Genomic DNA, 41,831 nt, shown 5'->3' with positions numbered 1-41,831 from the left:
ATGATAGGAGAAAACCGCTCCTATCATGCTTTTTAAAGATTGCGACGGCTACGCTCATTGCTTAGGGACTGTAAAAGTGGAAAAGCACCACTTTTCAGTTCCCATGCGATTAAGAAGCAACTGAAAAAGTTTAAAACCACTTTTTCAGTTCCTTTTATTTGTATGGCAATGGCTGCGCTCGTCGCTCGCATGATAGGAGAAAACCACTCCTATCAAGCTTTTTAAAGATTGCGACGGCTACGCTCATTGCTTAGGGACTGTAAAAGTGGAAAAGCACCACTTTTCAGTTCCCATGCGAGTAGGCGCTGGAGCTAGACAATGCCCGAAGGTGCAAAAACTTATGCTTTCTTATTTTTTACAGAGAAAAGGCTGTTGGATAATCCAACAGCCTTCTTCCTCATTCATGCAGCCTGAGTCTGCTATTAGTAAGCTCCAGTTCCAGCTGCTAATGCTGCTCCGATAATTACCAATAGGATAAACAGTACAAGGACTAATGCAAATCCTCCTGCAAATCCTCCACCATGAGCTGGTGCTGGTGCTGCTACTGGTGCAGCTGGTGCACAGCAACCATAGTATCCTGGTTCACCGTATCCATAACCACCCATTGCTGCTGGGTCTGCGTATCCTCCGTGATAGTGACTCATTTAAGAATTCCTCCTCGTTAAAATTTGATTTATTCGATTCGATAATACTGTTTAAACCTTAGTAATATCCGTAACCGTGTCCTGGTCTAACAACGGCTGCTCCGATAATTACTAACAAGATAAACACTACAAGAATAAACGCGAATCCACCTACGCCTGCGCCTGCGGTCGTATGACTCATGAAACATTCACTCCTTCGAGAAAAGTCTTTGCGAAATATCCTTCGCACCAATAACATATGTGGAAGATGACATTTTGTATAGACGATAATCCAATATTGTTTAAATTAGGCTCTTGCTTATGAGTAGTCATCTTCCAAGTTTATAATGAAAAGGCTGTAGGAAAGTCCTCACAGCCTTCTGTTTTTTGCTAATTAGTATGCTGCTCCAGTTCCTGCAGCTAAAGCTGCCCCAATGATTACTAATAGGATAAACAATACAAGGATTAACGCAAATCCTCCTGCAAATCCTCCTCCGTGTGCTGGTGCTGCTACAGGTGCTGTAGGAGCACAACCGTAAGCTGCATATGGGTCTTGATAGTGACTCATTTTGAATTCCTCCTTTTTAAATTTAAGAAACCTTCATTTTTCAACATTTTTCCTCTCACTTATTGAGTGAGAGTCAAACCGGAGAACTTTTTAGTAATAATATCCCCCTGGTCTTACTACTGCTGCACCAATAATTACTAACAAAATGAACACCACGATAATAAACGCAAAACCTGAAGCGTATCCTCCAGCAGGTGCACCCATCTGAGCTTCCCTCCTCTTAGCTAATTTTCCTGCGATTTTTTCTTCGCATTAATACTGTATGTAGGAGCCAACATTTTGTATAGACTTCTGCTGATATATTTAAAATCGTGTAGTTCGCCCAGTACATCTGTAAAGAGTTAGGCTTACGTCATTTAGAAAGAACTAAAAAGGGATTTTTTATAAAAAACTAGCACATATGTACAATCAACAAATTACTTAGTTAATAAACTATTAAAAGATTCCCAAGAAGGGAGGGATATGAATGAGTTACTATGATTTATGTTGTCAACACCAAGGTCAATTCGTACAAATAACAGAAAAATGTGGTAAAACGCATACTGGAAGAATAATGGATGTTGATCAGGAAAATGTCTGGCTTGAACGCCCTGCAATGGCCAGAGGCGGCTTTGGTTATGGATATCCTGGTTACTATGGTCACGGTGCAGCACCTGGATATGGTCATTACGGTGCCCCAGGTTACGGTGCTCCCGCAGGATATGGTGCACCTGGATATGGCCCTCGCCCTGGATGGGGTGGAAACCCTAATTTCTTCCCGGTTGCTCTTGCAGGTATTGGAGGATTTGCATTAGGATCTGCCTTTTTCTGGTAGAATAAAGCATTTACAAACAATAAAATCAATAATTTTAAACTCACCTGTTGGAATTTATTTTTCAATAGGTGAGTTTTTTAAAATACATTCGAGATATACATATTTGAGTATACGAACAAAAATATAAAAATGGTTGCCCCCTTCTCAGGAGACAACCTCACATAAATGGTCAACTAAATTAAGATTTCTTAAATACTGAAATTAATGGAGATAGCTGTTTCACCAATGGACTAACCTGACCATAAATTCCACTCACTTGATTGACACTATTTCCTAGTTTTTCGAAATCTAGTGAACCATCTTCTTTTTGAAAATGTTTCATTACATTCATTTTCTGCTTTGGCATCTTTTGTTTTTTAGAAAATGGTCCATTAGGCTGCGGCATCGGTTGTTGATGAAACTGATGTTGTGGGTGCTGCTGATGATGCTGAAATGTTTGAGTTGGATGGTGCTGTGGGTGTTGTTGGTACTGTGGGTGTTGTGGATGCTGATATTGTTGCTGATACGGATTTGAATATGGGTGCTGTTGATATGATTGGTGGTGTTGATGGTGGTGTTGATGGTGCTGTTGATGGTGTTGCTTATGATTTCCAAACATTACTTGACTAAAAGGATCTGCCGATCGATTAGGTTCAAATCTTTGTTGTCTCATCTTTTTCCCTCCCTTAAGACAGAAACAAATCATTCATTATATTATATGATTATGTAAGGAAAATGTTTTTGGAAAGGGCTAAAATCAGGTTTTGGTTTTAAAAGAAAAGCGCAATCGCCTAAGATTACGAGCGTAGGGCAGTGGAGGAATGACAACAGAAGTCCGCTTTTTGACTTCAGTTGTCACTTCCGAAGTGCCCCGCAGCGAGTAGGCGATGGAGTTAAATAATCCCCGAATTTGCCAAAACTTATACATTTTACCTATTAAAAAATAAATTGCTAAGTGGATATACTACCACTTAGCAATTTATCTCCATATGAAATACTAAAGCACAAAACATTATTGGTTTGTTATTCCACTGAAATGAATTTACGGTGTTCTTTATTCTTTGTAATAACAATCTTCAACGTGTTGTCTGCAAAAGAAGCTTTTACATCTTTTTCTGTGAATGGGAAGAATACAGGCACAAATCGCTCAATACGTGTTGTCTGCGGAGTTACTTCAACGTCCTCTTTACTTTCTCCTTCAGCAACCTCAATGGGTCTTTCTGCAATGACTAACAAACCATTTCGCACAAATTCGATTTGAAGATGTTCTTTTTCAAACCCTTGAACAACGCCCTCAATGATTAAAGCTTTTTCTGTATCCTGAACATTTAATGTTAGAGTATGAGATGGTTTGCGTCCAGGATTCCCAAATAACGGAAAACCAAATAAATCTGTTCCTCTGTTTAACATTTTACTCTCTCCTTACGCTTCATATTTGTAACCCTCATGTAAAATAATATAGGTCCTAGTCTCGTTTGACATAAACAGTTTATGTAACATCTAGTTGTTTTGACTAGACATTCGTTTAGTTTCTGGGATGTTCTTTGTTTTTGTCGTTATTTTTGTCTATTCAAGCTATTTCTTTATAAGGAAGTTTAACTAAAGTTATATATCTTTTTGTTGACACATCTAAAGACCCTAGCAGCGAATTGTTCCAGTGCTAGAAATAGAAAAATAATTCTGAGCTTAGAAACGAAAAGACTGCCCTATTCAAAAAGTCAATTCCTTAACTTTTTTTGGACAGTCTTTTGTTATATTCATTTATTTATTTGTTTCCCAGCTAAACAAAGCCTTTCCCCTCTGGTAACCGAACAAGATAATAAACTGGTCTTTTTAAAATCACTTTAGCTCTCCTCCTTCTACTAAATTTGAAATCCATTAACCTTTTACGTGACATTAAATTAATCGAGTATACTGTGCTTGTTTTACCTGCATATCATTCCTGACGTCATTACTATACTTTCTTAGTTGTCCATTCATGATTTCTTTTTCAGTAAATTTTCGCTTCGTTATATTTACAGTAATAAAGAATATATGAAACATCATAACCACTCACCTCCTTTAAAAAAGCAGTCAGATGCTAAATTAATCTCGTATATTCCGCTTGCTTTGATTGAACATCCTGACGAAGTTTATTGGCATAACTACGTCGGGCTTCCCTCTGGATATCTTCATTTGTAAACCTTCGTTTATTTATTTTTACAGTAATAAACAATAAATGGAACATCATCATTATCACCTCCTTTTTTTCATTCTAAATGTAGTAAGTTGTTTACCTATTAATGCGCACCAAAAAACGCAGGTCAGAATTGACCTGCGTTATAATCACTTTATGTTAAGTAATTACCAGTTTTTAGACATAATAAAAGCGCAGGTCAATAAGCACTAACCTGCGCATGTATCCAATATATAATAGGAGTTACCGGTGGGACACCAACATGGAGGCCAGTTTTGTATTTAATTGAATTACAGTTTGATAAACGTTTTGCATTTTTTTAGCCTCCTTTCCATTATTTACTACATCTTTCCCACCAATAATAATACTCCTAGTCTGACAAAATGTAAACACCTTTTTTAGTTAAAAGTGTTTATTTTTTTCACTGTTTAGTGCAGTTATTAAGAAAAGCGCAAGCGCCTATGCTCACGAGCGTAGGGCAGTGGAGGAATGACAACTTGAAGTCCGCTCTTTGACTTCGGTTGTCATTTCCGAAGTGTCCCGCAGCGAGTAGGCGCTGGAGCTAGACATCTTGCCCGAAGGTGCAAAAACTTATAAATTCTTACCTTTTAAGAAAAGCGCAAGCGCCTATGCTCACGAGCGTAGGGCAGTGCCTCTTCCTCTACTAGCTAACGCTCCGTTGTTTATCCGTCCATCGGGCAAAACGCCACATCCTGTGGCATGCCCGATATTAGGACGTCCTGTCCGTCGAGGCAACTCGAAGCATACTCGCGAAGTAAACGCTCGTTGGACAGCGAATTCGAAGAAGTAGCTTGAAGTCCGCTCTTTGACTTCGGTTGTCACTTCCGAAGGTACCAAAACTTATAAATATAATAAAAAAAGAGACCGAGACGGTCTCTTTTTTATATTTCAGCATTCTTCTGGTGTACCAGTATTTGTTGCAGTTCTAAAAGAAGACCCACATCCACATGATGCAATGGCGTTAGGATTATCAATTGTGAAACCTCCACCCATCATGTTCTGTTTATAGTCAATGACAAGTCCTTTTAATATTCCTTCACTTTCTTTATCCACTACCACATTTATTCCATTTTGTTCGAACGTAATATCATCTTCAGCTATTTCTGTTTCGAATCCCATCCCGTAAGATAGTCCACTGCAACCGCCACCTTTGACTCCAACACGTAAAGCTAAATCTTTCTTTTCTTCCTCTTCCATCATTTTTTTTATTTGAGCAACAGCTGCTTCTGTAACTTTAATCATATAAATCACCCCTTTATCCTTCAGAAGTTAACTATAGTATATCTTTTCCCAAAACATCCTTCAAGAAATCAAATCGGAAACTAAGGCTTAGGTAATTTTTAAGTAAGCGTAAAAATCTACGAAAGGTTTCCATATATTCTATTTGTCACTATTGTAAAATTGATGGTAAGATAGAGAAAGAGTTTCGGCATACGAAAAAGGTTTTATGTCTTCATAATATGCATTCGTGTGCAGTTATGTTTATAATTTTAAACAATATCATATGGTAGACTTTTGCCATGTTTTATCAAACAAGCTATACTAGTAGCTTTTATTACTGTTGATCGGGGGAAAAATAATGAACACTATTTTATTAGATAACAGTCTAAAAGAGATTCAAGAGAAAGTTGTCCAAGGAGAACGCCTTTCCATTGAAGATGGACTAAAGCTTTATGAAACAACTGATCTGCTAGCTATCGCACAATTAGCTAATCAGGTGAATACGAAAATAAACGGTGATAATGTTTATTTCATTCAAAACATGTATATTAATCCCACAAATGTCTGTGAAGCAAGCTGTTCTTTCTGCGGGTTTAAACGTAAACCTGGTGAAGAAGGCGCTTATACAATGAACGAGGAAGAATTATTAAAATATGTGGAAGATCGTTGGAATGATAATATTCGTGAGTTTCATATCGTTGGTGGACATAATACGGAAGTTCCATTTGACTATTATTTAGATACGATTCGTATTTTAAAGAAACATTATCCCCAATGTACAGTTAAAGCTTATACAGGAGCAGAAATTGAATTTTTCTCCCGTATTTCTGGTTTATCCATGAAAGAAGTATTGGAAGAACTTATTAAAGCAGGTCTTGACACACTTCCTGGAGGTGGGGCAGAGATTCTTACGGAACGGTATCGTGCAAAAATGAGCCCAGAGAAGGCTTCAACAGATCAGTGGTTGGAAGCACATGAAATTGCTCATGGACTTGGATTAAAAACACATGCAACGATGTTATACGGTTCCATAGAGTCCAAGGAAGAACGGTTAATTCATATGGACCGCCTTCGTCAATTACAAGATCGCACAAATGGATATATGGTATTCATTCCTTTAGCAATGCAGCCTAAAAGTATTAATGCAGGATTAAAACGCCGTACTTCCGCATACGATGATCTTCGTACCATTGCAATCAGTCGCTTAATGCTTGATAATTTCGACCATATTAAAGCTTACTGGATAAATATTGGACCTCAATTAACACAAATGGCATTAGCTTTTGGAAGTTCAGACATTCACGGTACCTTAATTGAGGAAAGAATTTCCCACTCTGTTGGGGCATTAACCTCTCAAGGACTTACGCGAGAAGAACTAATACATTTAATCAAAGGTGCAAATAAAGTTCCTGTCGAAAGGGACACTTTTTACAATGTTGTGAAAAAATACTAAATCGATTGACCGTCTCCCAGTTGAGACGGTTTTTTCATTAGTTTATAAAAAAGTTACTGTATAGTTAACCTCTCGTTCCACATTAAAAAGGTTGTTCAAAGATTTATCCCACATGGAACTACTTCAAACAACCCTACTTTTATTAGTCTATGTTAATGTTCCGTGTTGATGCGAACTGCAATTTATCTTCACGGATAAAACAGCGGAGCTCATATTATTGAAAATTAACATTTGCAAATCTACTATTATTTCCTCTGATTTTTTCGGTAATAGGTTCCTTCACAAATTGTTTCGGCAGGACCTTTCATCCAAACATGGTCTCTCTCATCCCAAGTGATATACAAATCTCCACCAGCTAAATGAACTTGTACTTCCTCTCCCTTATTGGACAACCCATTTAGCACAGACGCCACAACTGCAGCACATGCACCAGTACCACATGCTTGCGTTACTCCTGATCCACGTTCCCAAACACGAAAATGAAGTTCATCCCCTGAAACCTGCTGGACAAATTCCACATTTACACTCTCTGGAAAACGTTCATGCTTTTCAACTTTTGGCCCGAGTGTCATCAGCGGTGCATCTTCAATATCATCCACAAAAAATATAGCATGGGGGTTTCCCATGGATACAACTGTCATTTCATGATTTTCGGAGTCCACTTCTATTTTTTCCCCAACGATTGGTCCCTCTTGTGAAACACCTGTCACAGGTATTTGCTCAGCTTGAAATCTAGGTTTCCCCATATCTACTGTCACTAGCAGAACTGAACCTGCATCATCTGGATGGACTGTCGCCTGAACAATTCCCCCAAGTGTTTCAATGGTCATTACTTTTTTGCTTATCAGATTATAATCATAGGCGTATTTCGCTACACATCGAAGTCCGTTTCCACAGTTTTTTGCCTCAGAACCATCTTTATTAAAAATTCTCATTTGTAGATCCGCCACATCCGAAGGGCCCATCAGAATTAAACCATCCGAGCCAATGCCGGTATAGATATCCGATACTTCAACTGCTAATAAAGAAAGTTCTTTCTCCTCTAGTTTCACATCAAAACAATTGATAAATATATATTGATTACCTAACCCATGCATTTTCGTGAACTTTACCATCAACAGTTCTTCCTTTCAAAATTAACTAGTTATCTCAGCTTTTCATTCGTCCAAAAATAATCATCGTCTGCTTCTAAAATTAACATTGTTTTTAAACAGCAAGGGAGATTTAGCCGCTGTTTCACACTATCTTTTGCCCTCTTTAATGAGATTATTGACATATGGGTTAGTACATTACTAGTACTGCAATAGGGACACTCCTGTAAATAGATTTCCCCCATTTGGATTTCATACGGCCAAGTATGATTAAATGGTATTGGTTTCATTATGTCACCTTCTATCCTATTTCATCATAGTACTACGGGAGAATAATATTATTTAAAAATATTGTAACACATCTTTCATCATCTATAGGATAAAAAAGATAGTTACAATCCTGATTAATAATAAAGCCATCGGCAACTTTAGTCACCGATAGCGAATTTAAAACATTGGATTATCTTCTATGAATTGATAAATATTGGTTAGCAATTCTTCATTTGTATTCCCCGTTACAATCTCACCATTTACGAGGGCAAACTTTTTTCTTGCACATTGGCCGCAAAAGCTTAAACATCCATATTCGATAACATCTAAATTAGGATCCTTCTCTAATATTTCCTTTACTGCTTGCGTCCCACTGGCTAAATTGCTAACACAAAATTCGATGATTGGATTCATTTATAAACCACCTCAACGTGTTAGTCAACATTATCTTCATCATCCTACAGTTTCCCACTTTATTTGTCAACAATGTAACACGAAACTCTTCAAAGAGAAGATGGTAATAATGGGATTTGTCTTGAAGATTAGCCTGATAAGTATATTGTTATTTCGACAAAAAACTGTTACTATTTTAAATGTTGAGTAAATTATTATATCCATGTTGTAAATATTATATACAAAAAATTACATAAAATAGTAGAGTTTGAAAGAGGAGGCTTATTTGTGCGGAATTTAATCATACTCGGTGGAGGATACGGTGGTCTTCGTGTCATTCAGAAACTCCTTACTTCAAAAACGTTGAAAGATATTTCGATTACATTAATTGAAAAAGAGCCTTATCATAGCTTAAAAACGGAATTCTATGCTTTAGCTGCTGGAACAGTAGCTGACTCTCATTTACGTGTAGCGTTCCCTAACGATGTTCGTTTAGAGTTGAAATTTGAAACTGTTTCCCATATTAATTTAGAAAATCAAGTAGTAGATTTAGAGAACGGAGATCAACTCCATTATGACGATTTAATAATTGGTTTAGGCTGTGAAGATAAATATCATGGTGTACCAGGGGCAGATAAATATACACTTAGTATCCAAAGTATGCGCAGAGCAAGAAAGACATATCAAGTTTTACAGGGTGTAAAGGCAAACGGATCTGTTGCGATTGTTGGTGGTGGATTGAGCGGGGTGGAATTGGCAAGTGAATTGAGGGAAAGCCGTCCAGATCTCACTGTAAAATTATTTGATCGAGGAGAAAATATTCTGTCCATGTTCCCTGCCAAACTTTACACTTATGTGCAATCATGGTTAAAAGATCATCAAGTGGAGATTATTAATCGAGCAAATATAACAAAGGTTGAATCGGAAATTCTTTATAATCATGATAAACCCGTTTCCGCTGATGCGATTATTTGGACAGCTGGAATACAAGCGAATAAATTAGTTCGAAATCTTGACGTGGAAAAAGATTCTATCGGTCGCGTCCTCGTAACAAAATATCATCATATTCCAGGGTTTGATAACGTATTTGTTGTAGGAGATTGTGCAGCACTAAATCATGCACCAAGTGCCCAGTTAGCAGAAGCACAGGCAGAGCAAATTTCGATGCTATTACAAAGGAAATGGGATGGAAAAAAGTATCCTGAAGAAATGCCTCGAATAAAGTTAAAAGGTGTTTTAGGTTCCTTAGGAAAGAAACATGGATTTGGCTTAATGGGTGAAAAAGCACTTACCGGACGTGTTCCCAGGGTTTTAAAATCAGGTGTTCTATGGATGTACAAATATCATTCTGGCTATTAATAAAATACCATAGAACAAATCCTTTTTAAGGTACGACTAGATCGATGTAACACGACTAGATATAAATCCTTTGACATGAACCTTTATAGAAAAATGAGACTGTATAAAAAGAGGGCACTGAAAAAGTTTAAAACAACTTTTCAGTGTCTTCCATAAAAACAGTCTCATTTTTATTTATTCACTTTCTTCAATTTTCTTATATATGTCTTGCAATCGTGGATTTCCTTCAGCAATAACTTCACCACCAATTACTACAAGGGGATAAAAAAACTCATCATCCAATATTTTTCTTGCAAAATCCTTTTGCTCCTCCGTTTGAGGAGATTCAATATCACAATACTCAAATGATATTTTCTGATCTGGATACTTTCGATGAACTGCCGCTTCCAGCCATTCCATGGTTTCTAATGCACTTGGTAAATGTATACAACTGGCACATTTTTCTTCTGCACCATATACTGTCACAATCGTCATAAAATCTTTCTCTCCTTTGACACATCTCATTCACACTATATATAATAACATAAGTATGTAGATATTATTTCCTTTTCATTATTGTCACATTTTTAACTATAAAGATAGAAAAAATAAGACGTGTTCATGGATTTTTTCCTGATTGGATATTATAATGAAAGTAAGAGTAAAGAAAGGAGTTGTTAAGTATGGCAGAAACAACTATTGAATCCCAAGTACAAGAGGTTCTTGATAAATTACGTCCATTCCTGCTTCGAGATGGGGGAGACGTTGAACTAGTTGATGTGGAAGATGGAGTTGTAAAAGTAAGGTTAATGGGGGCTTGTGGATCTTGCCCAAGTTCTACAATTACTTTAAAAGCAGGTATCGAGCGAGCTCTGTTAGAGGAAGTACCAGGAGTTACTGAGCTAGAGCAAGTATTTTAATTAAACACAAACAAAGCGTATTTGTCTCTCACATTTGAGGCAAATACGTTTTTTTTATTTAAAAACACACAGCATTTTTTATTCGATGCTGTGTGCAGAGTGAATAATCCAATCTGGCAGGCTATTTATATGGTTTAACTTAGGATATCGCTTTATCAGAAAGACAAATAATTGTTCATAATCGGCTGTGTTTGAAAATATACTCTCACACTTTTTTTCCAACCTATCCCTTTCTCCTTCCTGTGAACGATAATATGCTTCCACTGTGTTAAAATAATGAAGCGGAAAAAGGAGACGTGCAATTAATAATTTTTGATCTAGCTGTGAAAGGGATTGAATTGATTCATACTCATTAAGAAAAGATGTAATTATTTCTTCACGGACGGAAGGGTTCTCTGAACTGACCCAAATGGTACGGATATATTCAGCTAAGTCTCTTGTATAGTGGTCATGTGTAAAGTCAGTTGGAATTTTAACAGTAGATTCCTGTCCTTCATTTAAAGTTATCCACGTATTTTCTTGAAATTTCACATGGCAGATGGACTTGTTTACCCTCTGATAGGAAAGATCATCAATCAGTATATTCGCCACTAACTGTATGGCATTTTCACTAATACCTATAAAATAAGGAAAAGTTTCGCAAAATTGTTTATCAAAAGAGGACTTCTTTGTGTCCTTTGTTTTTGTAACGTACCAGCTTTCCAGTTGATCTACTCTTCGTTCCCAACGTTCTTTCCACAATAGTTGAGAATTCATCTGCTTTTTATCCTGAGGTGTATAACTAAAGCCCGCTTGATGAAAACTCGCCAGACGTTGACCTAATCCACGTTTTTCAGTTTTTCGAGATAAGGTTTCACTCGGTAACTGAAAAACAGCATAGTTAATCCCGTTATCGTGGATCGTGTTTTTTTTACCATCAGGTTCTAAATAAGTTGCTACATCCTCATCTCCAAAATATTGTATCCACTGCCCCATTAAGGTTTTCTCCTGTAGTGTATTTTCCATTCCATTAATGGGTCGCAAAAGATAACGATTTCCCTCAGCAGCAATAATAAGGTCTTCACCAATGTACATTATTTCTTCTGGATAGATCCGAAAATGTTGAAAAACTTCCCTTTCTAACATATAATCACCACCTTTTCCTCCTATAGTCTATGACCCAGATATGGAAGCTGTTAATAATTCATCAAGAATAATTTTACATACAATTCACCACACTAAGAAGACATGTCCTATCACAGTAATGTTTCAATCATGAGTAAATTTACACAGATTTTAGGCAGCTGCATATACTTTTTAAAACCATAAAAACAGGTGATGTGTGATGAAAAAAAACAGTGACTTTTACACAGAAAAAGCAAGGGAATGGCTTCTAGAACGGGGAGTTAGTATAGAGGATATTGCCGATCTCGTTTATTTTTTACAAAAAAATTACTACAGCAATTTAACGAAAGAGTTATGTATCGAACATATTGAAAAAGTCTTAAAGAAAAGAGAAGTACAAAATGCGATAATGACAGGGATTCAATTGGACCTTCTCTGTGAACAAGGAAAATTGGAAGAACCTCTACAAGGTATTGTGGAACGGGATGAAGGACTGTATGGTGTTGATGAAATAATTGCCCTCTCCATTGTAAATGTTTATGGGTCAATCGGATTTACTAATTATGGTTATATAGACAAATTAAAGCCTGGTGTGTTACAAAAGCTTAACGATAAAAATCAAGGCTGTCATACATTCTTGGATGATATTGTAGGGGCGATAGCCGCTGCAGCGTCTAGTCGTCTAGCACATAGTGCAGAAAATACAGAATAGTGGACAGACTGAAATGGCTTAAATAAACGTCTCAGTTACGGGAATATCTGAGACGTTTATTTGTCAATTATTCAAGGCTGAAGGCACGGGTCTTACCTCTCCTCTAAAATTTCCATTCATCTAAAGAATCAATTGACCATGTTGGCTGTATTTCCAACTGTAGAAGATGTTTTTTTGCAGTTACACCAGTATGGACAATTATTGTATCCATTCCTGCATTAATTCCAGCTAAAATGTCTGTTTGATAATTATCTCCCACCATTACCGTGTCAACCAGAGACGTTCCTAACACGTCTAAGGCTTGTTCTACAATAATTGATTCTGGTTTTCCTATATAGATTGGATTTACTCCAGTGGAAACTTGAACGACGGAAGTCAGTGAACCGTTCCCTGGGAGAAGACCCCGCTCCGTTGGAATTGCAACATCTCCGTTAGTTGATAAAAATAATGCACCAGACCGAACTGCCAGACAAGCTTTTGAAAGTTTTTCATAGTTAATACTTCTATCTATTCCCATGACTACTACATCCACTTCTCCGTCTCCATCAACTAGTTTTAATTCATACTGACGAAGAGCGTCTTCTAATCCCTCTTCCCCTATCATAAACACTCGTCCTTTTGGAAACTTTTCTTTAATATAATTTGATGTTGCCATACTTGTGGTGAAAACATGTTCTGGTGTAGAAGGTATGTCCATAGAAATCAATTTTTCCGCTACATGGCTAGGTGTTCTAGAAGAATTATTTGTTACAAATAAATAAGGTATATTCTTATCCCTAATTTTTTTTACAAAGTGAGATGCGGCTTCAATTCTCTCCTCGCCACGGTACATCGTTCCATCGAGGTCAATTAAAAATCCTTTATAGTCCTTCAATTCCTCTTTCCTCCAATGACTTATTTTTTGAGTTTACTTTTAAAGATTGTTTATAAAAACAGAATCGTCACCCATGATGAGTGACGATGTCAATTATTTCTTTTCTCTGATTCTATAATAACAATGTCCATCTTGTCCAGTGGCGATACAGGTGACGCAATGTACATCTGCATGTAATAATTCCTTCATCAGGTTCATTTCACTCTCACATACTAATGGAAATTCGATAGCAACATCAGCAATTGGGCAATTGTATTGCTTTATGACATATGTTCCATCCTCTTCTGTTGATACTTCTGCCATAAAACCGTTTTCGTTTTGTAGCCTAGCAAACTCCTCTACCTTCTCGCCAAAATCTTTCAAAAACATTCTTTTTTCATATCGATTTTTTATTCTTTCACTACGCCTTGAAAAAAGTTCTTTAACTTTGTCTGTTCCCTCTAATCGTTCTAAATCTTTTAATAATTCAATCGAGAAAGTAGCGTAATCCCTTGGAAATAATTCTTGGCCCGAATGCGATAATTGGTAAACATTCGTTGGGCGACCCATTGCCTGACGAAATAATGTTGTTTCAACAATATCGTCTCTTTCTAATGTATTGAGATGCCTTCTTACAGCCATCTCTGTAATATCAAGTTCATGAGCAATTGCTGAAACCGTTAACTGTTTTTTTCTTTTTAATAGACTGAGAATCTGATCTCGTGTTGAGGTGGTTTTCGTCACCATTTTCCTCACCTTCCTTCTCCTACATTTTACCTAATGAAAAGACATCCGAAAATATAATTACATAAATGTTTACAAATTTGACTTAATCAGTTCATCATATGTTCACTTTTTCACAAATAATAACAAGAAAAGCGCAAGCGCCTATGAACACGAGCGTAGGGCAGTGGAGGAATGACAACTAGAAGTCCGATCCTTTGACTTCGGTTGTCACTTCCGAAGTGCCCCTCAGCGAGTAGGCGCTGGAGCTAGAAAAACTTACCCGGAGATTACAAAAATATCAAATCACCATGGAACACAGGAGTAAATTTACTCCTTATTTGGCAAAAATGCAGAAACTGGTCCTAATTCATTTTTTAAGTACATCCTAACTTTGCCTGGAAAACGCAGTAATGTTTCACTTTCTTTAAAAAAAGAGTTCGCCAATACGTGATGGTTTACTTCCACATAATCCTGCAATAAGTTTTTTCTCCAAGGAAGAATTCTTTTCAGTGCATCCCCATCATCCTTCGAGATAACTTTTTCGTCCTCAAGAATGTCAACCACATCTTCGTAACTTCCTGGATCGCGCATTATAAATCCGTCAATCATTTGGTTCCCAACATCTACAATCACTTCAATTAACATATGTGAAATTCTTTCTAAAGCTAAGCATTCCAGTTCCGTTTCCCATGATTTTTGTTTCGAGAAAACCTCCAACTGTTTTTCTATGTATAATAAACGTTTCTCAATTAATTCTCTGTCCACGAAGTACACTTTCATCATCCTTTCATATCTCACCTTATTTTATCATATTTCCAAAATTCAAGTTTTGAAAATAAAATGTACATTTTTAATTCAATAGTTGGTAATGTAGGAAAAGTTTTGGCATAATTCATATAAAGGGAAAAGTAGGAACAAAGAAAAAGGAGAGATTTTATGTCAGAACGTTTTTTTTTATATGATGAAAATGAAGAAACGAAAACACGCTATGTCAGTTTTATGGGTGAACACCAAAGATACGATATCGTCCTCATATCAACTAACCGATACTATGGGAAAAGATTAGTTCTAGATATTCAGTCTAATCGTTTTGCTATTATTGGACAGGATGATTTGGAAGAACCTGGATATATTGAAGAAGCTTTTCAACTAACAGAAGAGGAAGGAAATGAACTAAGGGATTTCCTTTATGAAGTAATATAACATTCAAGATGTCATTCTCCCCAAATTAAGTGAAGAGAAAAACAGCATTTCATGTGACATATTAAGCAATTATTTATTTGCTAAGAATGTTTCCACCTCCTTTTACCATACTAACTTATAAGGAGGTGTTTTCTTTGTTTATGTACCATGACGATGAATACTACACCGATTTTTCAACAGTGGAAAAGAATAAATCAGAAATTATTCCAGAGCAAACCCCTGAAGGGCCATATGGTTCCCCAATTAAAGGTACCCTACAAAAAACAACTGCCTGGAAAGATGGCCAGCGTTCCGCCAGTGCGTTTACGTATGAGAACCGTAACCTCCATCAAGACTTGGAACGGAAAGACCCAGGGTCTCATCCTACACATGATGATAAACGGATTGACCGAGAAGAACCATTCAAACCATAATTTACACCAATAGAATAACCAAAGCCATCACTTTACGATGGCTTTTGGTTTTTATTTATTTACTTACTGCTTGTGGTTGTTTTACTTTTTTTACAATAAAGTAAGCACAGCCAAAGTTACAATATTCATATAAGTATTCAGGAAGGGAACCAATTTTCGAATCAAAACTTGCCTTTTTATTTTCTTCGTCAAAAAAACCTTTTAATCGTAATTGATCATAACCCCAATCCCCAACGATAAAATCATATTTATTTAAAACATCACTATAACGATTTTTAAATTCTTCTTCATTCCATCCGTTTCTTACATCCTCCACTACTTCGTAAGATGCACCTTGTATACTTACCATCAATTTCCCACCTCGCTTTTCTAATTTCTATCTTGCCTTATTTTTCTACAAATTTCAATAATCAATACAAAAGAGAGCCATTAATTACCACCCTTAAACAAAGGTTCTATCGGTCATCCTACTGATAGGAGGTGTTTTTTAACATGAAAAAAACTGTATTATCTTTGATCACCTTGTTAAGCCTTTCCTTAATTACGAGTGGGTGCGGTAATACGGAAGGATCACATGGAGCTGAAGGGCAACAGATGGATCTCCTCAGGGGTTATCAACAGCCGAATCAGCATTTTGTATTAAATAGACGTGCCACTGATGATACCGATCAATATACGCGGTTTGGATTCGGTCGATATACAGATACAACTGCACTGGGTGGTGCAGCCACCTTAGCAGTATACGACCGTTCCTTAATGGCAGAAACTATTGGTCAATTAACAGCTTCATTAAAAGACGTTCGGGAATCTGCGGCACTTGTTACGGACCAACATGTTCTCGTGGCATATGATTCTGGTGAAAATGAAATGGAGGACATGGATCGTAAATACTTAGCAACGCAAGTGAGGAATACAGCTTATTCCATTGTCCCTGCTTACTTCGATGTCTATGTAAGTGATGACCCGGTAATGATGTTAGAGATTGAAAAGTACCGTGGTATGTCATCAAAGGATCAAGATTATGTCGGTTCACTAAATGCAACCATTGATTTAATGCTGGAATCACCACAAGGAGAACAAATTGATTTTGAAAACTCCCGAATGGAAGATTGGAATAACGACCAGTTCCACGAAGATATTAACGATAATCGTGCAGGGGCAATTCGCTCAGGTAGATAAATGTGAAGGGTGCTACCATTCAGTATGGTAACACCCTTATTTTAATTCAATTATCGTTGTTCCGCTGCATTTACCTGTTCGTCAGCATGGTAAGAGGAACGAACTAATGGACCTGATTCACAATGTTTAAAACCTTTACTTAAGGCAATATCCCGTAATTCCCTAAACTCTTCCGGAGTCCAGTATTTTTTTATCTTTAAATGACTTTTCGTTGGTTGTAAATATTGCCCAATAGTCATAATATCCACATTCACACTTCTTAAATCGTCCATCGTCTCTACTATTTCTTCTTTCGTTTCCCCTAACCCTATCATAAGACTGGATTTGGTTGGTATCTTAGGCTGCATTTCCTTTGCTCTACGCAAAAATTCTAAGGAGCGTTCATACGTCGCCCTAGCCCGGACTCTTGGAGTAAGTCGCTTCACTGTTTCAATGTTATGATTTAAGATAGCCGGCTGGGCATCCAACAATATTTTTAAATTCTCCTCTTTACCACCCATATCAGAAGGTAGTACTTCTACGGTAGTAAAAGGACTACGACGTCTAATCGCACGAACGGTCTCTGCAAAAATTTCCGCCCCACCATCTTTTAAATCATCTCTTGCCACTGCAGTAATTACTGCATGTTTTAACCCCATCAACGCTACTGATTCCGCTACTCTTTCCGGCTCTTCGCGGTCAAGTTCTGTTGGCAATCCCGTTTTAACAGCACAAAAACGGCAAGCACGGGTACAGATGTCACCTAATATCATAAAAGTTGCTGTTTTCCGTTCTGCCCAACATTCATGTATATTTGGGCACCGTGCTTCTTCACAAACAGTATGTAGTTTCTTCTCCCGCATCATCTTCTTTAGCCCAGTGTATGATTCATTGGTATTTAACTTTATTTTTAACCAATCTGGTTTACGGATGTATTCTTCCTGTTTTGCCATGTCGTTCACGCTCCGTTTAATTTACATTTTAAAACTCTGACAAGTTTATTTATAAAATATTTTCTTCAAGGATACTACTAAGAGTATTCCAACTTACCAGATAATCATTAGTTACTTTACCATGAAAACAAAGAAATCTCAAAGGTTGTGTTTGTTTCCATAATTTGTTGGAATGGACAATACCCATTTTCCGAACAATAACATTTATGAATGTTGATGAAAGGAGAAGACCTATCATGAAACTTTACATTAAATGGATAATTTGTCTCATTCCTCTTCTATTCATCCTTCCACCTAATTTTTCAGCTGAAACATTAAAGGATCTTTCTTCAGAGGAAATATATCAAGAACGGATGTCATTATATAAAAAAGCAGAAGCTACTTCTCAAATTCCTTGGTACTATTATGCTGCAATTGATAGTTATGAACGGGGATTAAGAATAGCAAGAAAAGATCTTCCAGAAGAAGAAGGATTTATTGCAATACATTTTAAACCTGAAAGATGGGCGGGAGAAATTAATCCAGATCCTGACGATACTAATTCCATATCTATCTCCCTATTTGAAGGAGTTGGTTTAGATGGAAATGGGGATGGAAAGGCAAATAGGAAAGATGATGAAGATGTATTGTATACGATGTCACAGCACCTTTCTAAGTTCGGAAACACAAGAGAAGATATTGAAATTGCCATTTGGGACCACTATCAACGGGATAAAGCTGTGGAACTGATAATGGGACATGCAAAAATTTACGAACACTTTAATACATTGGATTTACGAGATCGATCCTTTCCTGTTCCTTTAAGATATAACTACAGTTACCGCAGTACTTGGGGAGACGGTAGAGGTTGGGGAGGAAGAAGAATTCATGAGGGAACAGATATCTTTGCAGACTATGGTACACCTGTGAAATCAACCACGTATGGTATCGTTGAATTAAAAGGGTGGAATAAATATGGAGGATGGCGTGTAGGAATTCGTGATACTAATAATGTTTACCATTATTATGCACATCTAAGTAGCTTTGAGAAAGAAATTGAAAAGGGAAAAATAGTGGAACCTGGAACCATCATTGGTTATGTGGGAAGTTCTGGATACGGTAAACCTGGGACTCAAGGGAAGTTCCCTCCACATTTACACTATGGAATGTATCGAGACAACGGAGTAATTGAATGGTCATTTGACCCTTATCCAAGCTTACGCAATTGGGAAAAAAGGGACAGGAAAAAATAAAGTTATTCATTCAAGCAATAAGTATTCTATGTCACAAGTGTAGGGCAGTTACGCTTCCTCTACAAGCATCACCCCGAAGTATGTCCGTCCATCGGCAAAACGCCACGTCCTGTGGTATGCCCGAAAGTTTATAAATCCTTATCTCTTGAAAAAAACAGCATCCCAGTAAGATAGGGATGCTGTTTCCTTTTATCCAAAAATGTTTTGCAGAAGAATCCACAGGATACCCAGTGGAGCAATTACCCGAATAAACCATAACCATACCACTCCAATAAGTGAGTCGGTTAAGCCTGTTTCTTTAAGTGCATCTACCTTGTTCCATCCCCACCCTACAAATAAGGCAACGATTAATCCCGATAAAGGAAGAGTATATTTATCTGTAATTGTATCCACTAAATCTAGGAAAGATAGCCCGAATATTTCACCTGAAAGTGGCCCACCTTGACTAAGTGCAGATGGAACTCCAAATAATGTTACCACCACACCTGCAATTAATGCTGCTTTTTTACGGGACCAATTAAATTGACGCATAACATATGAAACACTTACTTCTAATAAAGATATTGCAGAAGACAAAGCTGCAATTGCAACTAAGAAAAAGAATAGGATGGCAAAGAACGTCCCCGCTCCGCCCATCATATTAAATACTTCTGGAAGTGTTATAAAGATTAATGCAGGACCTGCTGCTGGGTCAACCCCAAATGTAAATACGACAGGGAAAATCATAATACCTGCAATAATCGCAAAGAGTGTGTCTAGTGTTACTACTGTTCCTGCGGCACTAGGGAGTTTCGTATTTTTTGGTAAGTAACTACTATATGCGATCATCGCCCCCATACCAAGTGACAACGTAAAGAATGCTTGCCCGACTGCAGCTGCATATACACTTGCATCTCCGAAAGCAGACCAATCAGGAGTAAATAAGAATGACAAACCTTCCCCTGCCCCATCTAATGTTAAGGCATAACCTGCTAGGATAAGGATGATTAACGCAAGTAATGGCATAAAAATTTTATTTGATAATTCAATACCTTTTTTAATACCGAAATACACAATAGCTACTACAGCTGCCATGAAGATAACTTGCCAAATTACTGGGCCTGCAGCTCCACCAATAAAGTTTACGAAGAAATCGGCATATTCACCACCGGCAACTGCCTGAGCACTTCCTGTTAAGTAACTAAATAGGAAAAATACGACCCAACCGGCAATAACACCGTAGAAAGATAAAATTAAAAATGAGGTCAAAACACCTATAATACCACCCAAAACCCAAGGTTTCCCTGGAGCAATATTATTGAATGATCCTATAACATCTGATTGTCCCCTTCGACCAACCGAAAATTCAGCTAATAAAACTGGTAATCCAACAAGGAAAATACAAAGTACATAAATGATTAAAAACGCCGCTCCACCACTTTCACCTGTCACATAGGAGAACCGCCAAATATTACCTAATCCAACTGCAGATCCAACAGCTGCAAGGATAAAGCCCATTTTTGATGCCCATTGTTCACGTGTTTCCATTGGATGCAACTCCCTTCCTTAATAAAATTATAATTTAGTATATTCTGACTTTTATAAAGGCCATAAAAAGCTCGTGTCCCTCCTTTTATTAATCTGTATGTAAGATAATATACTACTATGCTTGTTTATTATATAAACCAAATGTCGAATTGTCAAATTGTTTTCTGAATATTGTATATAAATCTGATAACTTTACTTTTTCACTTTAAAGGGTATAAGTGAATAAAGGGTTTTTTAATACTTTTGAAGAATCCAACTACAATTTTTTTACAATAAATACTTTTTTAGAAAACTTCGTGACACTAAGAAAAGCGCAATCACCTATGGTCACGAGCGTAGGGCAGTGGAGGAATGACAACTAGAAGTCCGCTCTTTGACTTCGGTTGTCACTTCCGAAGTGCCCCGTAGCGATTAGGAAGGAACAGAAATAGTTTAAAACCACTTTTTCAGTTCCTTTTATTTGTATGGCAATGGCTGCACTCGTCGCTCGCCTGATAGGAGAAAACCACTCCTATCAGGCTTTTTAAAGATTGCGACGGCTACGCTCATTGCTTAGGGACTGTAAAAGTGGAAAAGCACCACTTTTACAGTTCCCATGCGAGTAGGTGCTGGAGCTAGACAACTTGCTTGAAGGTGCAAAAAACATATGCTTTACCTTATAAGAAAGTGCCCCTACTCAAAAGCATCTGGGCACTTCTAAATTGTTCTCGGTTATGGACGGATTTCGATCATCTCATCCAACCCCCTATCCACTTGATATTCTTCCCTCTCTTTTGATTCTTCTGGTGACCTTTCCTTTATATCTGGTATGATAGCCGGATTCATCCCATCTCCTCCAGAACTATAAAACTCAGGAACTTCCCCAGGGAACCAGGCCATTGCCACGGGGATGCTCGTTTTGACCACCTCTGTTTCCGTTGAGAAAGGAATGACAATTCGAACGTCCACTTCAATATCAATAAAAATACTGATCCATGTATTATTAATACCAGTTGTTATCACTTCACGACTATAATTTGCTTTAACGTCACCTATTGCAGATAGACGAACGGGAATTCTTGGTCCTAAATGTGCCAATAGGGCATTATTTGTCGCCTGTCCCAACGGAATCATATGAATAATACCATCCTCTGTAAAGGTTGCTCCTTCCCTATCCACCTCCACATCAGTTGGAAGTGTCAGATCACGAATTCGTCCATGCTCAATATCATTAAGGTAATCTTGTACCCTTTTCACTGTCTCACGGTGGACACGTAGATAGACAGGGGCATTTATTTCAACATAGGATACCCTTCCAGTATCATCCATATGATAATCTAATATATCTTCCAATCCTGATTCTTCGAGTATCTTTTTTGAAATGGCATCATTTATTGCCAGTGTTCCGATCCGCTGTGTTTCCGTTCTCGCTATATCAACTAAAGTAGGTCTGATACCTTGTTCCACTATCACTAATCCAATTACCGTGAAAAAACAGAATATAGTAAAAGATATTAAGATGACATATCGAAAGGGTAATGGACCTTTCCGCTTTTTCGTTTGCGGTTTAAATGGTTTTCGCTTTTTTGAAAGAATTGGTGATTTATTTCTCATGATTGTACACCTCCTCTGCTTTAATACATATGCAGACAAGAGGTGCTTGTAGCACATTAATATTTATTCCAAGCTGCAAAATATAAAAACTGCCTTCACAATCAATATAATTGATGTAAGAGACAGTTTCATATTAGTTTTCATGTGTATATATATGTAAGTAATGAATAGTGTTTTCCTTTTCAAATTCTCGTTTTTATTTTGTCCTTCTTTCATATACAACAAATGTGTGGCGATATGGGTTTTTTTCATCAACTTCCCCCTTTTCAGAGGAAACCACTTTCCATTCTTCCTCATTGATTTCAGGAAAATAGGTATCTCCCTCAAAATGCGCATGAATTTTTGTAATATAAAGGCGGTCCGCTATCCCAATCAATTGATTATAAAGAGTTGCTCCTCCTATTACAAAGAACTGTTCTTTCTTGCCGTCCGTACGACTATTATTTAACTCCAACAACTCTTTTACTTCATCTAGGGAATTTACAACTTCTATATCTTCGGCTGAAAAACTTTTATCCCTTGTTAAAATAATATTGCGTCGATTTGGTAAAGCTTTTCCGATAGACTCGAATGTCCTCTTTCCCATTAAAACGGGATGTCCTGAAGTCGTCCGTTTAAAATATTTCAAATCATTTGGAAGATGCCACGGCATATCACCGTCTTTCCCAATGACCATACCTTCCCCTACAGCAGCGATCATGAATATCATACAGAAACCTCTCCCTTAATAGGTGGATGGGGATTATAGTCAACCAGTTCAAAGTCATCAATAGTGAAATCTTCAATTGACTTTACCTCAGGATTCAACTTCATCTTTGGTAATGGTCTAGGGTCTCTTGTAAGCTGTAAACGGACTTGCTCCAAGTGGTTTTTATAAATGTGGACATCTCCAAAAGTGTGGACAAAATCACCAAGTTCTAAACCACATTCCTGGGCAATCATCATTGTGAGTAATGAATAAGAAGCTATGTTAAAAGGAACTCCCAGGAATACATCAGCACTTCTTTGATACAATTGGCAGGACAATTTTCCATCTGCTACATAGAATTGAAATAAACAGTGGCAAGGGGCCAGAGCCATTTTATCCAATTCCCCCACATTCCATGCATTCACAAGGAGTCGACGTGAATCTGGATTAATTTTAATTTGTTCCACTACTTCTCTTAACTGGTCAATAGATTTCCCATCGGGAGTTGGCCAAGAACGCCATTGCTTACCATATACAGGTCCCAGATCACCATTTTCATCTGCCCACTCATTCCAAATACGGACATTATTCTCTTTCAAATATTGAATATTCGTATCCCCTTTGATGAACCACAGTAACTCATGTGTGATTGCTTTTAAGGCTAATTTTTTAGTCGTTACAACCGGGAATCCTTCACTCAAATCAAATCGCATTTGATAGCCAAAAGTACTGATGGTACCTGTACCAGTCCGGTCTTCTTTTTCCTTACCATGATCTAAAATATATTGACATAAATCTAAATATTGTCTCATTCAAATAACACCTTTCCTAAATATCTTAAGTTCAATAGGGAGCGTTTCCTATCCAGAGATAGGTAGAAGACACAATCATCAAGATGCCTCCACATTTTGTGAGAGGGAGATTTCACAGGCAACAATGGTCACATCTAATTTTTCCATTAGATTTATTTCATACGGCTGAACCTTTTCTCCATCTTCTTTTAAAACCCTCACAACTGGTCTTGCAGTCATTTCTCCGTTATGTTTTGATACAATTCCTACTTTTCCATCACTGAGTGTTACTTCTAATCCAATGGGATATAGAGCAACAGTTTTAGCAAATGTCTCCACCATTCCTTTATCAAATAAGGTGTTTGCCCCTGCATACAGTATTTCCAAAGCTTCGTGCGGAAGACGCGCTTTACGATATACACGGTTTCCAGTCACTGCATCAAAAACATCAGCAATACCGATCAACTTTGCATATAAATGTATATCCTTACCTTTTAAACCCCTAGGGTATCCCGAGCCATCCATTCTTTCATGATGCTGGTATGCACAATGTGCTGTAAGTAAAGAGATTGTACTAGATCTTCGCAACAAATCAAAACCAATAGTAGAATGCTCTTGTATTAGTTTAAATTCTTCTTCTGTAAGTTTACCCTGCTTATTTAAAACTTCAACAGGGACAGCTATTTTACCAACATCATGGAGAATTGCTCCCATTCCAAGCTCATGTAACTGCTTTTCATTCAGCCCGTATTTCTTCCCGAAGGCCAGGGAATACACTGTTACATTTAAAGAATGATGAAAAATATAAGAATCATAACAAAAGACATCTGACAACATGGAGACTGCTTGTTTATGACCTTGTATATCCGTCAATATATTTTTCACAACCTTTGAAAATGAGGGGCTAAGCTTGTCCACATCAATGGATTTCCCCATATTATTCAGTTTGGAAATAGTCTCGAAGTTTTCTCTGATTGTTTTAATAGATTCCTGTCGCGTTGAATCCTTTACCACATCATCAACATAAATATCCGATGTATCACTATCGTCTATGTATACAAACGAAATACCTTTTTGTTTAAGCCTTTTGATCATTCCTTCAGAAAGGGATACACCATGATTTAAAAGGACTTGACCCTGTTCATTATAAATCGCCTTCGCTAAAACATCTTTAACCTGTAATGATTGGACTGACCTTAGTTTCATGAATGACCACACCCTTAATATAGTGACGTAACCGTTCCCCCCTGAAAGAGAGGGGAACAACTACTAATAATCCTTTTATGTTAACTTTAGTAAAGCGTCTTTTCCCGTCATACCTTTATGAATTCCAAGGTTCTCTGCTTCAATTGTAACTGATTCCAGTGGTGCATCAATTAATTCTTGAATGGTCTTTACTCCCACTGCTCGCCCCGCAATTACTTTACGGTCTTTTAATTTATCATTTAATAATGCCACGTCTAAAGCCCCACACATGATGTAACCTCTGTTGTTTGTAACAACTAATAAGTTAGTTTCCGGGAGTTTAACAGAGACCGCTGTAAATGGTACTCCATCAAGGTAAACAGGATATAATTCTACCATTTGGCCCACCTCTTTTTCTGTACTATCTTCCTATTTATTACATAATAGCCTATGAAAAAAGGGGGTATCTGTGTACGTCCAACGTATAGATTTTAAAGTTTACCACTAAGTTGTAATTTCCATGCTAATATATCCCTTAAAAACTCTGGCATATAGTATTTTTTTTCCTTATTACTGCTAATTGCAGGATATAAATGTCCAAATGTAAACATATCCAGTGTTGCCAACTTGTATAAACGTTTCTTAGATAAGGATTCTCCATGTATTAATATATCTTTATCCTGAACAAAGGATATTGGACTTTCTACTGATTCGTTTATTGTCAAACCATCAAAGATCATCGCACCTAATATTTTGCCACGAAATCCAAATCCCTTCAATGCAAATTCTACCATTTTTTTCGTTTGTGCTTGTCGAATAGTCTCCAACAGCTTTTCCCCAGAAATGATCACGGTGACTGGATTAATTGGATGTGGACAGATCCGGTGTATGTCTTGGTAAGTGACGTTCCCACTAGTTAAATTCCCTAAAAGTACACCTGCATTAACCATGCCAATTTCTCCTTGGCACCATTCCCTCACACCTTCAGCAAGCAATTTTATAAGTGGTGTTTCCTTATACCAATCAACTGTCATTGAATATTCTAGAAATGTGACTGACCTTTCAAGTTTGGTCTCCGCTTTCCCCGTAAGAAAATGTAATTCCTTTTCTGTTCCAAGATCACGGTTCTTCAAATCTATCTCTTCAGATCTGACATCGATAGTATTTATGGAAATGTCTCTATCAAAAGACTTAAATGTTATTTTAACATTTCCCGCAAATTTCCCTGATCGACCAGCTTGATTTATCCAACATTCGTTAACCTTTTTACCTTCTGGCAACACATGATGGGTATGTGCACCAAGTATAAGGTCTAATTCAGGAAACAGTTCTGCAAGTTTTTCATCTTCAGTTAACCCTAGATGAGACAGACAAATTAGAAAGTCCACATCTGGACGAAGTTTATAAATATAGCTACGAATACTTTCAACTGGATCATCAATTCTCCAGCCAAGTATATGGTAGAATGTGTAAAAAGGTGCGGTGATTCCGATTACACCGACTTTTATCCCTTGTTTTGTCCGGAATATTTGATATGGCTTTACCCAATGGGGCCTGTCTCCATCTTTATGAAAGAGGTTAGCAAGTACGACTTGAAAATTTGCATCATCGTATAATTGGTTTAAATCTTCTTTTGTAAATGTCATCCCTTCATTGTTACCGATCGTTACTGCATCGTAATTTAATTTATTTAATAAGACAACATTCCCTTTGCCACGGAGACCTTCCGTCATCGGATGGACACGGTCCGCATGATCCCCAATATCAAACAAAAGGACGTCCTCTCCTGACTTTTCCGCTTCAAACCGTGCCTTTTTTATCCATGCGACAACGGCTGACCAATTCTCTAGCTGACTATGTAGATCATTTGTATGTAGAATCCGAAGTTGTTTAGTTGACAACAGCCTCACCTCATTCCATCACCACTTAAACCTATATCTATAATCCTTGATAAATAAGACGTATTCCTATAATTATCAAAAAAATCCTCAGTAAATTCACGAGAGAAACACTGGTCATTTTTCTATTTATAGCTGCACCGATCTGTCCGCCAATCCACGCTCCTGGTATCAGAGCTAATGCATACATCCAGTCTACATTCCCTAAAGTTATATGGGAAATGGAACTTAGTATTGCGGACAAGAAAATCATCATCATTGATGTTGCCACTGCTAAATGGGGAGGGAATCGGAAAAGGATAATCATAGCAGGTACCATTAAAGATCCTCCGCCAATTCCAAATAATCCGGAACACATTCCCACGAAAAAAGCGATGGGGATCGCTACAACTGCTTGATAGCCATACTCCACTTTAATCCCTTCGTCATTAACAAAACTCCTTTGAATACCTGATGGCTTTCTTTTTAAGGGCCTAACATGTTTTCTGACCATTAATATAAAGGATACGATGATAATAAAGATCCCAAATAACACTAAAAATGAATCAGTTTGCATATCTTTATTTAACCAAACTCCAAAGAGTGCCCCAGGACCACTTCCCGCAAAAAAAAGAAATGCACTTTTATAATCTACAGTTTTCTGTTTTAAATAAGCAAGAGTGGATGATAAACCTGTAAAAATCATGATTAGTAATGAGGTACCAACTGCTATTTGTGGAGTAATCCCACTTAGTATTGGACTATAATCATTTAGGATCATTAAGGCCGGAACAATGATGATGCCACCACCAAGACCCATAATACTTCCAAAAACAGAGGCAATTAGTCCTAAAAACAACAATATAATCCATTCCACTAACTACCGCCTGCTTCCCCTTACATAGTTTTATTTTTGATGGAATACCATAAAAAACACTTAATAATAGTATGAATTGGGATATTGTGTCAATATTATATCTATTATTAATCAAAAAGACCTAATTGTCGAGGTCCTAATCCCTTGTACTTTAGACCCATAATTTCGACGAAACGTTTCCCATTTTCTGCAGCATGTTCACCAGAATTATTATTAAATATTACATAACAGTTATTTGTTTTCGATGAGATCTCTTTAATAGAGGTAGCAAGTTCTGTTAGTTCCTGATTGCTGTAATCATATAAATATCTCACATCCCGCCAGTCCTGTCCTTTAGCTGGTTTATTCCAACCATAGACATTCCTTCCATGAAACCTAACGAGTGTTTTTTCTTTTGAAGTCACTTCAGGTACAAAGGGAATTGATTTCATTCCAGCTTGTGGTTGATCACAAATACTATGTATCCAACCATCGGTTTCCATATAGCGTAGTGTCTTTTCCTTATATTGCTCTGTAAACCATGATTGATGCCGAAATTCCAAAGCCACATCTAAATCTCCTAAACCATGACGACAATATTTTAAATAGTCCACATTTCCCTTTCTGCAATCAAACCAGGGGGGGAATTGGCATAAGACCATTGCCAGTTTTTTTGCCTTTACCATTGTAGTTAAGGAATTTGTGAACGCGTCAAACATCTCTTTTTTTGAAGAAAAAGGGATTTCCCCACGCTGATGACCTGTCATCCCTTGATAAGCTTTAACAACAAATTGAAAAGATTCCGGTGTTTCCGTAATCCACTTTACTATACTACGTTCTGAAGGTATCCCATAGAACGAGGCATCTAACTCCACGATCGGAAAATGACCTGAATAGGCTGCCAGTTTACTCTCGGACGGACGAATTCCTTCGTAAAGTGAATCATGATCTCCCCAACCTGCCAAACCTACCAATATCATTGTATCACCTTCCTTAAAAAAACTGATTTATTTCACACAGTGTTCAAGGGCCTGTTCCGTGAACAAATTGTCAGGGACCAGGCCCCCGACAATTTTGTGAATAAGTGGAGTTTAGTGAACAGGAGCTAGACAGCTCTACAAGTGCTTAATAGTTTTACTCTTACCTATTTAAAATAGAAAGCGAACCCGCGCCCAAGGGCGGATTCGCTTCAATTCTTACTTAAACCCTTTGAACAGCATTATCCAATCGAACCTTCCATCTCGAACTTGATAAGACGGTTCATTTCAACAGCATACTCCATCGGAAGTTCCTTTGTAAATGGCTCAATAAAGCCCATTACGATCATTTCTGTTGCTTCCTGTTCGGAGATACCTCGGCTCATTAAATAGAATAATTGTTCTTCTGAAACTTTAGAAACAGTCGCTTCATGCTCTAGGGTAATATTGTTGTTTAAAATTTCGTTGTAAGGAATCGTGTCAGAAGTGGATTCATTATCCATAATTAACGTATCACATTCTATTTTCGATTTTGAACCTTCTGACCGGCGTCCAAAGTGGCAAATTCCTCGGTAACTTACTTTCCCACCGTGTTTAGATATAGATTTTGATACGATAGTCGATGAGCAATCTGGTGCTAGGTGATGTACTTTCGCCCCTGCATCTTGATGTTGTCCTTTACCTGCAATGGCAATAGAAAGAACATTACCACGTGCTCCTCGACCTTTCATAATAATCGCAGGATATTTCATCGTTAATTTCGATCCAATATTTCCGTCAACCCACTCCATTGTAGCATTCTCTTCAGCAACAGCACGTTTCGTTACTAGGTTGAATACGTTTGGAGCCCAGTTTTGAATGGTTGTATATCGGCAGTAAGCATCCTTTTTAACAATAATCTCAACAACTGCACTGTGTAAAGAATTCGTTGTATAAACAGGTGCTGTACACCCTTCCACATAGTGTACCGAACTATCTTCATCGGCAATAATCAACGTACGTTCAAATTGCCCCATGTTCTCAGAGTTGATTCGGAAATAGGCTTGAAGAGGTGTATCCGTTTTGACACCCTTTGGAACATAGATGAATGATCCACCTGACCAAACCGCAGAATTTAGCGCTGAGAACTTGTTATCACTTGGTGGAATTACTGTACCAAAGTACTCACGGAAAATGTCCTCATTTTCTTTTAATGCAGTGTCTGTATCTTTAAAGACAATTCCTTGGTCTTCCAGTTCTTCCTTCATGTTATGATAAACTACTTCTGATTCATATTGTGCAGAAACACCGGCTAAATACTTTTGTTCTGCTTCAGGAATCCCTAACTTATCAAACGTATTTTTAATTTCCTCAGGCACTTCATCCCAAGAACGTTCTGATTTTTCTGAAGGCTTAACGTAATAAGTGATTTCATCAAAGTTAAGCTCCGATAGATTACCGCCCCACTGTGGCATCGGCATCTTATAGAATTGTTCAAGTGACTTCAATCGGAAATCTAACATCCATTGTGGTTCATTTTTCATACGGGAAATTTCTTCAACGATCTCTTTCGTTAACCCTTTTTTCGAACGAAAAATTGAGACGTCTTTATCAGAAAACCCGTATTTATATTCACCGATTTCTGGCATTTTTTTCGCCATGATAATACCCTCCCTTTTATTCTGTCCGCGACTAAGCAACAACTGTGCTTTCCTTCCGACACTTCCTCCGTTTTAAAGGGAAGTCTATTTTCAAACTACTACATAGGGTTATCTCCATTTTACAACATTCCCGTAGTAGAAACCAAGGTTATCGCAGTAATTATATTTCCTTAATCCTTTTCAGGACCTTTTAATCCCTTTTCCATCGCTTTCCAAGCCAATGTGGCACACTTTATTCTTGCCGGGAATTTAGCCACTCCTTGAAGGGCTTCAATATCACCTAGATCAAAATCACCTTCATCGTAGTCTTTCCCTAACATCATTGCAGAAAAAATCTCGGATAACTTCAAGGCATCATCCACTTCCAGTCCCTTAACTGCCTGTGTCATCATCGATGCAGAAGATAAACTGATGGAACAACCTTCACCAACAAATTTTGCATTACTTACTTTGCCATCTTCCACCTTTAACTGCAATTCAATCCGGTCACCACAAGTAGGGTTATTCATATGAATAGATAACGAATCCCCTTCCAGTGTGCCTCGGTTTCTTGGGTTTTTATAGTGATCCATAATAACTTGACGGTACAATGTATCTAACTGATTACCCAAAGACATTTCCGAAATACTCCTTTGTTTTTATTAATGCTTTTACAAACACATCCACATCTTCTTCCGTGTTATATAAATAAAAGCTCGCCCGTGCTGTCGCGGATACATCAAGCCATTTCATTAATGGTTGGGCACAATGGTGTCCTGCCCGAACAGCAACACCTTCTGCATCCAGGACCGTAGCAACGTCATGGGGATGAACATCGTCACAGTTAAATGTGACAAGACCTGCCCGTTCTTTCGGTCCAAATATAGTTACACCATCCACTTCAGAAAGTTTGGAGATAGCGTATTGTACTATCTTATGCTCATGTGCTTCAATGTTTTCCAAACCGATATCCGATAAAAAGTCGATCGCTGCCCCTAAACCAATGGCACCAGCGATAATTGGGGTTCCCCCTTCGAATTTCCACGGGAGTTCCTTCCAAGTGGATTCTTGAAGACCGACAAAATCAATCATCTCGCCACCAAATTCAATGGGTTCCATATTATTAAGAAGTTCTCTTTTTCCATAGAGTACCCCTATACCAGTTGGACCACACATTTTATGTCCAGAAAAGGCAAAGAAATCACAGTCTAAGTCCCTTACGTCCACTTTCATATGAGGTGTACTTTGAGCACCGTCCACAACCACGACAGCGCCATGTTTGTGAGCGATAGAAGTAATTTCCTTTATTGGGTTAATCGTTCCAAGAACATTGGATACTTGCATTACCGCCACGATTTTTGTGTTAGAAGTAACTGTTTTTTTTACATCTTCTATATCAATCGTTCCGTCTTTTTGAAGGGGAATGTACTTTAATGTAGCCCCTGTTGTCCGTGCAACCTGTTGCCATGGGATAATATTACTGTGATGCTCCATTGGAGTAATCACAATTTCATCCCCTGGACCAACATTTTCACGCCCATAACTTGTGGCAACTATGTTGATTGCTGTGGTTGTTCCCCTTGTAAAGATAATCTCCTCTGTACTTTTTGCATTGATAAATGCCCTTACCTTCTCCCGGGCACCTTCATATCCATCAGTCGCCAATGTTCCCAAGGTATGTACACCTCGGTGAACATTGGAATTATAGCGCCGGTAATAGTCTTCCACGGCTTCTATGACGGACGTTGGTTTTTGAGAGGTGGCAGCACTATCCAAATAGACAAGAGGATTTCCATTTACTTCCTGATCTAAAATCGGGAACATTTTACGGACGTCTTGAACATTCATTACAATACTTTCCTTTCTATTACCTCAATCAATTGTTCTTTCACTGATTCAATCGGAAGCTCATTGACAACCGGTGCCAAGAAACCATGAATGATAAGACGCTCTGCTTCTCTTCTCGAAATACCACGACTCATGAGATAGAACATCTGAAGGGGGTCGATTCGACCAACCGATGCTGCGTGACCTGCAGTTACATCATCTTCATCAATCAGTAAAATTGGATTAGCATCGCCACGAGCTTTTTCACTTAACATCAGTACACGTTCTGTTTGCTCTCCGTTAGCTTTGGTTGCCCCATGTTCAATTTTCGAGATGCCGTTGAAAATGGAAGTAGCTTCATCTCTCATTACCCCATGTTTTAAAATTTGACCGTCTGAATGTTTTCCAAAATGGATCACATTTGTAGTGAAATTCTGGGTTTGTTTACCACGGCCAATCGATACTGTCTTCGTATCCCCGTAAGAACCCTCACCTACAAGGTATGTTGTATTTTCGGACACAGTATTTCCATCATTCATTTGTCCCAGTGCCCAATATACCTTTGCATCTCTACCTGTTACATGAGCTCTTCGATTTACGTAAGTAGTTATATCTTTGGATAAATTATCCACTGCTCCAAAATGGACAGATGCTCCATCATGAACATAAACTTCTGCAATAATATTAGCATTCGACTGTGTTGGTTCCCCTTCAGTAATGTAGTTTTCAATGTACGTCACTGAACTGTTTGCTTCCGCTACAATGAGAACATGATTAAATAAACCAAAAGTTCCTTCTTGCGTATATACAGCTTGGATAGGAATGTCTACTTCCACATTAGCAGGAACATAAATAAATGTTCCACCATTTACTAAAGCTGCATGCATTGCTGTGAGACGATTTTCATTCGTTGAAATTGCCTCTTGCATGAAGTATTTTTGCACAAGATCACTGTGCTCCTTCACAGCAGTTTGAAAATCTGTAAAAATAACACCCTTTTCTTCTAACTCAGCCGAGAGCTTTTGAAAAAGAGTCTCTCCGTTTTTTTGTGCCATCAGCATCTGTGCCTTATCGGCTTCACCGATTAATTCCTTTACCGAATCAGAAACTTCTGCCGAAAAAGCACCATTTAAATCAAATTTAGTAAAGTCCCATTTGGAAATATTGGTTTTATCAGGTTTTGGTAATTCAAGTGTTTCTGCCTGCTCTAAAGACGATATTCGTAAATCAGTAAGCCATTGAGGCTCTTCGCGGTCTTTAGAGAAGCTTTTAATATCATTATGATTCACTGGAAATTTCGTTTCCGCTGTCATCTTCATTCCTCCTCTTTTAAAAAAGCCGCGAAATTATTCTTGACCTACTGTTTCGTCTTCGATACCTAGTTCTTCTTTAATCCAGTCATACCCTTCTGCTTCCAGACGTTCAGCAAGTTCAGGACCACCTGACTTTACAATTCTACCTTGCATCATAACGTGGACGAAATCTGGCTTAATGTAGTTAAGAAGGCGCTGATAGTGAGTGATAATTAGACACCCAAAATCATCGCTGCGTAATTCATTAATTCCCTTTGCAACCACTTTTAAAGCATCAATATCAAGTCCAGAATCAATTTCATCTAAAATAGCAATTTTAGGTTCAAGCATTAGTAGTTGAAGAATTTCATTACGTTTTTTCTCTCCACCAGAAAATCCTTCATTTAAGTAACGTTGCTGGAAAGTCTCATCCATTTCCAATGTATTCATTTTTTCGTCCATTTTGCGAATGAATTTCATAAGGGAGATTTCGTCCCCTTCTTCCCTGTTTGCATTAATAGCCGAGCGCACAAAATCGGCATTTGTTACACCGCTTACCTCACTTGGATATTGCATAGCAAGGAATAGTCCTGCACGGGCACGCTCATCTACTTCCATCTCAAACAAGTCTTCTCCATTAAACGTCGCGTTACCACTAGTTACTTCATATTTAGGGTGACCCATAAGTGCTGATGCAAGAGTAGATTTTCCTGTACCGTTCGGTCCCATAATGGCATGAATTTCTCCACCGTTTACTTCAATTCCAAATCCCTTTAGGATTTCTTTGTCTTCAATGGAAACATGAAGATCTTCTACTTTTAAACTTGGTCTCGTCATTACGAAATACCTCCATTTATTTTTTTGCATGTTTGAAAACAAACGTGGTAAGATTGATCTTGTTGGATAAGCTAGTTATTCATTATTCTCAATCTATTCTCATTACAATCTTATACTAAATGAAAAGTGAGTTCAAGGAAAAGACACATTTAAAATATACTTTTCTGACACACTTCCCCCAACTTCTAGAAAAACTAATGAATTATCTATGATTTCCGCTCCTTTTATCTCCTTATGCCAGCATTTATTTCTTGGAAAAACGTCAAAGTTTGTCATCTCAAATAACTATTCCAAACGACCTTTATGATAAATATGTATTTCTATTCTCAAATAAATGTGGATTTCCCACTCTAATTGAGAATGAATCTCGTTACTAATTGGCGATCACCTACATAGTGTCCCAACTCTGCTAGTTTCCTATACGTTAAAAAGGTGTGTCAAAAAGGTTCGAGACCCCCTTGGCACACCCTGTTTTTCCAGCATCTTTCTATAGATATTGATATATTGAAAATTTACAAACTATGCACTAAACGTTGATGTTCAGAAACAATGGCAATGGATTTTTGATGGTCTTTTTCACGTTCCCGCTCAACTTTTAACCGTTTCTCCAGTTTCAAGTTATATTCTGCATATCCCATTCCATGTGTCTGATGCATAGCTTTTTCCATCTCATTTGTGTGTTTCGTTTGAATCTGATGAATAATAAATCACTTTCCTTTCAGTTATTGTTCCAACTTAGTCCAATGATCATAAGTTTCTGATCATCAGTATGTGATCTATCATACCACCTCGTATATATTTAGCCAAAAGGCAATCAGTGTAATATAATGTAACATGCAGTTGTCACAAAACCTCTCATGATTTAATCAGATTCTTATCTACAATTACAGGTATATCCTTTAAAATGCTCCTTATTTGATAATTGATCCTCATCTTTAACCTTCATTACTGATTTTATAATCATCACGAATCCCATACTCCAGATTATATTTTTAATTTATTGATGAACCATTGCCACCTTCAAATTCTTTAATACATTCTTCCACAAGTGTTACAGCCTGACTCATTGCTGCTCCCCCGCCAAATGCTCCTGTTACCCCTACAGCTTCATAAATCTCCTCCTTATTGCAACCTTGATCGATACAGCCTTTCATGTGATAGATAATACAATATTCGTCTTGCGCATAAAGACTTATTCCCAATGCAATAAGATGCTTTTCCTTTAAAGAAAGTTTCCCTTCAGCAAAACAAGCACCAGTAAATTCATTATATTTACCAGCAATCTCCGGCATCTGTTCTGTGAAATGTCCTAATCCTGCTTTATAGTCATGTAATGCTTGTTGAATGGGAGAACCCATTTGATTTTGATTTTCCATTTCTAAACTCTCCTTCATATCAAGTCGTAAATAACACCTTTAGTATGAGTTTTTTTATGGAAAATATAATGATCTGTTTTGTTTTTGTGCAGTGACATAAGAAAAGCGTAAGCGCCTAAGATCACGAGCGAAGTGCCCCGCAGCGAGTAGGCGCTGGAGCTAGACAACTTGCCCGAAGGTGCAAAAACTTATACTTTCTTACCTTTCAAGAAAAGCGTAAGCGCCTAAGATCACGAGCGTAGGGCAGTGCCTCTTCCTCTACAAGCATTGCTCTGAAGAGTATCCGTCGAGGCAACTCGAAGTATATTCGCGAAGTAAACGCTCGTTGGACAGCGAATTCGAAGAAGTAGCTAGAAGTCCGCTCTTTGACTTCAGTTGTCACTTCCGAAGTGCCCCGCAGCGAGTAGGCGCTAGAGCTAGACAATGCCCAAAAGTCCCGAAACTTATAAATTATATCTTTAAAAAAAACACCCCAAATTCACATTAAACTGTGAGCCTGAGGTGCTTTACAAAATACGATGAAATTACTGTGCAGGTACTACTGCACCATTATATTGCTCTAAAATGAAATCACGCACTTTTTGAGATTGAAGAATTTCTACCAATTTTACAATGCGCTCATCATTTTCATCACCGCTGTTAACTACCACTAGGTTAACATATGGGTTGTCCTGATCTCCTGATTCTAATGCAATCGCATCTTCCATTGGATTTAAACCTGCATCTAAAGCAAAGTTAGAATTAATTAACACCGCATCCCCTTCTCCATTCAAGTAGGCAGTCGGTAGTAATGCTGCTTCAACATTGTCCATGAATTGAAAATTGCGAGGGTTATCTACAATATCCTCTACGAAAGCTCCACCTTCAGATAAAGTAATCAAGCCGTATTCTTCTAACATAGTTAAAATTCGTTTATGGTCAGAAGTGGAATCACTCATAATGATTGTTGCCCCTTCTGGAAGTTCCTCTAAGCTACTATACTCCTGAGAATATACACCAATAGGTTCAATATGAACGCCACCTGCATTTACAAAATCGTATCCATGTTCTGCCATTTGGGCTTCAAGGTAAGGGACATGCTGGAAGTAGTTTGCATCTAATTCCCCTTCATCTAACGCTTTATTAGGCAAAATATAATCACTAAATGGAACGATTTCTAACTCAATACCCTCTTCTTCTAGTAACGGTTGTGCAAATTCAAGGATTTCTGCATGTGGCACATTCGATGCTCCAACTACTAATTTATCTTCGTTTCCACCGCAAGCTGTTAATAACCCAAGTGACAAACCTACAATGCTCAATGCTTTGATTAATTTTTTCATCTTATATTTCCCCTTTTCTTATCTTTTATCTAGTTTATTTGTTAAACGATCGCCAATAAATTGTATGATAAAGACGATCACTAAAACGATAATAGTTGCCATTAAAGTCACATCTTCTCTACTTCGTTGGAAACCGTGGCGGTAGGCTAAGTCACCTAATCCCCCTGCTCCTATCACTCCTGCCATGGCTGTAAAACTGACTAACGCAATAGCTGTTACCGTTATCCCGGACACAAGTGCAGGTAAAGATTCTGGAAGAAGTACTTTAAATATAATCTGTCGGTTAGATGCGCCCATTGATTTTGCTGCTTCAATCACCCCCTTATCAATTTCACGTAAAGCGATTTCCACCAGTCTGGCATAAAATGGTGATGCCCCAATAATCAATGCAGGTAATGCTGCAGATGGCCCTAAAAAAGAACCGACAATAAACGTAGTAAACGGAATTAATAGAACAATTAATATAATGAAAGGAACGGAACGAAAGATATTAACGAATGCTGCTGTAACAGTCTGAATCCCTTTGTTTTCCCAAAGGTTACCTGTATCCGTTAAAAATAACAGTAAACCTAATAGAATTCCGAAGACAAACGTCAGTACAAGAGAGATGGAAGCCATATAAATGGTCTCAAGTGTAGCCTCCCACATTGTTGACCAGTTCACGTTTGGGAAAAACCATGTTTGCTGCAATAGGAGATTATTCACCGTGAATCACCTCCACTTCTACTTGTTGTCCACGAATAAAATCTTGAACCCTGTCAATTTCATCCTTATCTCCTTCGACACTAATAAATAGCGAGCCGTAAGGTCCATTTTGAGTCTGACTAATCTTACCTTGCAGAATATTAACCGTTACATCATAGCTTTTTATAATTGTGTTAATGAGTGGTTTCTTTGCTTCCCCGCCAACAAACGTCAACTGTAATACATGACCAATTCCGTTATCTTTGAAAAGCTGTTTTAAAGCTTCTTCTGTTTCCTCCGGTTCCGTAACTTGTTTCACAAATTCCTTTGTCATTAGTTCCTTTGGTTTTTTGAAAACTTCCAGGACATTTCCTTGTTCGACGATTCGTCCTTCTTCCATCACGGCTACCCGGTGACAAATTTTACGGATAACATGCATTTCATGGGTTATTAGGACGATGGTCAAACCTAGTTTCTTATTAATGTCCACTAGTAATTCCAATATAGAATCCGTTGTCTTAGGATCAAGGGCTGAAGTTGCTTCATCACATAAAAGGACTTTTGGGTTATTTGCCAGTGCCCTTGCAATCCCAACCCGCTGTTTCTGTCCACCACTTAATTGGGAAGGGTACGATTCCCCACGTCCTTCTAAACCAACGAGTCCTATTAGTTCATTGACTCGCTTTTCCCGTTCCTCCTTTGGAACACCTTTGATCTCTAGTGGAAAAGCGATATTCTCTTTTACCGTACGGGACCAAAGTAAATTAAAGTGCTGAAAAATCATGCCGATTTCTTGTCTCGCCTTTCGGAGCTGCTTATTAGAAAGGTGATTCATATTTTTACCGGCGATCATTACATTGCCAGAGCTTGGCGTCTCCAACATATTAAGTAACCGAATTAGTGTACTTTTCCCGGCACCACTATATCCGATAATCCCAAATATTTCTCCCTCATCAATCGTCAAGTCAATAGAATCAACCGCTGTCACTTGACCATCCCTTGTGTGATATGTTTTGACCAAGTTTGTCAATGAAATCATAGTTCCTTCCCCCTCACTTCCTGCATACCTTTAAGGTACTTGTTTATATAGTGAACGAATTACGTTCAAATAATCGTTTTTACTATTCATAAAAGTGTACAATCTGCTGACTAATGGAATATTAGTGTAATCGTATCTGTTTACTCAGATTAATAGATTAAAGTATCTATATTCTCCATCCCTTTGATACGGGAAAATCCTTATATAAATATAAAAAACCTTTCGGCTCACTAAAGATAAGCAGAAAGGTTTCATAAGAAATAGCCTCACTCTTATCTTTCAAAGCCATTTGCTTTGATGGAATTGGCACCTTCCAAGTCTTCTTAGTGGTTGCCGGGCTTCATAGGGCCAGTCCCTCCGCCTCTCTGGATAAGAAAATCTATTAAATTATTCGTTTCGTAAACAACTAATTTGCATCTTATCATGACTAAAAATGATTTGTCAAACATTTTTCCAGAAAAATATTAAGAACACTTTCTACCGTTATTTCAAGAAACAGTATTTTTACTTAAATACCAAAGGGATTCTAATAATAGTAAATCTTTTAAATCACCCTCAACAGTTAGTGCTTCCCTTTTTTTCATGGAGATAAGAAAATCTTCTCCGCGAAAAAGGGATTGAAGATCATCCTTTTCCCCTTTAATTAAAACATCTGCTGTTTCAGGAGATTCAAGTACTCTTTCAACGCGAATATCACTTCCGTGAATTTTCACCAACCAGTTCATCTCTTCTAAAACAATGGAGACTTCCAATTGAGCCTTTCCTAGTAATCCTTCGATGTGCCCCGCCTGCCTCATCCGATCAAAGGAATCCATTAATATTTGTTCCATACGAATACCACCTTCTATTGATGTCCTAATATACTATTCCACTAGGCATGGTGAAATCCCTTTAACTGCTTTTTTCTGATTTATGAAGGGTCTCATTTGAAGTTACTGAAATAGGCTTTCGGAAAACAACAAAGAAGTAAACCGTACCAACTACATATAGGACTCCTGTGATAGAAAAAACGATTGCATATCCGGAATAGGCTCCGTATACCATGACTATGGTAGTGGATACCGGTCCCATAACTGCCCACCCTAGCTGAAAAACTGCTTGCCCAACGGAGTTTGCCAATCCTTTAATAGAATTATCAACACTTCTCATCATTAGGGACATTTGAATGGGATTTCCTGCATTCATTAGCGCCTGCCGGAACAAAAAGCCGAAAATGGCCCAGTATATATTTTGTGTATATGCTGTTATTAACAGGAACGGGATAGACATTAATTGTAACATGACAACGGCCCGTACTTCCCCTACTCTGGAAACAACTGCCGGGCCAATCAGGAGTGCAACGGCAGTCATTGCTTGCCCTCCCGAAATAATTATTCCAACAAGACTGTGGGAAATTTCAAAACGGTCCACAAAATAAAGGTTCAAGTAAGGAATAACAAGACCAGAACCAAAACCGATTAAAATTTGCGCAACTGCAAAAAGTAGAATTATTTTAATCCCCTGACGTTGGGTTTTAAATAACCTTTTAAAAGATCTATCTTGAGCATTCTCTTCGCGAAGTTTACGATCTTCCCGTATCTTCAAAATTGGGATCAGTGCAGCAAAAAAGAAGGCTGCACCAATCAATAACGTTAATCGAATGCTCCATAATGGACTGAAACCGACTATATAATTAAAAAAGTCACTAAGTGTACCACCTAACGTATTTCCGATTACATTTGCAACCATAATTATTGCAAAATTAAAACTAAATAAATGCACACGTTGTTTTTCAGTCGAGTTTTCTGCAAGTAACGGAATGGAAGAAACTTGAATGAATGCCATAAATAATCCAGTCATAAACGCCGTTCCTAAAAGTAGGATTTCCAAAGAGAGAACAGAGCGGAAAAGGAGACTAGTTGCAGCAAATACTGCCCCAATTAAAATAACTTTCTTTCTTCCCACTCGGTCACTTAAAATCCCGGCAGGTAGAAGTAGAAGGGCAGTGGCAATGGATTGCATCGCAATAACTGAACCGTTCATTTGGTCGTCATACCCTAGTTCCCGGATGTAATAATTATATATAATCATAAAAATACCCATACCAATATGGGCTAATATGGAACTGAGAAGGAATAGTCTAACATTTTGGTTGTATCCCTTAAATTGTTTGGACCAACCTCCTACGAAACTTACCATAAAATTGTTTCGCCTCCCTAGATATTTCGACACTCTAAATACTAATAATAGACCATGTATAATCATTTGAAAAGAGATTTCTTTTGGGAAAATAAAACAGAGTAAGGTGAGGAGGTTTCATAGACTCGCATCTATGGATTCATCGCAGATTACAATCTGAACTTTCGGGTAATTCCCATGCGGAAATCATGCGAGAATTCCTAAAAATTGACGGTTTTCACATCAAAGATTCGTTTTTTTTGAGGCATTTAAATCTTTTTATAGGGGATTTGCACATAAAAAACTGCCCACCCCATTATTGGAATGAGCAGAATTCTCCTAACACCAACCCATGTCACAGCCTTCAACATACGAATTTGGTTGTTCTGGCTGTTTTTTACGTTGAACTTGATCTTGATTTTTGAAAATTTTATTGTTTTCGATTTCAAATCCTTCTGCCATTTCGTATTCATATTTATGGCCATGATGTTTAAATTTCCCTATTTTTTCATTATTATGATAAAGCGTTGTTTCTCCATTTCCCTCTTCCTTTTGATCCACTTGCTCAGTTATCTCTATATGGGATTTTGGCTGGTGTTTCGATGAGTCACTTACCAGTGACGGGTCAACAGTTGGATGTTTCGGATTATCCCCCATGTCATCATAAAAATCTTCATTATTGATCATGATAATCCTCCCTTCCCATTTAAGCTTAGGATTTACTTTTACACGGAGTACTATTAATGCAATTATCTCCAAAACAGGCAAGAGAATAAGAAAAGCGCAATCGCCTAGCCTCACGAGCGTAGGGCAGTGTCTCTTCCTCTACAAACACCGCTCCGGAAGTGTATCCGTTCATCGGGCAAAACGCCACGTCCTGTGGCATGCCCGATATTAGGACGTCCTGTCCGTTCATCGGGCAAAGCGCCACGTCCTGTGGCATGCCCGATATTAGGACGTCCT

The 41,831-nt window shown here is 37.8% G+C and carries 51 protein-coding genes and 1 riboswitch; of the genes, 9 read left to right on the top strand and 42 right to left on the bottom strand.

The features are described from left to right. Positions 1-422: 422 nt before the first annotated feature. From KS419_RS14935 to KS419_RS14920, 4 genes are all read right to left on the bottom strand, one after another. On the bottom strand, positions 423-644 hold the full coding sequence (locus tag KS419_RS14935; RefSeq protein WP_281419818.1) for a YjcZ family sporulation protein: 222 nt from the start codon (positions 642-644) through the stop codon (positions 423-425). Positions 645-702: 58 nt separating this feature from the next. After that, positions 703-825 carry a YjcZ family sporulation protein gene (locus KS419_RS14930; protein WP_217067192.1) on the bottom strand — a complete coding sequence of 41 codons (123 nt, stop codon included), beginning with the start codon at positions 823-825 and terminating at the stop codon, positions 703-705. 192 nt (positions 826-1,017) lie between these two features. Beyond that, positions 1,018-1,191 carry a YjcZ family sporulation protein gene (locus KS419_RS14925; RefSeq protein WP_217067191.1) on the bottom strand — a complete coding sequence of 58 codons (174 nt, stop codon included), beginning with the start codon at positions 1,189-1,191 and terminating at the stop codon, positions 1,018-1,020. A 90-nt stretch (positions 1,192-1,281) separates the two neighbouring features. Beyond that, a complete protein-coding gene (locus KS419_RS14920; RefSeq protein ID WP_217067190.1) occupies positions 1,282-1,395 on the bottom strand; it encodes a YjcZ family sporulation protein in 114 nt (37 codons plus the stop codon). Between the two features lie 262 nt (positions 1,396-1,657). On the opposite strand from KS419_RS14920, the gene KS419_RS14915 reads away from it, so the two are divergent. Further along, positions 1,658-2,005 (top strand): hypothetical protein, encoded by a 348-nt coding sequence (locus KS419_RS14915; protein ID WP_217067189.1) that lies wholly within the window; start codon positions 1,658-1,660, stop codon positions 2,003-2,005. A gap of 178 nt (positions 2,006-2,183) precedes the next feature. Here the strand turns inward: KS419_RS14915 and KS419_RS14910 are convergent, their stop codons facing one another. From KS419_RS14910 to erpA, 6 genes are all read right to left on the bottom strand, one after another. Further along, positions 2,184-2,657: a YppG family protein gene (locus KS419_RS14910; protein WP_217067188.1), complete on the bottom strand. Its 474-nt coding sequence runs from the start codon at positions 2,655-2,657 to the stop codon at positions 2,184-2,186. Positions 2,658-3,007: 350 nt separating this feature from the next. Further along, entirely contained in the window at positions 3,008-3,394 is a 387-nt protein-coding gene (locus KS419_RS14905; RefSeq protein ID WP_217067187.1) for an Hsp20/alpha crystallin family protein, read from the bottom strand. 486 nt (positions 3,395-3,880) lie between these two features. Then, entirely contained in the window at positions 3,881-4,030 is a 150-nt protein-coding gene (locus KS419_RS14900; RefSeq protein ID WP_217067186.1) for a YrzI family small protein, read from the bottom strand. Between the two features lie 34 nt (positions 4,031-4,064). Further along, positions 4,065-4,214, bottom strand: coding sequence for a YrzI family small protein (locus KS419_RS14895; protein ID WP_217067185.1), 150 nt, complete (start codon positions 4,212-4,214; stop codon positions 4,065-4,067). A 579-nt stretch (positions 4,215-4,793) separates the two neighbouring features. Further along, the gene (locus tag KS419_RS25265; protein ID WP_281419817.1) at positions 4,794-4,916 is read right to left on the bottom strand and encodes a hypothetical protein; all 123 of its coding nucleotides are present in this window, start codon (positions 4,914-4,916) and stop codon (positions 4,794-4,796) included. Positions 4,917-5,069: 153 nt separating this feature from the next. Then, complete coding sequence (gene erpA / locus KS419_RS14890) at positions 5,070-5,423, bottom strand: iron-sulfur cluster insertion protein ErpA (protein ID WP_217067184.1); 354 nt, start codon at positions 5,421-5,423, stop codon at positions 5,070-5,072. A 337-nt stretch (positions 5,424-5,760) separates the two neighbouring features. Here erpA and mqnE point away from each other — a divergent pair, with 337 nt between their 5' ends. Next, on the top strand, positions 5,761-6,855 hold the full coding sequence (gene mqnE, locus KS419_RS14885; protein ID WP_217067183.1) for an aminofutalosine synthase MqnE: 1,095 nt from the start codon (positions 5,761-5,763) through the stop codon (positions 6,853-6,855). 245 nt (positions 6,856-7,100) lie between these two features. Here the strand turns inward: mqnE and dapF are convergent, their stop codons facing one another. From dapF to KS419_RS14870, 3 genes are all read right to left on the bottom strand, one after another. Further along, positions 7,101-7,970 (bottom strand): diaminopimelate epimerase, encoded by an 870-nt coding sequence (dapF, locus tag KS419_RS14880; RefSeq protein ID WP_246594192.1) that lies wholly within the window; start codon positions 7,968-7,970, stop codon positions 7,101-7,103. 29 nt (positions 7,971-7,999) lie between these two features. Next, a complete protein-coding gene (locus KS419_RS14875; protein WP_217067182.1) occupies positions 8,000-8,236 on the bottom strand; it encodes a hypothetical protein in 237 nt (78 codons plus the stop codon). A 157-nt stretch (positions 8,237-8,393) separates the two neighbouring features. Beyond that, a complete protein-coding gene (locus KS419_RS14870; protein WP_217067181.1) occupies positions 8,394-8,630 on the bottom strand; it encodes a YuzB family protein in 237 nt (78 codons plus the stop codon). Positions 8,631-8,897: 267 nt separating this feature from the next. On the opposite strand from KS419_RS14870, the gene KS419_RS14865 reads away from it, so the two are divergent. Next, positions 8,898-9,968 carry an NAD(P)/FAD-dependent oxidoreductase gene (locus KS419_RS14865; RefSeq protein ID WP_217067180.1) on the top strand — a complete coding sequence of 357 codons (1,071 nt, stop codon included), beginning with the start codon at positions 8,898-8,900 and terminating at the stop codon, positions 9,966-9,968. A 174-nt stretch (positions 9,969-10,142) separates the two neighbouring features. Here KS419_RS14865 and KS419_RS14860 read toward each other — a convergent pair whose 3' ends face one another. After that, positions 10,143-10,442 carry a YuzD family protein gene (locus tag KS419_RS14860; protein WP_217067179.1) on the bottom strand — a complete coding sequence of 100 codons (300 nt, stop codon included), beginning with the start codon at positions 10,440-10,442 and terminating at the stop codon, positions 10,143-10,145. A 188-nt stretch (positions 10,443-10,630) separates the two neighbouring features. Between KS419_RS14860 and KS419_RS14855 the strand changes: the two genes are divergently transcribed. Beyond that, positions 10,631-10,867, top strand: coding sequence for a NifU family protein (locus tag KS419_RS14855; RefSeq protein ID WP_217067178.1), 237 nt, complete (start codon positions 10,631-10,633; stop codon positions 10,865-10,867). A gap of 78 nt (positions 10,868-10,945) precedes the next feature. Here KS419_RS14855 and yutH read toward each other — a convergent pair whose 3' ends face one another. Continuing rightward, positions 10,946-11,992 (bottom strand): spore coat putative kinase YutH, encoded by a 1,047-nt coding sequence (yutH, locus tag KS419_RS14850; RefSeq protein WP_217067177.1) that lies wholly within the window; start codon positions 11,990-11,992, stop codon positions 10,946-10,948. Positions 11,993-12,191: 199 nt separating this feature from the next. Between yutH and KS419_RS14845 the strand changes: the two genes are divergently transcribed. Continuing rightward, positions 12,192-12,683, top strand: a complete 492-nt coding sequence (locus KS419_RS14845; protein ID WP_217067176.1) for a phosphatidylglycerophosphatase A family protein — start codon at positions 12,192-12,194, stop codon at positions 12,681-12,683. 103 nt (positions 12,684-12,786) lie between these two features. Here KS419_RS14845 and KS419_RS14840 read toward each other — a convergent pair whose 3' ends face one another. The 3 genes from KS419_RS14840 to KS419_RS14830 form a co-directional block, all read right to left on the bottom strand. Then, positions 12,787-13,557, bottom strand: coding sequence for a TIGR01457 family HAD-type hydrolase (locus tag KS419_RS14840; RefSeq protein WP_217067175.1), 771 nt, complete (start codon positions 13,555-13,557; stop codon positions 12,787-12,789). Positions 13,558-13,650: 93 nt separating this feature from the next. Further along, complete coding sequence (locus KS419_RS14835) at positions 13,651-14,283, bottom strand: helix-turn-helix transcriptional regulator (protein WP_217067196.1); 633 nt, start codon at positions 14,281-14,283, stop codon at positions 13,651-13,653. A gap of 306 nt (positions 14,284-14,589) precedes the next feature. Next, complete coding sequence (locus tag KS419_RS14830; RefSeq protein WP_217067195.1) at positions 14,590-15,036, bottom strand: DUF86 domain-containing protein; 447 nt, start codon at positions 15,034-15,036, stop codon at positions 14,590-14,592. Between the two features lie 162 nt (positions 15,037-15,198). On the opposite strand from KS419_RS14830, the gene KS419_RS14825 reads away from it, so the two are divergent. Then, entirely contained in the window at positions 15,199-15,465 is a 267-nt protein-coding gene (locus KS419_RS14825) for a DUF3055 domain-containing protein (protein WP_217067174.1), read from the top strand. A 140-nt stretch (positions 15,466-15,605) separates the two neighbouring features. Further along, positions 15,606-15,878, top strand: coding sequence for a hypothetical protein (locus KS419_RS14820; RefSeq protein WP_217067194.1), 273 nt, complete (start codon positions 15,606-15,608; stop codon positions 15,876-15,878). A 55-nt stretch (positions 15,879-15,933) separates the two neighbouring features. Here the strand turns inward: KS419_RS14820 and KS419_RS14815 are convergent, their stop codons facing one another. Continuing rightward, positions 15,934-16,227, bottom strand: a complete 294-nt coding sequence (locus KS419_RS14815; protein WP_217067173.1) for a YutD family protein — start codon at positions 16,225-16,227, stop codon at positions 15,934-15,936. A gap of 143 nt (positions 16,228-16,370) precedes the next feature. Here KS419_RS14815 and KS419_RS14810 point away from each other — a divergent pair, with 143 nt between their 5' ends. Beyond that, positions 16,371-17,057 carry a YhcN/YlaJ family sporulation lipoprotein gene (locus tag KS419_RS14810; RefSeq protein WP_217067172.1) on the top strand — a complete coding sequence of 229 codons (687 nt, stop codon included), beginning with the start codon at positions 16,371-16,373 and terminating at the stop codon, positions 17,055-17,057. Between the two features lie 50 nt (positions 17,058-17,107). Here the strand turns inward: KS419_RS14810 and lipA are convergent, their stop codons facing one another. After that, positions 17,108-17,989: a lipoyl synthase gene (gene lipA / locus KS419_RS14805; protein WP_217067171.1), complete on the bottom strand. Its 882-nt coding sequence runs from the start codon at positions 17,987-17,989 to the stop codon at positions 17,108-17,110. Positions 17,990-18,225: 236 nt separating this feature from the next. Here lipA and KS419_RS14800 point away from each other — a divergent pair, with 236 nt between their 5' ends. Next, positions 18,226-19,221, top strand: a complete 996-nt coding sequence (locus KS419_RS14800) for a M23 family metallopeptidase (RefSeq protein WP_217067170.1) — start codon at positions 18,226-18,228, stop codon at positions 19,219-19,221. Between the two features lie 189 nt (positions 19,222-19,410). On the opposite strand, the gene KS419_RS14795 is transcribed toward KS419_RS14800, so the two are convergent. From KS419_RS14795 to KS419_RS14690, 22 genes are all read right to left on the bottom strand, one after another. Next, positions 19,411-20,748, bottom strand: a complete 1,338-nt coding sequence (locus KS419_RS14795; RefSeq protein WP_217067169.1) for a sodium-dependent transporter — start codon at positions 20,746-20,748, stop codon at positions 19,411-19,413. Between the two features lie 711 nt (positions 20,749-21,459). Further along, positions 21,460-22,341 (bottom strand): sporulation protein YunB, encoded by an 882-nt coding sequence (yunB, locus tag KS419_RS14790; protein WP_217067168.1) that lies wholly within the window; start codon positions 22,339-22,341, stop codon positions 21,460-21,462. A 196-nt stretch (positions 22,342-22,537) separates the two neighbouring features. Further along, positions 22,538-23,050: a dihydrofolate reductase gene (locus tag KS419_RS14785; protein ID WP_217067167.1), complete on the bottom strand. Its 513-nt coding sequence runs from the start codon at positions 23,048-23,050 to the stop codon at positions 22,538-22,540. Beyond that, entirely contained in the window at positions 23,047-23,841 is a 795-nt protein-coding gene (locus KS419_RS14780) for a thymidylate synthase (protein WP_217067166.1), read from the bottom strand. Before KS419_RS14780 ends, KS419_RS14785 begins: the two co-directional genes overlap by 4 nt. Positions 23,842-23,919: 78 nt before the next feature. Next, positions 23,920-25,026 (bottom strand): HD-GYP domain-containing protein, encoded by a 1,107-nt coding sequence (locus KS419_RS14775; RefSeq protein ID WP_217067165.1) that lies wholly within the window; start codon positions 25,024-25,026, stop codon positions 23,920-23,922. 75 nt (positions 25,027-25,101) lie between these two features. Beyond that, entirely contained in the window at positions 25,102-25,404 is a 303-nt protein-coding gene (locus KS419_RS14770) for a YunC family protein (RefSeq protein WP_217067164.1), read from the bottom strand. Positions 25,405-25,496: 92 nt separating this feature from the next. Next, positions 25,497-26,915, bottom strand: a complete 1,419-nt coding sequence (locus KS419_RS14765; protein WP_343215073.1) for a bifunctional metallophosphatase/5'-nucleotidase — start codon at positions 26,913-26,915, stop codon at positions 25,497-25,499. A 28-nt stretch (positions 26,916-26,943) separates the two neighbouring features. Then, on the bottom strand, positions 26,944-27,759 hold the full coding sequence (locus KS419_RS14760; RefSeq protein ID WP_217067162.1) for a sulfite exporter TauE/SafE family protein: 816 nt from the start codon (positions 27,757-27,759) through the stop codon (positions 26,944-26,946). A 107-nt stretch (positions 27,760-27,866) separates the two neighbouring features. Further along, the gene (locus KS419_RS14755; protein ID WP_217067161.1) at positions 27,867-28,718 is read right to left on the bottom strand and encodes a DUF72 domain-containing protein; all 852 of its coding nucleotides are present in this window, start codon (positions 28,716-28,718) and stop codon (positions 27,867-27,869) included. A gap of 239 nt (positions 28,719-28,957) precedes the next feature. After that, positions 28,958-30,355 (bottom strand): Fe-S cluster assembly protein SufB, encoded by a 1,398-nt coding sequence (sufB, locus tag KS419_RS14750; protein WP_217067160.1) that lies wholly within the window; start codon positions 30,353-30,355, stop codon positions 28,958-28,960. Positions 30,356-30,525: 170 nt separating this feature from the next. Continuing rightward, a complete protein-coding gene (gene sufU, locus KS419_RS14745) occupies positions 30,526-30,972 on the bottom strand; it encodes a Fe-S cluster assembly sulfur transfer protein SufU (protein ID WP_217067159.1) in 447 nt (148 codons plus the stop codon). Beyond that, complete coding sequence (locus KS419_RS14740; protein ID WP_217067158.1) at positions 30,959-32,182, bottom strand: cysteine desulfurase; 1,224 nt, start codon at positions 32,180-32,182, stop codon at positions 30,959-30,961. Before KS419_RS14740 ends, sufU begins: the two co-directional genes overlap by 14 nt. Beyond that, the gene (gene sufD / locus KS419_RS14735; RefSeq protein WP_217067157.1) at positions 32,182-33,474 is read right to left on the bottom strand and encodes a Fe-S cluster assembly protein SufD; all 1,293 of its coding nucleotides are present in this window, start codon (positions 33,472-33,474) and stop codon (positions 32,182-32,184) included. The genes KS419_RS14740 and sufD overlap by 1 nt, the downstream gene beginning before the upstream one ends. A 33-nt stretch (positions 33,475-33,507) precedes the next feature. Then, on the bottom strand, positions 33,508-34,290 hold the full coding sequence (sufC, locus tag KS419_RS14730; RefSeq protein ID WP_217067156.1) for a Fe-S cluster assembly ATPase SufC: 783 nt from the start codon (positions 34,288-34,290) through the stop codon (positions 33,508-33,510). A gap of 512 nt (positions 34,291-34,802) precedes the next feature. Further along, a complete protein-coding gene (locus KS419_RS14725) occupies positions 34,803-34,946 on the bottom strand; it encodes a YuzK family famiily protein (protein ID WP_217067199.1) in 144 nt (47 codons plus the stop codon). Positions 34,947-35,282: 336 nt separating this feature from the next. After that, the gene (locus KS419_RS14720) at positions 35,283-35,666 is read right to left on the bottom strand and encodes a carboxymuconolactone decarboxylase family protein (RefSeq protein WP_217067155.1); all 384 of its coding nucleotides are present in this window, start codon (positions 35,664-35,666) and stop codon (positions 35,283-35,285) included. Positions 35,667-36,190: 524 nt separating this feature from the next. After that, complete coding sequence (locus KS419_RS14715; RefSeq protein WP_217067154.1) at positions 36,191-36,988, bottom strand: MetQ/NlpA family ABC transporter substrate-binding protein; 798 nt, start codon at positions 36,986-36,988, stop codon at positions 36,191-36,193. 18 nt (positions 36,989-37,006) lie between these two features. Further along, positions 37,007-37,636, bottom strand: a complete 630-nt coding sequence (locus KS419_RS14710) for a methionine ABC transporter permease (RefSeq protein ID WP_217067193.1) — start codon at positions 37,634-37,636, stop codon at positions 37,007-37,009. A gap of 49 nt (positions 37,637-37,685) precedes the next feature. Beyond that, complete coding sequence (locus tag KS419_RS14705) at positions 37,686-38,711, bottom strand: methionine ABC transporter ATP-binding protein (protein ID WP_217067153.1); 1,026 nt, start codon at positions 38,709-38,711, stop codon at positions 37,686-37,688. 269 nt (positions 38,712-38,980) lie between these two features. Further along, positions 38,981-39,087, bottom strand: a riboswitch (SAM riboswitch). Between the two features lie 112 nt (positions 39,088-39,199). Beyond that, positions 39,200-39,541 (bottom strand): SCP2 sterol-binding domain-containing protein, encoded by a 342-nt coding sequence (locus KS419_RS14700; RefSeq protein WP_217067152.1) that lies wholly within the window; start codon positions 39,539-39,541, stop codon positions 39,200-39,202. A 61-nt stretch (positions 39,542-39,602) separates the two neighbouring features. Then, positions 39,603-40,889 (bottom strand): MFS transporter, encoded by a 1,287-nt coding sequence (locus KS419_RS14695; protein WP_217067151.1) that lies wholly within the window; start codon positions 40,887-40,889, stop codon positions 39,603-39,605. A gap of 318 nt (positions 40,890-41,207) precedes the next feature. Further along, positions 41,208-41,555 (bottom strand): DUF2553 family protein, encoded by a 348-nt coding sequence (locus KS419_RS14690; protein WP_217067150.1) that lies wholly within the window; start codon positions 41,553-41,555, stop codon positions 41,208-41,210. Positions 41,556-41,831 lie beyond the last annotated feature (276 nt).

The sequence above is a fragment of the Evansella tamaricis genome, from assembly GCF_019042215.1.
In the GTDB taxonomy this organism is placed as follows: domain Bacteria; phylum Bacillota; class Bacilli; order Bacillales; family Salisediminibacteriaceae; genus Evansella; species Evansella tamaricis.
Note: the sequence above shows the minus strand (reverse complement) of the source record. Positions and strands in the feature narration are given on the sequence as shown.

Excerpts from the sequence above, each read along its gene's own strand:
- KS419_RS14810 (WP_217067172.1), top strand. The coding sequence starts at position 16,371 with ATGAAAAAAACTGTATTATCTTTGATCACCTTGTTAAGCCTTTCCTTA.
- KS419_RS14870 (WP_217067181.1), bottom strand. The coding sequence starts at position 8,630 with ATGAATCCAATCATCGAATTTTGTGTTAGCAATTTAGCCAGTGGGACG.
- KS419_RS14860 (WP_217067179.1), bottom strand. The coding sequence starts at position 10,442 with ATGACGATTGTGACAGTATATGGTGCAGAAGAAAAATGTGCCAGTTGT.
- KS419_RS14910 (WP_217067188.1), bottom strand. The coding sequence starts at position 2,657 with ATGAGACAACAAAGATTTGAACCTAATCGATCGGCAGATCCTTTTAGT.
- KS419_RS14925 (WP_217067191.1), bottom strand. The coding sequence starts at position 1,191 with ATGAGTCACTATCAAGACCCATATGCAGCTTACGGTTGTGCTCCTACA.
- KS419_RS14825 (WP_217067174.1), top strand. The coding sequence starts at position 15,199 with ATGTCAGAACGTTTTTTTTTATATGATGAAAATGAAGAAACGAAAACA.
- sufU (WP_217067159.1), bottom strand. The coding sequence starts at position 30,972 with ATGTCTTTGGGTAATCAGTTAGATACATTGTACCGTCAAGTTATTATG.
- KS419_RS14715 (WP_217067154.1), bottom strand. The coding sequence starts at position 36,988 with ATGAAAAAATTAATCAAAGCATTGAGCATTGTAGGTTTGTCACTTGGG.
- KS419_RS14700 (WP_217067152.1), bottom strand. The coding sequence starts at position 39,541 with ATGGAACAAATATTAATGGATTCCTTTGATCGGATGAGGCAGGCGGGG.
- erpA (WP_217067184.1), bottom strand. The coding sequence starts at position 5,423 with ATGATTAAAGTTACAGAAGCAGCTGTTGCTCAAATAAAAAAAATGATG.
- KS419_RS14835 (WP_217067196.1), bottom strand. The coding sequence starts at position 14,283 with ATGGTGACGAAAACCACCTCAACACGAGATCAGATTCTCAGTCTATTA.
- lipA (WP_217067171.1), bottom strand. The coding sequence starts at position 17,989 with ATGGCAAAACAGGAAGAATACATCCGTAAACCAGATTGGTTAAAAATA.
- sufD (WP_217067157.1), bottom strand. The coding sequence starts at position 33,474 with ATGACAGCGGAAACGAAATTTCCAGTGAATCATAATGATATTAAAAGC.
- KS419_RS14900 (WP_217067186.1), bottom strand. The coding sequence starts at position 4,030 with ATGATGTTTCATATATTCTTTATTACTGTAAATATAACGAAGCGAAAA.
- yutH (WP_217067177.1), bottom strand. The coding sequence starts at position 11,992 with ATGTTAGAAAGGGAAGTTTTTCAACATTTTCGGATCTATCCAGAAGAA.
- KS419_RS14930 (WP_217067192.1), bottom strand. The coding sequence starts at position 825 with ATGAGTCATACGACCGCAGGCGCAGGCGTAGGTGGATTCGCGTTTATT.
- KS419_RS14800 (WP_217067170.1), top strand. The coding sequence starts at position 18,226 with ATGAAACTTTACATTAAATGGATAATTTGTCTCATTCCTCTTCTATTC.
- KS419_RS14935 (WP_281419818.1), bottom strand. The coding sequence starts at position 644 with ATGAGTCACTATCACGGAGGATACGCAGACCCAGCAGCAATGGGTGGT.
- KS419_RS14710 (WP_217067193.1), bottom strand. The coding sequence starts at position 37,636 with ATGTGGGAGGCTACACTTGAGACCATTTATATGGCTTCCATCTCTCTT.
- KS419_RS14905 (WP_217067187.1), bottom strand. The coding sequence starts at position 3,394 with ATGTTAAACAGAGGAACAGATTTATTTGGTTTTCCGTTATTTGGGAAT.
- KS419_RS14845 (WP_217067176.1), top strand. The coding sequence starts at position 12,192 with ATGAAAAAAAACAGTGACTTTTACACAGAAAAAGCAAGGGAATGGCTT.
- KS419_RS14780 (WP_217067166.1), bottom strand. The coding sequence starts at position 23,841 with ATGAGACAATATTTAGATTTATGTCAATATATTTTAGATCATGGTAAG.
- yunB (WP_217067168.1), bottom strand. The coding sequence starts at position 22,341 with ATGAGAAATAAATCACCAATTCTTTCAAAAAAGCGAAAACCATTTAAA.
- KS419_RS14770 (WP_217067164.1), bottom strand. The coding sequence starts at position 25,404 with ATGGTAGAATTATATCCTGTTTACCTTGATGGAGTACCATTTACAGCG.
- KS419_RS14725 (WP_217067199.1), bottom strand. The coding sequence starts at position 34,946 with ATGCATCAGACACATGGAATGGGATATGCAGAATATAACTTGAAACTG.
- KS419_RS14895 (WP_217067185.1), bottom strand. The coding sequence starts at position 4,214 with ATGATGTTCCATTTATTGTTTATTACTGTAAAAATAAATAAACGAAGG.
- KS419_RS14705 (WP_217067153.1), bottom strand. The coding sequence starts at position 38,711 with ATGATTTCATTGACAAACTTGGTCAAAACATATCACACAAGGGATGGT.
- KS419_RS14915 (WP_217067189.1), top strand. The coding sequence starts at position 1,658 with ATGAGTTACTATGATTTATGTTGTCAACACCAAGGTCAATTCGTACAA.
- KS419_RS14720 (WP_217067155.1), bottom strand. The coding sequence starts at position 35,666 with ATGGAAAATCAAAATCAAATGGGTTCTCCCATTCAACAAGCATTACAT.
- KS419_RS14820 (WP_217067194.1), top strand. The coding sequence starts at position 15,606 with ATGTACCATGACGATGAATACTACACCGATTTTTCAACAGTGGAAAAG.
- KS419_RS14695 (WP_217067151.1), bottom strand. The coding sequence starts at position 40,889 with ATGGTAAGTTTCGTAGGAGGTTGGTCCAAACAATTTAAGGGATACAAC.
- KS419_RS14795 (WP_217067169.1), bottom strand. The coding sequence starts at position 20,748 with ATGGAAACACGTGAACAATGGGCATCAAAAATGGGCTTTATCCTTGCA.
- mqnE (WP_217067183.1), top strand. The coding sequence starts at position 5,761 with ATGAACACTATTTTATTAGATAACAGTCTAAAAGAGATTCAAGAGAAA.
- KS419_RS14775 (WP_217067165.1), bottom strand. The coding sequence starts at position 25,026 with ATGAAACTAAGGTCAGTCCAATCATTACAGGTTAAAGATGTTTTAGCG.
- dapF (WP_246594192.1), bottom strand. The coding sequence starts at position 7,970 with ATGGTAAAGTTCACGAAAATGCATGGGTTAGGTAATCAATATATATTT.
- KS419_RS14690 (WP_217067150.1), bottom strand. The coding sequence starts at position 41,555 with ATGATCAATAATGAAGATTTTTATGATGACATGGGGGATAATCCGAAA.
- KS419_RS14875 (WP_217067182.1), bottom strand. The coding sequence starts at position 8,236 with ATGAAACCAATACCATTTAATCATACTTGGCCGTATGAAATCCAAATG.
- sufB (WP_217067160.1), bottom strand. The coding sequence starts at position 30,355 with ATGGCGAAAAAAATGCCAGAAATCGGTGAATATAAATACGGGTTTTCT.
- KS419_RS14785 (WP_217067167.1), bottom strand. The coding sequence starts at position 23,050 with ATGATATTCATGATCGCTGCTGTAGGGGAAGGTATGGTCATTGGGAAA.
- KS419_RS14740 (WP_217067158.1), bottom strand. The coding sequence starts at position 32,182 with ATGAATGTTCAAGACGTCCGTAAAATGTTCCCGATTTTAGATCAGGAA.
- KS419_RS14755 (WP_217067161.1), bottom strand. The coding sequence starts at position 28,718 with ATGATATTGGTAGGTTTGGCAGGTTGGGGAGATCATGATTCACTTTAC.
- KS419_RS14920 (WP_217067190.1), bottom strand. The coding sequence starts at position 1,395 with ATGGGTGCACCTGCTGGAGGATACGCTTCAGGTTTTGCGTTTATTATC.
- sufC (WP_217067156.1), bottom strand. The coding sequence starts at position 34,290 with ATGACGAGACCAAGTTTAAAAGTAGAAGATCTTCATGTTTCCATTGAA.
- KS419_RS14855 (WP_217067178.1), top strand. The coding sequence starts at position 10,631 with ATGGCAGAAACAACTATTGAATCCCAAGTACAAGAGGTTCTTGATAAA.
- KS419_RS14815 (WP_217067173.1), bottom strand. The coding sequence starts at position 16,227 with ATGGTAAGTATACAAGGTGCATCTTACGAAGTAGTGGAGGATGTAAGA.